Origin of the sequence: Pseudomonas sp. Irchel 3E19 (assembly GCF_900187585.1) — a bacterium.
Lineage (GTDB): Bacteria > Pseudomonadota > Gammaproteobacteria > Pseudomonadales > Pseudomonadaceae > Aquipseudomonas > Aquipseudomonas baetica.
Window position 1 is genome coordinate 1 of the sequence record NZ_FYDT01000031.1, and the last position, 56,542, is coordinate 56,542.

The window sequence follows — 56,542 nt, forward strand, 5'->3', positions numbered from 1 at the left end:
AGATGCATTCTTTATCGGCGCTTGGGTGAAAGGAGGAGGGGCGAAATCTCCCACGGTCTGTGCTGCGTCAACAGTCAGAATCGAGCCTTGTCCCTCCTCCTCCCTTCAAGTCCTACCATACAAGCGAGCCTGCTCGCGAAGACGGATTGCCAGTCGGCAACAATGTCGGCTGACCCACCGCCTTCGCGAGCAGGCTCGCTCCCACAGGTGAGTGGTGAATTTACTGACCGGCAGCCTCGCCACACCGCCCCGCCGGCGGTACTCTGTCGAGGTTTTTTCCTACGACTGTTGTGAACCGCCAAATGCCAAAAATACCCCAGATCATCCAGCGCATTCTCGAACTGATGAAGCGCTATCCCGGGGTCATTGCGCTTGGCGGTTTCATCTCCGGGGTCGGCAGTTTCATCCTGGTCGACCGGCAACAGGGGCTGGCGAGCTGGATCACCACGATCATGCTGCTGAGCTGGATCTGGCTGATGCTGGAAAACAGCCTGACCAAGCTGTTCACACGGATCTTCAAACGGGAAATCCCCCAGCCGCTGCTGCGTTACGCGACGCAGATGATCCATCAGGAAAGCCTGTTTTTTGTCCTGCCGTTCTTCTTCATCACCACCACCTGGAACAGTGGCCAACTGATTTTCACTGGCCTGCTGTGCATCGCCGCACTGATCTCGATTGTCGACCCGCTCTATTACAAATGGCTGGCGCCACGACGCTGGGCGTTTCTCGCGTTGCACACCCTGACCCTGTTCGCCGCCCTGCTCACCGCGCTGCCGGTGATCATGCACCTGACCACCTCGCAGAGTTTCAAATGGGCGCTGGGCACCGCCGTGGTGTTGTCGTTCCCGAGCCTGGCGTCGATCTTCCCGATCCGCACTGTGCGTAACGCGCTGGCGATTCTGTGCATCACGGTGGGCATCGGCGGCGTCGGCTGGGTGCTGCGTTCGTGGGTGCCGCCGGCGACGCTGTGGATGACCGACGTGGCAATCAGCACCCAGTTGCAGGATCGCACCCCTGGTGCCAGCCTCGAGGAGGTCAGTGCCGAGCAGATCCGTAACGGCGGGCTGTACGCCTACACCGCAATCAACGCGCCGCGCGGCCTCGATGAGCGGATTTATCACGTCTGGCAGTTCGACGGCAAAGAGGTCGATCGCATCGCCCTCGACATCCATGGCGGGCGCAAGGAAGGCTACCGGGCGTGGACGCACAAGCAGAATTTCCCCGGCAACCCGGCGGGCAAGTGGCAGGTGCGGGTGCTGACCGAGGATGGCCAGGTGATCGGCGTGCTGCGCTTTGAAGTGACGGACAGCACAGCGGTCAAAGAAAAGTAATCCGGTTCGTGCTATTACGTATGCCTGCGTAAACAGCCAAAAAGCACGGAGCTTATGATCAGCAGTTCAATGACAGGCAGTGCCCAGTTGGACACGTCGATCACCCCTGCCCGCCTGCGGGTCAGCGGGGACTGGACGCTCGCCCATTACGCCGAGCTCAAACGCCTGAGCGAAAAGCTCCACGGCCAATACGACGCCAGCACGCCGATTGATCTGAATGGCCTCGGCGCCCTCGACACCGCCGGCGCGTCGTTGCTGGTGGAACTGCTCGGCTCCGAACGCCTCGGCAAATCCGCCGAACATCCCGATTGCACCTTGTCCTCCGCCGACCGCGCGTTGCTGCAAACCGTGTATCAGTCGTTGACCGATTTCTGCGTGCCAATCAAGGAGCCGGAAGTCAGCGTCAGCGTGCAACTGCTGACGCGCATCGGCCGCGCCGTCGACACGATCTGGCAAGACACCCTGCAGCTCCTCGGCTTCGTCGGCCTGATTCTGGAAACCATCGCCCGTAACCTGTTGCGGCCCAAGCGCTGGCGCATCACGCCGATGATCGCCCACATTGAGCAGACGGGCCTCGACGCCGCGCCCATCGTGGCCTTGCTGACCTTTCTGGTCGGCGCGGTGGTGGCGTTTCTCGGCGCGACGGTGCTGGCCAGTTTCGGCGCGACGATTTTTACCGTGGACCTGGTGGGCTTCTCGTTCCTGCGTGAGTTCGGCGTGTTGCTGACGGCGATCCTGATGGCCGGCCGTACCGCCAGTGCGTTCACCGCGCAGATCGGCTCGATGAAGGCCAACGAAGAAATCGACGCGATCCGCACCCTTGGCCTCGACCCCATGGAGCTGCTGGTGGTGCCAAGGGTGCTGGCGATGTTGGTGGCGCTGCCGATGCTGACGTTTCTGGCGATGCTCTCGGGGATCGTCGGCGGTGGCGTGGTCTGCGCGGTGTCGCTGGATATCTCGCCGGCAATGTTCCTGTCGCTGCTGCAGTCGGATATCGGCATTCAGCATTTTCTGGTCGGGCTGGTGAAAGCGCCGATCTTCGCCTTCCTGATCGCGGCGATTGGTTGTCTGGAAGGCTTCAAGGTCAGCGGCAGCGCTGAATCGGTCGGCGCCCACACCACCTCCGCCGTGGTGCAGTCGATTTTTGTGGTGATCGTGCTCGACGCGGTGGCCGCGCTGTTTTTCATGGAGATGGGCTGGTGAGTCGTCTACCCCGCGCGCCCGCCGAGGCGGTGATCGAAGTCCGTGGCCTGTGCAATCGCTTTGGCAGCCAGAGCGTGCACGAGAACCTCGATCTGGATTTGTACAAAGGCGAAATCCTCGCCGTGGTCGGCGGTTCCGGCAGCGGCAAATCGGTGCTGTTGCGCAGCATCGTCGGCCTGCGCCGGCCCAGCGAAGGCAGCGTCAAAGTGTTCGGCCAGAATCTGCCGAGCCTGTCCGAGCACGAGCGCTCACTGGTCGAACGGCGCTTTGGCGTATTGTTCCAGAAAGGCGCGCTGTTTTCGTCGCTGACCGTGACCGAAAACGTCGCCCTGCCGCTGATCGAACACGCCGGCCTGAGCCGCCACGATGCCGAGCATCTGGCCGCGGTCAAACTGGCGCTGGCCGGGTTGCCGCTGTCGGCGGCGGACAAATACCCGTCGTCGTTGTCCGGGGGCATGATCAAACGCGCCGCGCTGGCGCGGGCCTTGGCGCTGGATCCGGACATTCTGTTTCTTGACGAACCCACTGCCGGCCTCGATCCGATTGGCGCGGCGCAGTTCGATCAACTGATCCTGACCCTGCGCGACGCGCTGGGCCTGAGCGTGTTTCTGGTGACCCACGACCTCGACACGCTCTACACCATCACCGATCGCGTGGCGGTGCTGGCGCAGAAGAAAGTGTTGGTCGCAGGTCCCATCGATGTCGTTTCGGAAACTGATGACGCGTGGATTCACGAATACTTCCACGGCCCGCGCGGCCGCTCGGCGCTGGACGCCGCCAAATCGCTTAACGAGGTCTGACATGGAAACCCGAGCGCATCATGTATTGATTGGCCTGTTCACCGTGATTGTGGTGGCCGGCGCCCTGCTCTTCGGTCTGTTCCTGGCCAAGTCCAGCGTCGACACCGAGTTCAAGGATTACGAGATTGTCTTCAGCGAGGCGGTCAGTGGCCTGTCCAAGGGCAGCCCGGTGCAGTACAGCGGGATCAAGGTCGGTGATGTGATCAACCTGCGCCTTGATCCCAAAGACCCTCGGCGCGTGCTGGCGCGGATTCGACTGGCCGGCGACACGCCGGTCAAGGAAGACACCCAGGCCAAACTGGCGCTGGCCGGGATCACCGGGACGTCGATCATCCAGCTCAGCGGCGGCACGCCGCAAAGCCCGAAGTTGCGTGGCCATGACGGCAACCTGCCGACCATCGTCGCCTCGCCCTCGCCTATTTCGCGGTTGCTCAATGACTCCAACGATTTGATGACCGGCATTACCGCACTGCTGCAGAACGCCAACCAAATGTTCTCCGCCGAGAACGTCGAGCGCGTGAGCAAAACCCTCGCCCATCTGGAGCAGACCACCGGCACCATCAACGATCAGCGCGGCGACATCAAACAGGCCATGCAGCAACTGGCGACGGTCGGCAAACAGGCTGGCAGCATGCTCGAACAGACCTCGTTGCTGATGCGCAACGCCAACGGCTTGATCAACGATCAGGGCAAGCAGGCGTTGGGCAGTGCCGAACAGGCCATGAAGTCGCTGGAACAGAGCAGCGCGACCATTAACGGCCTGCTGAGCAAGAACCAGAACTCCCTCGACAACGGCATGCAGGGCCTCAATGGCCTCGCCCCGGCGATCCGCGAACTGCGCGAAACCCTGACCTCGCTGCGTGCCATTTCCCAACGCCTGGAGGCCAACCCCAGCGGTTACCTGCTGGGCAGTGACAAGAACAAGGAGTTCACGCCATGAAGCTGACTCGCCTCGCCCTCTTCGCCGCCGGCTTCACTGTGCTCAGCGCCTGCTCGATCTTGCCCAAATCGGAGCGATCGGACGTTTATCGCTTGCCGAGTGCGCAAGCACCCGCCTCGGCCAGTTCGGCGGCCACTCAGCCTTGGTCGCTGCGCCTGAACAAGTTGCAGGCCAGCGAAGCGTTGAACCGGCCGAGCATTGCGGTGATTCCACAGGGCGATGTGATCAGCAGCTACAAGGCTTCGCGCTGGAGCGATCCGGCGCCGGTGTTGCTGCGTAATCGGTTGCTGGACGGCTTTGCGCGTGATGGCCGGGTGACGTTGCTCAGTACCGACGACAGCAACTTTGCTGCGGATTTGGAGTTGGGCGGGAATCTGCAGGCGTTCCAGACGGAATATCAGGGCAATCAGGCCAGCGTCGTAGTGCGCGTTGATGCGCTCTTGGTACGTGGTTATGACCAGCGGATTCTCGCCAGTCGCCGCTTTGAAGAGCGCCAGCCATTGAGCGATGTTCAGGTGCCGGCGGTGGTGGCCGGGTTTGGCCAGGCCAGCGATCGCCTGACCGCGAAGGTTGTGGCCTGGGCGGTAGAACAAGGCCAAAAACTCTCCCCGCAACCCCGACCTTAAGTCCTACACAAAACCCTGTGGGAGCGGGCTTGCTCGCGAATGCGGTGTGTCATTCAGCACTGATGTTGACTGATAAACCGCATTCGCGAGCAAGCCCGCTCCCACATTGGATCTGTGGTTAGCCGAAGAACCAGTAGCACACACCAATCGCGCCAATCACGCCCGCCAACTCGGCCAACAACGCACAACCCACCGCATGCCGCGCCCGCTGAATCCCCACTGCGCCGAAATACACCGCCAACACATAGAACGTGGTTTCGGTACTGCCCTGCACTGTCGCGGCGACCAATGCCGGGAAGCTGTCGACGCCGGACGTCTGCATGGTTTCAATCAACATCGCCCGGGCGGCGCTGCCGGAGAACGGTTTGACCATCGCGGTCGGCAGCGCATCGACAAATCGTGTATCCCAACCGGCCCACTCGACCAGGTGGCGAATGCCTTCGAGGCCGAAGTCCAATGCCCCTGATGCACGCAAGACGCCAACCGCACAGAGCATCGCCACCAGATACGGCAGCAGGTTTTTGGCGACGTCGAAACCTTCCTTCGCGCCTTCGACGAAGGCCTCGTAAACCTTCACCTTGCGCAAGGCGCCGATCAGTAGAAACAGCATGATCAGTCCGAACAGCGTGAGGTTGCCGAGGATCGACGACAGCCCCGCCAGCGCCGTGGCCGACATTGTCGCCAGCAGCGCCATGAACCCCCCGAGCATCAGCGCGCCGGGAATCAGGTAGGCCAGCACCACCGGATCCCAGATCCGCAGGCGCTGCATGAATGCCACCGAGAGAAAGCCGACGATGGTCGAGCAACTGGTCGCCAGCAGGATCGGCAGGAATACCAGGGTCGGATCCGGCGCGCCTTGCTGGGCGCGGTACATGAAAATCGTCACCGGCAGCAGGGTCAGGGACGACGCGTTGAGCACCAGGAACAGGATTTGTGCGTTGCTGGCGATGGTGGCGCTGGGGTTGAGTTCCTGCAACGCCTTCATGGCTTTCAGGCCGATAGGTGTCGCGGCGTTGTCCAGGCCCAGGCCATTGGCGGCGAAGTTCAGGGTGATCAGGCCAAGGGCCGGGTGACCGGGTGGGACTTCCGGCATCAGCCGCAGAAACAGCGGCCCCAATACCTTGGCCAGCCATTCGACGATGCCGGCCTTCTCGGCAATACGTAAAAAGCCCAGCCACAGGGTCAGAGTGCCGAACAGCAGCACCATGACCTCGACCGAGAGCTTGGCCATGGCAAAAATGCTTTCCACCATCGCCGCGAAGATCCCGGCGTTACCGCCGACCAGCCACTGCACCAGCGCAGATATTGCTGCCACAACGAAGAAGCCAAGCCACAGGCCATTAAGCATCAGTCAAATCCCCCGGAAGATGCGGCGAATGATAGCGGGGTCGCCAGAAACGACAAACCCCGGATTTCTCCGGGGTTCGTGTGTACATCACTTGCGGGGACAATGAATGCTTGGCTCTGACTCAAATCCCCGGTGGGAGCGGGCTTGCTCGCGAAGTCGTCCTGTCAGAAACATCTGTGCTGACTGACACTCCGCATTCGTGAGCAAGCCCACCCCCACAAGAAGCCAATCCCCACAATGTTCAGCAATCAGTTCTTGGAAATCTCGCCAGCCGGCAGTTTTTCCTTGCTGCGCCAGTGCGGCAGGGAGTTCCAGTAGCGCTCGCCCTTGGCATCGTCGTACATGCCTTCCCAGCGCGCGATAACCAGCACGGCCAGGGCGTTGCCGATCACGTTCAGTGCCGTACGGGCCATGTCCATGATGCGGTCGACACCGGCGATGAACGCCAGACCTTCCAGCGGAATACCGACGCTGCCCAAGGTGGCCAGCAGCACCACGAAGGACACGCCCGGTACGCCGGCGATGCCTTTGGAGGTGACCATCAGGGTCAGCACCAGCAGCAGTTGCTGGCTGATCGACAGGTCGATGCCGTACAGCTGGGCAATGAAGATCGCCGCGATGGACTGGTACAGGGTCGAACCGTCGAGGTTGAACGAGTAGCCGGTCGGTACCACGAAGCTGCAAATGGCTTTCGGCGCGCCGTAGGCTTCCATCTTCTCGATCACGCGCGGCAGCACGGTTTCCGACGAGGCAGTGGAGTAGGCCAGCACCAGCTCATCCTTGAAGATGCGCATCAGCTTGAGTACCGAGAAGCCGAACAGCTTGGCAATCAGGCCCAGTACGACGAAGGCGAAAAAGGCGATGGCGACGTAAACCAGGATCACCAGTTTGGCCAGCGGCAGCAGGGAGGCGAAGCCGAAGTTGGCGACGGTCACCGCGATCAGTGCGAATACGCCGATCGGGGCGTAGTTCATGATCATGTGGGTGACTTTGAACATGCTTTCCGAAACGCCCTGGAACATCTTCACCAGCGGTTCGCGCAGGTCCGACTGCAGGCTCGACAGGCCGAGACCGAACAGTACGGAGAAGAAGATGATCGGCAGCATTTCGCCGCGAGCCATGGCCGCGAAGATGTTCGACGGGATCAGGTTGAGGATGGTCTCGATGAACGCGTGTTCATGCTGTACTTCGGCGGCGGTCGCCTGGTACTTGGAGATATCCACCGTGCCCAGGGTGCTCATGTCGATGCCGGTGCCCGGATGGAACAGGTTGGCCAACAGCAGGCCGACAACGATGGCGATGGTGGTGACGATTTCGAAATAGATGATCGTCTTCAGGCCGATACGCCCCAGCTTCTTGGCGTCGCCCACGCCGGCAATGCCGACGATCAGAGAGGAGATGACGATCGGGATCACGATCATCTTGATCAGACGGATAAAGATATCGCCTGCCGGTTGCAGGACGTTGCTGATCCACCAGGCCTTTTCGGCACTGAAGTGGTTGAGCAACGCACCAATTGCAATCCCTAAAACCAGACCGATGAGGATCTGCCAGGCGAGGCTGATTTTTGCCTTCTTCATTATCTTTACCCTTACTTGCGTTTGACTCAGGCACATGCAGGAACTGGAACGCTTTTTAGCGGAAAAGTCTGTGCATCTGCCTCCGTATAAGGTGCCCCGAAGCGCGTATTTACGGCTCTTCGGCAGGCGAAAAAAGGCGCAACTATTCCGATGCAAGGTTGCGCCGTCTAATGCCGTAAACGCCTACCCTATGCCGAATCGGCATGAGCTTTTTTAAATGAAACTGGCGTCCCAACCGGTTCGATTGTGACATTTCAGCCGGCATAAGTGCCGTGAACCGGCCATTTCAGCGTAGGTTGGTTATTTTTTGAACGAGAATTTTCGTCGGAAAATTTGAGAAAAAGCCTACATCTGGAGACTAGAAGTCCTACTGTTTAAACGGTCTCTTTCTCGATATACGGTCGCCAGGAAACACCGCGTAATGTTTTCGCGCGCAGTGTGGGCGATAAAAAAGATGAGCTGGACGCTCTGGATCAATGTTTTGTGTTGCTCAAAGCTCAGCGCAAGTCCGTCGAACCACAGTGGGCCGGCGAACTTGCGACGCAGCTTTTACCCTGACCCGGCCCTCGCGCAGGCACTCCCTGTACCCGTAGGTCACTCCGACCCTGTAACAGTCAGAACGTCCCGGCCCCTTGGTCATGCGCCGACCTTTATCGGGCGGGCGCAATAGAGGGCAGCGGGGCGCTGCCCTGATGTTCGAACTTGTATCAGTACCAGTTCGGATCTTTTTTCAGTGTTTCCATCAAAAGATCCTGCATGCCCTGATCGGGTTTGCCGAGGAAGCGGTAGGTGGCATGCCGCGTTGGCGACTTGTCGGCCGGCAATCCTTCGGGGACATCGACGAGCATGGCGTAAGCATCTTTCTTGTCGAAGCTGAAGGCGACGATCAAGCGGTGGTTCAGGCATTTGTCTGCGCTTTCGCAGAGTGGGCCGACCAGATACTTGTCGCCGTCTTCAGTCACGGCATTCATTTGTTGGTCAGGCGTCCCGGACAGGTTCATCACCCATTCCGGCAGGCGCTCTTCCTTCTTCACCACGCCTTCCCAGGTTTCCCTGTATTGCGGATCGGAACTCAGCAGTTCGTTGACCCGCGTCTGGCCATCGTTGGCCGCCATCGCCATGGCACTACCGCCCAGAAGCAGGGCGGCTGCCAGAGTCTTTAACGCACTCATCGTTAACCTCGGCCGCGACGGCCAAAGAAGAAGGAAGCGATGAACATCACCAGGAACACGACAAAGAGAATCTTGGCGATACCCGTGGCGGTGCCCGCGATACCACCGAAGCCCAATACTGCAGCAATGATGGCAATGATCAAGAATGTAATTGCCCAGCTCAACATGGTGATTCTCCTTACTTCTTTATTTAGGGGTGTTACGTTTTTCGACGCATAGCGCCTGAATCTGTTCAATCAATTAAAAAACCCAGCGTTCTTCACGTGGCATTTGATCCAGTGGTTGCGCCTGATCGACATCCATCATGCGCATGGAGACGCTCTCGGCCTGGCTGTTGCTAACCGCGCTGAAGTGCTTTTGCGTGCTGTGCTGGATCGAGATCAGCGGCTCAGGCTTCTGGCTGTTTTCCCAGCTCAGGTATTGCTGGCAAGCGATCAGGGTGATCAACAGCGCAAGTACGCCGAACAGGCCTTGCTGGATATGCAGTGGCGAGATACGCACTTGGGCGGCACGTTGGCGAGTCATCCTGGGTTCCTCACTCTCTTATTCGGTTGGGGCAGTTCTGATCTGCCCGGGATGAATGAGGTATTGCAGCCTGCATGCCAGTTTTTTATTTGAAAAATATTCAATAAAATCAAATAGTTACAATATGGTAAAAAATAATTCGCGACGCATCCTGCACGATGGGTCATCTCCGATCGTGCGCAATGCACGATTATTTCGTAGGAGATTTCATTCTTATGGAATTGAGAGCAGGGCGCGGATGTCAGAAATGTACGCAGGGAATGCCCTGCAAATCGGCGATTGTTTAAAAAATCAACAAAATCAGTGAATTAGCCGTTAAGGCAGGAGAGAGCTACCCTCCTATGGCTGGCATCGTTCAGAATCAACCATGCAACTTGCCCGATTTTTCCGGGACTAACCCAAGACCAATCACTATGGAGCGTAGGAAAAATGGAATCTGCCACTGAGCACCAAGGCCGCATTCTGCTGGTGGATGATGAATCCGCCATCCTGCGAACCTTCCGTTACTGCCTCGAAGACGAGGGCTATACGGTGGCCACCGCCAACAGTGCGGCTCAGGCCGACGCATTGTTGCAACGGCAGGTGTTCGATCTTTGCTTTCTGGATCTGCGTCTGGGCGAAGACAACGGCCTCGATGTCCTGGCGCAAATGCGCATTCAGGCGCCATGGATGCGCGTGGTGATCGTCACCGCGCATTCGGCGGTCGATACCGCCGTAGATGCGATCCAGGCCGGCGCCGCCGACTATCTGGTCAAACCGTGCAGCCCGGATCAGTTGCGTCTGGCGACTGCCAAACAACTGGAAGTACGTCAGCTCTCGGCGCGTCTTGAAGCCCTCGAAGGTGAGATCCGCAAGCCGAAGGACGGCCTCGATTCCCATAGCCCCGCGATGAAAGTGGTGCTGGAAACTGCGCGGCAAGTGGCGGGCACCGACGCCAACATCCTTATTCTGGGTGAGTCCGGCACCGGTAAAGGTGAACTGGCCCGGGCAATTCACGGCTGGAGCAAGCGCGAGAAAAAATCCTGCGTGACCATCAACTGCCCGTCGCTGACCGCTGAACTGATGGAAAGCGAATTGTTCGGTCACAGTCGCGGTGCGTTCACCGGTGCCAGCGAAAGTACCTTGGGTCGCGTCAATCAGGCCGACGGCGGCACGCTGTTTCTCGACGAGATCGGCGATTTTCCCCTGACATTGCAACCCAAGTTGTTGCGCTTCATTCAGGACAAGGAATACGAACGGGTAGGGGATCCGGTCACCCGCCGCGCCGATGTGCGTATTCTGGCGGCGACCAACCTCAATCTTGAGGACATGGTGCGCGACGGTCGTTTCCGTGAAGACCTGTTGTATCGCCTGAACGTCATCACCTTGCACTTGCCGCCGTTGCGCGAGCGCAGCGAAGACATCCTGACTCTGGCCGATCGCTTTCTTGCCCGCTTCGTCAAAGAGTACGCGCGTCCGGCGCGCGGCTTCAGCGACGAGGCCCGCGAGGCGCTGCTGGGCTATCGCTGGCCGGGTAACATCCGCGAACTGCGCAACGTGGTTGAAAGGGCGAGCATCATCTGCCCGCAGGAGCGCGTGGAAATCAGTCACCTCGGCATGGCCGAACAACCGGCCAACAACGCCCCTCGAGTCGGTGCGGCACTGAGCCTGGATGAGCTGGAAAAGGCCCATATTGGCGCAGTTCTGGCCACCGCCGGCACCTTGGATCAAGCGGCAAAAACCCTGGGCATCGACGCCTCGACCCTGTATCGCAAGCGCAAGCAGTACAACCTGTGAGTGCCCGACGATGAAACTGGCTATGAAGTTGCGGACCCGGTTGTTCCTGAGTATTTCCGCACTGATCACGGTGGCCTTGCTCGGGCTGTTGCTCGGGTTGGTCAGTGTGATGCAGATGGCCGGAACCCAGGAAGATCGGGTACGCAGCAACTTCGCCACCCTTGATCTGGGTCTCAAGCTGCGGCAGACGCTGGGTGATCAACTGATCATCATGCTGGCGGAAAAGCCTGATCCGGTCGCGTTCGAAGCGTCTAAACAGCATTACTTCCAGTTACTCGACGAAGGCATCGCGCAGGAACAGGCGGGTGATGGTCGACTGTACGGTTTCAGTCGGGCCAAGGCGGATTACCTGAGCTTCCTGAATGCGTTCGATCTGTCCCATGATCCGGCCAAGACGATGATGAGCAATGCGCAATTCCGCGAGCGCTTCAATACTCTGCGCAACGGGTTGATCGCCGAGCACAAGCATGCGCTGGACAACATCAACGCAGTTCAGCGTGATACGCGCGACCGGGCGCTGCTGATCGCCGGCCTGCTTGGACTGGTGGGGTTGGCGGTGTTGATCATCGGGTTTGTCACGGCCCAAGGCATTGCCCGGCGTTTTGGCGCACCGATCGAGGCGCTTGCGCGGGCGGCGGACAATATCGGCCAAGGCAATTTTGAAGTGACGCTGCCGATTTCTTCGGCGATGGAAATGAACCTGCTGACCAAGCGTTTCGGGCTGATGGCCGAAGCGCTGCGCGAGCATCAGGCGACCAACGTCGATGAGCTGCTGGCCGGGCAGCAACGCTTGCAGGCCGTGCTCGACAGCATCGACGACGGCCTGCTGATGATTGATCGTCAGGGCCATCTGGAACACCTCAACCCGGTCGCGCAGCGCCAGCTGGGTTGGGAAGATGATCGTCTCGGCCAAGGCCTTGGCTGCGCGCTCGGGCGGCCGGAACTGGATGCGCAACTGCAACTGGTGTTGCGCGGCGGCACTCTGGAGCGGGCGCCGGAGGATTTGAGCATCGAAGTCGACGGCGAATCACGCCTGCTGACTTACAGCCTGACCCCGGTCAGCCACACCCAGGGGCATATCCTTGGCGCGGTGATGGTGCTGCACGACGTCACCGAACAGCGAGCCTTCGAACGGGTCCGCAGCGAGTTCGTGCTACGGGCCTCCCATGAGCTGCGCACGCCGGTCACCGGCATGCACATGGCGTTCGGCCTGTTCCGTGAGCGGGCGAAGTTTCCAGCGGACTCCCGCGAGGCCGACTTGCTCGACACCGTGAACGAAGAAATGCAGCGCCTGATGCAGCTGATCAACGACTTGCTCAACTTTTCACGTTACCAAAACGGCTTGCAGAAGCTGACACTGGCGCCGTGTTCCATCGAGGACTTACTGGAGCAGGCACAATCGCGCTTTGCCGATGCGGCGGCCGAGAAGGGCATCGCCTTGACGGTAGAAGTGCAGGGGTCGCTACCGCGTTTGCAGGCGGACCAGGCGCAATTGGAGCGGGTGCTCGACAACCTGATCGATAACGCCTTGCGTCATACCGCCCGCGACGGCCAGATCCGCTTGCAGGCGCGTCGCCATGGCGAGCGCGTGATCATCAGCGTCGAAGACAACGGCGAAGGCATTGCTTATGGCCAGCAAGGGCGGATTTTCGAGCCGTTTGTGCAGGTCGGACGCAAGAAGGGCGGCGCGGGGCTTGGCTTGGCACTGTGCAAAGAAATCGTCCAGCTGCATGGTGGGCGGATGGGTGTTTATTCGCGGCCGGGGCAGGGGACGCAGTTTTATATGGCGCTTGCCGTTTAGGCCTCGTCATCCATGCGTCGCCCTGCGAGGCGGCGCCCGCGAGTAATCAGCTCAATGAACTGCACCGCGCTCAGGGCATGGGCGAACAGCCAGCCCTGGCCGAATTTCACGCCTTCACTGCTGAGCAGGACGGCTTGCGACTCAAGCTCGATCCCTTCGGCAATCACCTTCAAGTCCAATGCTTGCGCCATGTGAATGATGTGCGGCGCGACGCCACTGCTGGCGGCGTCATGGCCGAGGGCGTCGATGAATGCCTTGTCGATTTTCAGGCAGTCCACCGGCAGCGTTTGCAGGTAAGCGAGGCTGCAATAGCCGGTTCCGAAATCGTCGATAAGTACCTGATGGCCGACATCGCGCAAGGCTTGCAGGTTTTCCCGCGCCACCACCACATCAATCAATCCGCGTTCAGTGACTTCAAAGGCAATCTGCCGCGCCGCGACCCGGTGCAGGGTCAGCAGTCGTGCCATGACCTGGCCGATGCGCGGCACCATCACGTCGCAGGCAGCCAGGTTGACCGAGATATATAGCTGCGGGTTGGCGCGCAGCACCGGTCCCAACTGCTCCAGCAGGCGCTGAAGAACGAAGTCGGTCATCTGCCGGATCAGCCCGGTGTTTTCCGCCAGCGGAATAAACAGATCAGGGCTGGTCAGCGTGCCGTCCGGACGGCGCCAGCGCAGCAGGGCCTCGGCACCTACACAGTTGCGAGTGTCGAGGTCGAAGATCGGTTGATAGAGCACCTGCAACTCGCCACGGCGGATGGCACCGTGCAGTTCGGTGTCCAGTGACTGACGCTGGCGCACCAGCAAAAACACGAAGAAGCCGACGAACGCGCCAAGCAACAGACAGGCGGGCACCATCCACCACCAGATAGCCGGGATGTGCATGCCGGTACGCGGTGTGATCAGCACCAGTTGATATTCCGGGTTGTCGGTGGGCATCCGGTAGATCAGTCGGGTCTGGGTGACTTGCAGGGCATCGCGGCTTTTTGGGGGCCAGTGCTCGCGGGGTGGCCATGTCTGCGCCATGCCGAGCACTGGAATCGCTCGGGTGCCATGATCCAACACCACCAGCAGGCTGCTGCCGGGCGACAGGTCGACCATGTCGGTCAAATGCCCGCGCGAGGTGGCCACGCGAAAATTGCCGCGACCGAGCATCAGTGCGGCGCGGTTTTCGTCGGGTTCGGTGGTGGTGTTCAGCCAATAGCTGTAGGTCGGGCCTTTGATATCCGGCGCGCGAACAACCGACAGGCCTTCCTGACGCGGACGGTTGGAGCAGATCCGTGAAGCGTCCATGTAGGCGGCTTCGTAGACAAAGCGATAGTTGAAGGTGACTTGCTGCAGCGTGGCGATCATTTCGTCATCGCAACTGCGCAGCGGCTGGGCTTCGAGGTCGTCGAGACTTTCGCGCAACTGGCCGAACAATTGTTCAAGGCGGGCGAGGAAACGCTCACCTTGGGCGTTCATGACCTGACTTTCACTTTGCTCGACCTGACGCATCGCGAAAAACATTGCGCCAGCGATCAGCAGGCTTGCACTGAGGACAGCCGTGATCATCGCCAAAAACAAGGGGCGATAAAACCAGCTACGCAGCGTCGCTCGGGTAGCAACCATCATGGAATATCCGAAGAATTACCAATGAGTTATAGCTGCTGATTACAAAATCGCCCTGACCGTCGGGCGGGCGTCATTATTTTGTCTGATTGAGCACCAGCAACAACGCCGCCGTTTGCGCATCTGGCGTGCCGTCGAAGCGGGTCGGGCGAAAGTGCATCTGGAATGCCGCAAGGACATGGCGCGTGGCGACGTCCAGCTCGCCGGTCTGCGGTGTGTCATAGCCCAGGTGCGACAACTGCGCCTGGAACCAGCCGATGCTCGGTAGTTCACCGCTGTCGAACAGCGCTTGCTGGCGAGCCACGGCTTGCTCGTTGGGCCAGACACCCAAGCCTTCAGCGGCGAGACGCTTCCACGGGAACAACGGGCCCGGATCAAGCTTGCGCAATGGAGCGATGTCGCTGTGACCGATGATGTGCCGTGGGCTGATGCCGTTGCGCTTGCTGATGTCCTTGAGCAGGACGATCAGCGCCTGAATCTGCGCTTCGCTGTAGGGATACCAGAGGCGCCCGGTCGGGGTGTCCTTGAAACCGGGGTTGACGATTTCGATGCCGATCGAGCTGGAGTTCAACCAGGTGCGGCCCTGCCACTGGCTTTCGCCGGCGTGCCAGGCGCGCTGGTTTTCATCCATCAGCTTGTAAACGGTGGCGCTTTTGTCGTCGCCGATCAGGTAATGGCTGCTGACTTCGCCATGGGTCAGTAGCTGCAGCGAACGCTCCAGCGAAGTCGAGGTGTAATGCACGACCACGAACTGGATACGGCTGTCGTAATTGGCTGAAGGATGGCTGGTGTCATAACGCGGACCGCTGGCGCAACCGGCCAGAACGAGAAGAGACGCGAGGAAGGCAAAGAATTTCATGGCAGAAGGCAGTACGCAAAAGACAATAATGCAACAGTGTAACGTACTGCCTTGCGTCGAGACGGTCAGCGTGTGGATTTAAACAAAATGGAACAATTTGCTCAGCCCAGTTCAACCCGATTGCGTCCTGCGTTTTTAGCCCTGTACAGCGCCTGATCAGCTCTTTTAAGCACCAGATCGCTGTGTTCTCCCGCCTTGAACGATGCCAGGCCCATGGAAATGGTGATCGTCACCCGCTCGCCCTTGAAGTGGAACGGGCACGCCTCGATCGCCGCGCGCAGGGTTTCCAGCAGCTTCGCGCCGACCGCTGGCGGGGTGGCCGGCAATAGCAGAACGAACTCTTCGCCGCCGAAACGGGCAATGAAATCGGAACCGCGCAGGCGTTTGCGCAGCACGGTGGCGATGATCTTCAGCACCTTGTCGCCGGCCAGGTGGCCGTAGTTGTCATTAATGCGTTTGAAGTGATCAAGGTCGAGCATTGCCAAGCTCAAGGTGTTGCCGTGTTGCTGCCATTGCTTGATTTCATGCTCAAGGCGTTCACTCCACGCTGCGCGGTTGGGCAGGCCGGTGAGCGGGTCGATCAGGGCTTTCTGGCGTTGTTCTTCAAGGTGCTCGCGGAAGCCCTGGGCTTCTTGCTCCATGTGCGCCACGCGCTCGGACAGGCCTTTGAGGCGCGCCGCCACCTCCTGCTCACGGGCATCGCGTTGCTTCTGGTGTTGATCCATGGTGCCGAGCAAGCCTTCCAGATGGTTCTCCAGCACTTGCTTGAGATCGTCCAGATCCGCCGCTTCCTGCACGCTGGTCTGCAAACCGTCGACTTGCTCACGGATCTGCGTGTCCATGGCCCGCGCTGCCGAGCTGTTGTCGGCGTGGCCTTCGCTGGCGGCTTGCAGGTTGCTCTGGAACGCTTCAAGACGTTCGTTGAGCTGTTGCAAGTAGGCTTCGAATTCGTGCTGGCCGCTGTCGGTGATGGCCAGCATCAATGTGGCGAGATCGTCGAGGATCGGAATCAGTTCGTACCAGTTCAAACCATGTTTGAGCCGGTCGCGCATTGCCTCGGCTTGTGGACGGTGGCGCTCGGGCAGGGTCAGGTCGTCGAGCAGGCCGATCAACGTGTCTTCGATGTGTTTGGCCACGGAGCTGTAGGACGGCTCCGGGGAATCCGGCAAGGCGAAGAGGATGTCTTGCTCGGATTGCTCCGGGTCGATGGCGGCCAATGCCTGAGCGATGGGTTCGGGCAGTGGCAGGCTGTCGAGGAGCAGCGGTGCTGGGTCGCCGGGGTGAATCAATTCGTCGGGATTGAAGGTGACGGGTGTGTCTGGTGTCGGAGCAGGAACGGGAGCGATAACGTTTTCAGGCTCTGGCGTGAAAGCTTCCACTTCAGTCGCCGTGGTCGCTTCAGAAGCGACGGTTGGCGGAACAAAGGCAACCACTTCCGGTTCCGGCTGAGCGGGGGCCGCAGGCGCCTCTACTGCTGCGATTGGCGCAGATTCCTTGATAACAGGATTGGCCATTGCCGGTTCAGCGACGACGGCGGGGGCGACCTGCACCGGCTCGGATTCAGGCGCAGCAGCGATGTGCGGCTGTTCGACAACGGCAACGTGCTCGCGCACAGCAGGTGTAGGTGTAGGTGTAGGTGTAGGTGTAGGTGTAGGTGCCTCCTCGTTATCACGGCTACCAAACAGGCGCTGCAATAACCCCGGACGCCCCGGTTCTGGCGGTGTCTCCAACTGACTCAGGGCCTTGCCCTGCAAACTGCTGAGTTCACTCAACAGCAGCGGCATTTCCCGTGCCTGACCGACCCGCCCATCCAGTTGTTTGGCGAACTTCTTCAGCGGCTGGGCGACTTCCCGCGGCAGTGGCAACGCCTGCAACTGCGTCACCAGGGAAGTCAGTGCGCTGCTGACCTGATCGATTCGAGTCTCGCGACGCTGCTCGGAGTCGAGCACGGCTTTTTCCAGACGTGGCAACAGGGCGGCGAGCCCGGCGTCCATATCGTCGGTGCGCACCACGTCGCGCATCTCTTTCATGCATTGATCAACGACTTTGTCGGTGCCTTCGGCCGCCAAGGTGCTACGCACCAGGCCTCGACGCAGCAAGTCGAGACGCGCGTCCCATCGACGCTCCAGCTTTTCCTGTTGTTCGATACTTTTGAGGTACTTCTCTTTCCAGCGCTGGGCGTCGTCGCTCATTCAGGGGTTCCGCGAGGGGCAGGACTCAACGCGGGCAATGCATCGGCCGTGAGCGAACCCGGCAGACGAATCTCTACCGCGACCGGCAGGTGATCGGAAATGGGTTGTGCCAGCACTTCGACCTTTTCCAGGGTCAGGGTCGGGCTGAGCAAAATATGATCAAGGCAACGCTGAGGACGCCAGCTGGGGAATGTCGCTTCCACCTGCGGGGCCAGCAGACCGAGATCGCGTAACGGTGAATGTTGTAGCAGATCGCTGGCATGGGTGTTCATGTCGCCCATCAATATCTGATGTTTATAGCCACCGATCAGATCGCGAATATAGGCCAGTTGCAGGCTGCGAGTTCTCGCGCCAAGGGCCAGATGCATCATCACCACCACCAGTGCTTCCGGACCTTCGCCGAAGCGCAGCAGGATCGCGCCGCGACCTTTCGGGCCGGGCAGCGGGTGATCCTCGATCGCCCACGGCTTGAGACGACTGAGCACGCCATTGCTGTGCTGGGCCAGTCGGCCGAGGTTGCGATTGAGTTGTTGATACCAGTAGGGGAAGGCGCCGAGGTGGGCCAAGTGTTCGACTTGATTGACGTAGCCTGAGCGCAGGCTACCGCCGTCGGCTTCCTGCAAGGCGACCAGGTCGAAGTCGCCGAGCAGGTCACCAATTTTTTGCAGGTTGCCCGAGCGCCCGTTGTGCGGCAGCAGATGCTGCCAGCTGCGGGTCAGGTAATGCCGATAGCGCTCGGTGCTGATACCGACCTGGATATTGAAACTGAGCAAGCGCAGACGCTGATCCGCTGGCAGGCCTGTGGACGCCAGGTGATGCTCGTTGACCTGCGGATCATGCAGGCCAACGATGCGTTCGGTCTTCCAGCGACGCATGGCGGTTGCCGCGCTTAGTTGGCAGCGGCCTTGTTGGTCGCTCGCTCTTTGGCAACCAGTTGGTCAGCCAGTTGCAGAGCCTGTTCTGCACCGCCGGCGGAGCCGATGTCGAAGCGGTATTTACCGTTGACGATCATGGTTGGAACGCCAGTGATTTCATACTTCTTGGCCAGTTCACGAGCCTTGACGATCTGGCCTTTGATGGCGAAAGAGTCAAAGGTGGCGAGGAACTTGTCTTTGTCCACGCCTTGGGTGGCGAGGAAGTCAGCCATGTCGTTCTTGTCGGTCAGCTTCTTGTGTTGTTTCTGGATCGCTTCAAACACGGCGCTGTGAACCTTGTGTTCGACACCCATTGCTTCCAGCGTCAGGAACATCTGGCCGTGAGCGTCCCATGGGCCGCCGAACATGGCTGGAATACGCACGAAGTTGACGTCGGACGGCAGTTTTTCAACCCACGGATTGATCACTGGCTCAAACGAGTAGCAGTGCGGGCAGCCATACCAGAACAACTCGACCACTTCGATCTTGCCAGGCACTGCAACCGGTACCGGGTTGGTCAATTCCACGTAAGGAGCGGCAGGGGCTTCGGCGGCTTGAGCGGTCACGCCGAACAGGCTGGCAGCGACGAGGGCGGCGCTGATGATCAGATTACGCATGCTTTACTCCTGGACAATTTTGGTCGCCTCGCGCGACCTGTTTTCAGACAGGTCCTGGCGGGCATGAGTTCTGTAGTGTAACGGCAGCGGCCACAAAAAAGGGCGGCCAAAGCCACCCTTTTTATACTTGCTGCGACGGATTAATCGAGCGTTAACATTGCCGGCGCTTTACCGCACGCGCCACGCTCGATCCGTCGGTCTTAGTGCAGGCCTTGAATGTAGCTGGAGACCGCGGCGATGTCTTCGTCGCTCAGGCGTTTGGCGATGGTCTGCATGGTCATCGTGTCGCCGTCGTTGGTGCGTCCGCCTTCTTCCTTGCGGAAGTCGGTCAACTGCTTGGCGATGTACGAGGCGTGTTGGCCACCCAGATGCGGGAAGCCGGCAGCGGCGTTACCGGCACCGTTCGGCGAATGGCAACCGGTGCAGGCGGGCAGGCCCTTGGCCAGATTGCCGCCTCGGAACAGCGCTTCACCGCGCGCGACGAGCTTGGGATCGGCTGCGCCAACGGAGCCTTTCTGGCTGGCGAAGTACGCGGCCATGTCGGCCAGATCCTGATCGCTCAGGTTGGTCAGCAGGCCGGTCATTTCCAGAACGACACGTTTGCCCGACTTGATGTCGTGCAGTTGCTTGGTCAGGTAGCGTTCACCCTGGCCGGCCAGTTTTGGAAAGTTTGGCGCCATGCTGTTGCCGTCCGGGCCATGGCAGGCTCCGCAAACGGCGACTTTTGCCTGGCCTGCTGCGGCATCACCTGCAGCATGGGCGAAACCTGAGATTCCCACGGTCAACAGCAGACTCACGATCAATTTGTTCATCAGCTAATCCAACTACGGCTAAGGGTTAAGAGTTATGGACCGGGTTTACTCGCTCATCCAAAGGATGATGGCCTGGTAATCCTCGGCACTGCAGTCCATGCACAAACCACGCGGCGGCATCGCCTTGAAACCCTGGGTCACGTGTTGCACCAGCGTCTCCATACCTTTCGCCAACCTCGGCGTCCAGGCTGCCTGATCGCCTCTTTTGGGCGCCAAGGGCAGTTGGCCGGAATGACAGGCACTACAAACACGGTTGTACACGGCTTCCGGATCCTGTGTAGCCTGTGCGCTGTAAAGCGGCATCAAGAGTCCGGCAGCCAGCAGCCATTGAAACGACCTTTTCAGGGTTGAGAGCGTTCTGCGTTCTAATGCGCAATCAAGGTCCGTCGCTCTCGTGTACTTCATCCTACGCTGGGACAAAGCACACACAAAATCTGCGGCATTATATACTGGCGTCACTGAAACGGAAGCGACACCGCGTTCCGCGCCCAATCCCGGCGCCGCCCACATCGGAAATCCCATGCAACTCAAGAATCCCATCCTCGGCCTGTGCCAACAGTCCACGTTCATGCTCAGTGCCGCCAAAGTCGATCAATGCCCTGACGACGAAGGCTTCGAAGTGGCGTTTGCCGGGCGTTCCAACGCCGGCAAATCCAGCGCCCTGAACACCCTGACTCACGCCAGCCTGGCGCGCACCTCGAAAACCCCGGGTCGCACACAGCTGTTGAACTTCTTCAAGCTAGACGATGATCGGCGTCTGGTCGACCTGCCGGGCTACGGTTATGCAAAAGTACCGATCCCGCTGAAGATGCACTGGCAGCGTCACCTTGAGGCTTACCTCGGTGGCCGTGAGAGTTTGAAGGGTTTGATTCTGATGATGGACATCCGTCATCCAATGACCGACTTCGACCTGCTGATGCTCGACTGGGCCGTTGCCGCCGGTATGCCGATGCACATTCTGCTGACCAAGGCCGACAAGCTGACTTATGGCGCAGCCAAGAACACGCTGCTCAAGGTGCAGTCGGAAATTCGCAAAGGTTGGGGCGATCTTGTGACGATCCAGCTATTTTCCGCGCCGAAACGCATGGGCCTGGAAGAGGCCTACACTGTACTGGCAAGCTGGATGGAACTGGCTGACAAGGGCTCGGAATTGCTTGGAGAACTGCCTGCTGAGTAAATCGCGGGCAAAAAAAGCCCCGGATTTCATTGGGGAGGGAGAAATTCCGGGGTTTAAGTTCCGAACCGCTAGGGCGGGGTTCAGATATCTGCCAACACTTAACACAACATAGGAGCATCGAAGGGCTTCACCAGCCATTCAGTAACTCTGAGTAGTGGTCTGCCAGATTAGTTCAGATTTTTTTCAAAAAGCTTTGGAATAGTCCCAAGCGCTTTTCGAAATAAGCAGGTTTACCGGCGCTGCCGCGACGTTGTGTCGCGGCAAGACCATCGTCAAATGGCTCAGTGAGCCTCATCCCAATTGTTGCCCACACCCACTTCGACCAGCAACGGCACATCCAGCTTCGCCGCTTCGCTCATGTGCAGACGAATCTCGCTGCTGACCTGCTCGACCAGATCCTCGCGAACCTCCAGTACCAGTTCATCGTGTACCTGCAGAATGACTTTGGCGTCCAGCCCGGAAGTCGCGAGCCAGTTGTCCACCGCCACCATGGCTTTCTTGATGATGTCCGCGGCCGTTCCCTGCATCGGCGCGTTGATCGCCGTGCGTTCGGCGGCGGCGCGCTCCTGCGGCTTGTTCGAGTTGATTTCCGGCAGGTACAGGCGACGCCCGAAAAACGTTTCCACGTAACCTTGGTCTGCCGCCTGCGCACGGGTGCGATCCATGTACTCGCGAACGCCCGGGTAACGAGCGAAGTAGGTGTCGATGTAGGCTTTAGCGGTCTTGGTGTCGACGCCAATGTCCTTGCCCAGCTTCTGCGCGCCCATGCCGTAGATCAGGCCGAAGTTGATCGCCTTGGCGCCACGGCGCTGGTCGGAAGTCACTTCGTTGAGTTCGACCTTGAACACTTCGGCAGCGGTGGCAGTGTGGACGTCGAGGTTATTGCGGAAGGCGTTCATCAAGCCTTCGTCCTTGGACAGGTGCGCCATGATCCGCAGTTCGATCTGCGAATAGTCCGCCGCCAGCAGTTTGTAGCCTTTTGGCGCAACGAATGCCTGACGGATGCGCCGGCCTTCAGCGGTGCGTACCGGAATGTTCTGCAGGTTCGGATCGCTGGAGGACAACCGACCGGTGGATGCCACAGCCTGATGGTAAGACGTGTGGATACGCCCGGTTCGCGGGTTGATCTGCTCCGGCAGGCGATCGGTGTAAGTGCTTTTCAGCTTGCTCATCGAACGGTGCTCCATCAGCACTTTCGGCAAGCGGTGATCATCTTCTGCCAGTTTCGCCAAGACTTCTTCAGCGGTGGACGGTTGGCCCTTGGCGGTTTTTTTCAGAACCGGCAGGCCGAGTTTCTCGTAGAGAATCACGCCGAGCTGCTTGGGTGAGCCAAGGTTGAATTCTTCCCCGGCGATCTCGAACGCTTCGCGCTCCAGCGCGACCATCTTGTTGCCCAGTTCGATGCTCTGGATGCCAAGCAACTCGGCATCGACGAAGGCGCCTTGGCGCTCGATGCGCGCGAGCACCGGTACCAGCGGGATTTCGATGTCGGTCAGCACGCTGGCCAGGCTCGGGATCGCGCTGAGTTTTTCGAACAGGGTCTGATGCAGACGCAAGGTGATGTCGGCGTCTTCGGCGGCATACGGCCCGGCCTGTTCCAAGGCAATCTGGTCGAAAGTCAGCTGCTTGGCACCTTTGCCGGCGATGTCCTGGAAGCTCACGGTGGTGTGATCCAGGTACTTCTGCGCGAGGCTGTCCATGTCATGGCGGGTGGCGGTGGAGTTGAGCACGTAGGACTCAAGCATCGTGTCGAAGGCAATGCCGCGCACAGTGATGCCTTCGTTCTGGTCGCCACCAATGGCGCAGTTGGCCAGGATGTTCATGTCAAACTTGGCATGCTGGCCGACCTTGAGTTTGGTCGGGTCTTCCAGAATCGGTTTCAGTGCGCGCAGCACGGTATCGCGATCCAGTTGCTCAGGCACGCCGATGTAAGAGTGGGTCAGCGGGATATACGCCGCTTCGTTGGCCTGCACGGCGAACGACAGGCCGACCAGTTGCGCCTGTTGCGCGTCGATGCCGGTGGTTTCGGTGTCGAAGGCGAACAGCTTGGCGTTGTTGAGTTTTTCCAGCCAGACATCGAACCGCGCCTGATCGAGGATGGTTTCATAGGCGGCTTCAGCGGGGGCGGCTGGCGCTTGGGCTTCCGGCGCGCTGAACAGGTCGCCTGCGGGTTCAGGCGTGGCGGCAGCGCTCAGTTCCAGACGTTTGGCGTCGCGATCCAGATCGTTGATCCAGCTTTTGAATTCGAGCAGGGAGTACAGCTCGTAGAGCTTGGCCGGGTCTTCCGCGCCCATTTGCAGATCGTCGAGCTCGACGTCCAGCGGCACGTCGACCTTGATGGTCGCCAGTTGATAGGAGAGGAACGCCATCTCCTTGTGTTCTTCGAGCTTGGCCGGCAGGGTCTTGGCGCCGCGAATCGGCAGGGTCGGGACGATGTCGAGATTCGCGTACAGCTCGGTGAGGCCGCCGTTGACGCCGACCAGCAGGCCGGACGCGGTCTTCGGGCCGATACCCGGAACGCCTGGAATGTTGTCGGAAGAGTCGCCCATCAGCGCCAGATAATCGATGATCTGCTCCGGAGCGACGCCGAATTTCTCCTTCACGCCCTCCACGTCCATCGAGCTACCGGACATGGTGTTGACCAAGGTAATGTGGCCGTCGACCAGTTGCGCCATGTCCTTGTCGCCCGTGGAGATGATCACCGGGCGATCCGCCGCTGCGCTGCTGCGCGCCAGAGTGCCGATCACGTCGTCAGCCTCGACGCCTTCCACGCACAAGAGCGGGAAGCCGAGGGCGATCACGCTCTGGTGCAGCGGTTCGATCTGCACGCGCATGTCGTCGGGCATGCTCGGGCGGTTGGCCTTGTATTCGGCGTACATCTCATCGCGAAATGTCCCGCCCTTGGCGTCGAACACCACGGCGAACGGGCTGTCCGGGTACTGCTTGCGCAGACTCTTGAGCATATTCAGCACGCCCTTGACCGCGCCGGTCGGCAGGCCTTTGGAGGTGGTCAAAGGAGGCAGGGCGTGGAAAGCGCGGTACAGGTAAGACGAACCGTCCACCAGGACGAGGGGGGCTTGGCTCATGAGCAGAATCAACCTTTTCGGCGGGCCCGGCGCTAGAATAGCGGGACCGTTGACGACAAAGGGACAAGGTTATCATGCGTACGTTAAATCGCTTGCTGCTGGTCGGTCTGATTGCTGCCTCACCCCTGGTCGCGATGGCGGCGGATGATGCGCCGTCAGCGGATCCGGAAGTTACCATTCGCACGGAAGGCGACAAGACCATTCAGGAGTACCGGCAAAACGGTTTCCTGTATGCGATCAAGGTCACGGTAAAGGGCGCCCCGCCTTATTTTCTGGTGCGTGCCGACGGGACGGATGCAAATTTCATCCGTTCGGATCAGCCGGATATGCTGATTCCGTCGTGGAAGATTTTCGAATGGAAGTAGTCTCTTAATTTTAATCGGCGCCGCTTTGATAGCGGCGCCCGAACTGAGCAGTTTTTAACCATGTCTGTGTTCACCCCCCTGGCTCGGCCCGAGCTGGAAACCTTTCTCGCCCCTTACGGGCTCGGCCGCCTGCTTGATTTCCAGGGGATCGCCGCCGGCAGCGAAAACACCAACTTCTTTATCAGCCTAGAGCAGGGCGAATTCGTCCTGACCCTGGTTGAGCGCGGCCCGGTGCAGGAGATGCCGTTTTTCATCGACCTGCTCGATGTCCTCCACGAAGCCGATCTGCCGGTGCCTTACGCATTGCGTACCACCGACGGCGTGGCGTTGCGTGAACTCAAAGGCAAGCCGGCGCTGCTGCAACCGCGTCTGTCTGGCAAGCACATCAAGGTCGCCAATGCTCAGCATTGCGCGCAGGTCGGTGAGTTGCAGGCACATCTGCACCTGGCGACCCAGGGCGAGCGCATGATCAAACGCAAGACCGATCGTGGCCTGGACTGGATGCTGGAGGAGGGCACGGAGTTTCTCTCGCACCTGAGCGATGAGCCGCGTGCACTGCTGCGAAAGGCGCTGGATGAAATCACAGAGCAGAAAGAGAAAATTCTCGCGCTGCCACGGGCGAATATTCACGCCGACCTGTTCCGTGACAACGCGATGTTTGAAGGTACGCACCTGACCGGGCTGATCGACTTCTACAACGCCTGCTCGGGACCGATGCTGTATGACGTGGCGATTGCCCTGAACGATTGGTGTTCGGACGATGACGGCTTGATCGATGGCCCGCGGGCGCGTGCATTCCTCGGTGCCTATGCGGCGCTGCGTCCGTTCTCGGCGGCAGAAGCAGAGTTGTGGCCGACCATGCTGCGCGTGGCGTGTGTGCGCTTCTGGCTGTCGCGGTTGATCGCGGCTGAGCAGTTTGCCGGGCAGGATGTATTGATTCACGATCCGCAGGAGTTCGAGCAGCGGTTGGCGCAACGGCAGCAGGTCAGTACACCGTTGCCTTTTGCCCTTTAAAAAGCTTCGCGAGCAAGCCCGCTCCCACATTGGTTTAAATCCAATGTGGGAGCGGGCTTGCTCGCGAATGGGTCGACGCCGATGCCGGGGTTAAAGAGATTCCAGGCAACCGGCCAGATCATTGCCCAATTTTTCCAAAACCTGCTCGTAGCCCTGAGCAGTCGCCGGGGTGTAGCCGCCCAGTGCATCCAGCTCCGCCAGTTTCACCGGCAAGCCAGCCACCAGCGTTTCCGCCAGGCGCGGCCGCAATGGCGGTTCGCTGAACACGCAAGTCTTACCCACTTCCTGCAAACGCTTGCGCATCGCCGCCACGTGCTGCGCGCCCGGTTGCACTTCTGCGGCAACGCTGAATACGCCGGTGTGCTTCAGGCCGTAAGCCTCTTCGAAGTAATCGAACGCCTCGTGAAACACGAAGTAGGGTTTGCCTTCAACGCTGGCCAGTCGTTTCTTCAAGCGCAGGTCCAACGCATCCAGACGCTCGTCGAATGCCTTGGCGTTGCTTTGATAACGTTCAGCATTCGCCGGATCAGCCGCACTCAGGTCAGCGGCCATTTTGTCGGCAATGACCCGCGCGTTGACCGGCGTTAGCCACAAATGCGCATCCAGCGTGCCCGGGCGGTGATCGTGGTCATGATCGTCGGCCTCTTCTGCATGGGAATGACTGTCTTCAGCGAAATGACGCAGTTTCATCCCCGGCAGATCCTGCACGGCGACGCTCGGCAGCGTACGACCGTTCAGCACGCGCGGCAGGAAACCTTCCATGTCCGGGCCGATCCAGTAGAGCAGATCCACCGCTTGCACCTTCCGTACGTCGGATGGACGCAGCGCGTAGTTATGCGGTGAGGCACCCGGCGGCAGCAGCACTTCGGGGATCGCCACGCCGTCCTGCACCGCCGCTGCAATCAGCTGCAACGGTTTGATGCTGGTGAGCACTTTGACCTCGGCCTGAGCCGAACCGATCAGCAGGAAACTGGCGACAAAAGCCACAAAAACAGAAAAAAGTCGGGACACGATGACCACTCAAGGAGGCGAGAACGGGTAACATAATAACGTCTCTATCAAAACTCGTCGCCGCCCATGCCTATTACACCGATTGCCAGCCGTCCCCACGACCACTCTCATTGCGTGCACAGCGCATTGTCCGAGGCCGATACCTTGTGCGCGCAGAAAGGCTTGCGCCTGACCGCGTTGCGCCGCCGGGTGCTGGAGCTGGTGTGGCAGAGCCACAAGCCGCTGGGCGCCTACGACATCCTCGCCGTGCTCAGCGAGCAGGACGGCCGCCGCGCCGCGCCGCCGACCGTTTACCGGGCGCTGGATTTCCTTTTGGAAAACGGCTTGGTGCACCGCATCTCCTCACTCAATGCCTTCGTCGGCTGCGTGCACCCGGAACATTCGCATCAGGGCCAGTTCCTGATCTGCCGCGATTGCCACGCCGCCATCGAACTTGAGCAAAAAGTGATCAGCGACGCGATCATTAACAGCGCCAAGGATGTCGGTTTTATCGTCGAGGCGCAGACCGTCGAAGTGGTCGGCCTGTGCTCCGGTTGCCAGGGGGCTTGATGAGCAACGCGCTGATCCGTCTGGAGCAAGTCGCCGTCACGTTTGCCGGGCAGACCGTGCTGGACAACATCGAGCTGAGCGTCGAGCCGGGACAAATCGTCACCCTGATCGGCCCCAACGGCGCTGGCAAGACCACGTTGGTGCGCGCCGTGCTCGGGCTGTTGAAGCCGGACAGCGGCAGTGTCTGGCGCAAGCCGAAACTGCGTGTGGGCTACATGCCGCAAAAACTCCACGTCGATCCGACTTTGCCGCTGTCGGTGCTGCGCTTCCTGCGGCTGGTGCCGGGTGTTGATCGCCCGCGCGCATTGGCTGCGCTCAAGGAAGTCGGCGCCGAACACGTCATCGAAAGCCCGGTGCAAAGCGTTTCCGGTGGTGAAATGCAGCGCGTGCTGCTGGCCCGGGCGCTGCTGCGTGAACCGGAACTGCTGGTGCTCGACGAGCCGGTACAAGGTGTCGACGTGGCCGGCCAAGCCGAGTTGTACAGCCTGATCACCCGTCTGCGCGACCGCCACGGCTGCGGTGTGTTGATGGTTTCTCACGATCTGCATCTGGTGATGAGCACCACTGACCAGGTGGTGTGCCTCAACCGCCACGTTTGCTGCTCCGGGCATCCCGAGCAGGTCAGCGGCGATCCGGCGTTTGTCGAGTTGTTCGGCAAGAACGCGCAGAGCCTGGCGATTTATCACCACCATCACGACCACGCCCATGACCTGCACGGTTCAGTGGTCAAAGGCCCGGTTTCCGGCCAACCCCACGTTCATGGAGATAGCTGCAAGCATGGCTGATTTTCTGTTGTATGCCCTGCTTGCAGGCTTGGCGCTGGCGGTGGTAGCGGGACCGCTCGGATCGTTTGTGGTCTGGCGGCGCATGGCCTATTTCGGCGATACCTTGTCCCACGCCGCATTGCTCGGCGTGGCGTTGGGCTTTTTGCTGGATGTCAGCCCGACGGTCGCGGTGACGGTCGGCTGTCTGCTGCTGGCGGTGTTGCTGGTGACCCTGCAACAGCGCCAACCACTGGCGTCCGACACGCTTTTGGGAATTCTCGCACCGAGCACGCTCTCTCTCGGGTTGGTGGTACTAAGCTTCATGCATGAAGTGCGGATCGACCTGATGGCCTATCTGTTCGGCGACCTGCTGGCGATCAGCCCGACTGATCTGGCGTGGATCCTTGGCGGTAGCGCGGCAGTGCTGGTATTGCTGGTGACGCTGTGGCGACCGCTGCTGGCGATCACCGTGCATGAAGAGTTGGCCAAAGTCGAAGGCCTGCCGGTGGCTGGCCTGCGTATGGCTCTGATGTTGTTGATTGCGGTGGTGATCGCGGTGGCGATGAAAATCGTCGGTGTGTTGCTGATTACCTCGCTGTTGATCATCCCGGCGGCTGCGGCACAGCGTCACGCCCGTTCGCCGGAGCAGATGGCACTGGGCGCGAGCCTGCTGGGCATGCTCGCCGTGTGTGTCGGCCTGGCGCTGTCGTGGTTCAAGGACACCCCGGCCGGCCCGTCAATTGTTGTAACGGCGGCCGCACTGTTTCTGCTGAGTTTTGTTCTGCCCCGTCGAGGGGTGTAGACTTGCTCGCTTTTTGCGCAATTAGAGAGTCGCAGGAATGAAGCCGTTCGCCTCCCGTTATCTGCTCCTTGTCGCATTTTCCGTGCTGCTGGGCGCCTGCCAAAGCACGCCGCCGGTGGCCCAGGTCCCCGATGCGCGGGCTACGGCCATCGCACAGCTGGAGCAAAACCTGGCCAGCAGCGAACTGGCCACAGCCGAAGACCAGTTGGCCGCTTTGCAGGCCGAAACGCCCAACGATCAATCCCTTGAGCAATACCAGCGGCAATTGGCCGAGGCGTATCTGCGCCGTAGCCAGATTGTCCTGCAGAAGGGTGATGTAAACGCTGCTGCCACAGCGTTGAGCCGTGCCCGTGCGCTGATGCCCAAGGCCCCGGCGCTGACTGGTGGCGTCAATGGCGCCATCACCGAAGCGCGCAAGGCCGAGCTGGAAAAGGCCGAAGCCGCATTGCTGGCCGCGGAAGCCAAGCCAAAAGCCAAGGTGATCGATCCGACCGCCGAAAGCACCACCGTGGCGCTGAACATCACCGATAGCCGCAAACTTCGCCGGCAACTCGACGCGATCGCCGCTGATGTGGTGAATTACGAGTGCGCGGTGAGCATTCAGGCGCCTCGCACCAACGATTACCCTTGGTTGGCGACGTTACTGACCAAGCGGGTGAAGAAGTTGAATCCGGATTTTGATCTGAAGATCGAGAAGCAGATTTTGCGTACGGTGCCGGCGCAGATGGTTCTAAGTCCGCAAAAGCCCTAAAAGCTTCGCGAGCAAGCCCGCTCCCACCCTTGATCTGCTGTGCCCACAAATATTGTGTTCGACGCAGATCCTGAGTGGGAGCGGGCTTGCTCGCGAAGGCGTCCTGTCAGTCAGCAAATAACGTTTAGGCCGGAATGGCTTTCGCCTTAGGCTCCCGAGCCCAAACCCGATGCTGCCCGATCGCGGCAAAGAACGGCTTGGTCAACGCCCCGATATCCTTACCCTCGAGCAACCCGGCATCCGCCTCCAGCTTCAGCACATCCAGCAACTGCTTGGCTTCGCCGTGCAAGGCAATCGCCTTCAGATGCTTATAGGCCTCCAGCACGTAATGCAGAGCCACGCCGTCACCGCTTAGTGCTTTGATCGACGCCGCGCCACCCGGCACGAACACCGCATCGAAAATCACTGAAGGCATACCTTCCATCGATGCATCCACCGGCAGGCTTTTGCCATCGGCAGTCTTCACTGGTGCTGAAGTCGGCCCCAGCAACTTGGCGTGTGCACCTTCAGCGGCCAATGCCTTCTTCATCGCATCAATCGCTGCACCATCGACGCCGTTGGCAGCAAGAATGGCCACTTTGCGCGTCTTGATATTTTCCGGCAGCAGATTCGCCTGGCTGAGTGAAGGCGAGTGGTCGAACGATGTTTTTCGCACCTCGACCGTGCCTTTGGTCGGCGCAGGCAGCCCCAGATTGGCCGCCACACGCTTGGCCAGTTCCAGGTCGATATTGGCCAGAATTTCATTCACTTCCCGCGCGCGGATGAACTCACGCTCAACCTTGCCCAACTCAAAGCTGTAGGCGGCAATGATGTGTTCCTTCTCATGCGCACTCATGCTGTTGAAGAACAGGCGCGCCTGGGAGAAGTGGTCGCTGAACGACTCGCTGCGCTGGCGGATCTTGGCGGCGTCGATACGCTCCGGATAGGTCTCGAAACCGCCATCCTGCGCGGCAGGCGGGGTTTCTTTCGGCCAGCCGCCATCGATCGAGTTTGGCTCGTAAGACGCGCGTCCCTTGTCGATCACTGTGCGGTGCTGAGCATCACGCTGGCCGTTATGGAACGGCGCCACCGGGCGGTTGATTGGCAGCTCATGAAAATTCGGTCCACCGAGTCGGCTGATCTGCGTGTCGGTGTAGGAAAACAGCCGACCTTGCAGCAGCGGGTCATTGGAGAAGTCGATGCCCGGCACGATGTGGCCCGGGCAAAACGCAACTTGCTCGGTCTCGGCAAAGAAATTGTCCGGGTTGCGGTTGAGGGTCATTTTACCCAGCGGCGTGATCGGCACGATTTCTTCGGGGATCAGCTTGGTCGGGTCGAGGATGTCGAACTCGAAGTCGTGCTCGTTTTCCTCTTCGATGATCTGCACGCCCAGTTCCCATTCCGGGTAGTCGCCCATCTCGATCGATTCCCAAAGGTCGCGACGGTGGTAGTCGGTGTCTTTACCGGCGAGTTTCTGCGCCTCGTCCCACACCAGCGAGCAAGTGCCGGCGGTAGGGCGCCAGTGGAATTTGACGAAGCGCGATTTGCCTTCGGCGTTGACCAGCCGGAAGGTGTGCACGCCAAAGCCCTGCATGCTGCGCAGGCTTTTCGGGATCGCCCGGTCGGACATCGCCCAGATGACCATGTGCGCGGATTCCGGGACTAAGGAGACGAAGTCCCAAAAGGTGTCGTGGGCCGAGCCGCCGGTAGGGATTTCGTTGTGCGGCTCGGGTTTCACCGCGTGGACGAAGTCGGGAAACTTGATCGCGTCCTGAATGAAAAACACCGGCATGTTGTTGCCGACCAGGTCGAAGTTGCCCTCGTCGGTGAAGAACTTCACGGCAAAACCGCGCACGTCACGCACGGTGTCACCGGAGCCGCGCGGCCCCTGTACGGTGGAAAAACGCACGAACACTGGCGTCTTTTTCCCCGGATCCTGTAGGAAACCGGCCTTGGTCAGCGCGGCATGATTCTCGTAGGCCTGAAAGAAGCCGTGAGCCCCGGTGCCGCGGGCGTGGACGATGCGCTCCGGAATGCGCTCATGGTCAAAGTGCGTGATTTTTTCACGCATGATGAAGTCTTCCAGCAACGACGGCCCGCGGGGGCCGGCCTTGAGGGTATTCTGGTTATCGGCGATTTTTACCCCCTGGTTGGTGCGCAGGGCCTGGCCGGTGGCGTCGGAGCGAAATTTCTCCAGACTGTCGAGTTTGGCGTTGGTGTTGGCGCGGTCCGGGGTGTCGGTTCCAGCCAGTTCACTTTTGCCGGAGGCAGGTTTTTTGGTACTCATCAGACGTAAACTCCTCGTTTGACCCCTTTCAACGGGGACTCTTGAGCGTTTCCGGGCACGGTTACCCAGGGTTTCAAGTCGCTTAACTAGTGACCGACGAGCAGGAACGGGCGTTCCTTTTTTATGACCTTTGATCTTGTTATTGCCAAATCGAAGGTTAATTGAGAAATAAATGCTAAGAACCTCTATACGGACAGGCTAAAATGCGCGCCCGGCTAACCGCTGATCCTTTTCTAACGCGCCCCACAAGGTTCGCTACGTGATCGAGTTTCAAAACGTCCACAAAACTTACCGCGTCGCCGGTAAGGACATCCCCGCCCTGCACCCGACCAGCCTCTCGATCGAGAACGGTCAGGTCTTCGGCCTGATTGGCCATTCCGGTGCGGGAAAAAGTACCCTGCTGCGTCTGATCAATCGCCTGGAAGAATCCAGTGGCGGCAAGATCATCGTCGACGGCGAAGAAGTCACCGCGCTGGACGCCAACGGCCTGCGCCGTTTCCGCCAGCAAGTCGGGATGATCTTCCAGCACTTCAACCTGCTCGCGTCAAAGACCGTTGCCGACAACGTTGCGTTGCCGCTGACCCTGGCCGGCGAACTGTCGAGCAGCGAAATCGACAAGCGCGTCGCCGAATTGCTGGCGCGGGTCGGTTTGTCCGACCACGCCAAAAAATACCCGGCGCAGTTGTCCGGCGGCCAGAAGCAGCGCGTCGGTATTGCCCGCGCCCTGGCGACCAAGCCAAAGATTCTGCTGTGCGACGAAGCCACCAGCGCCCTCGACCCGCAGACCACCGCGTCGGTCCTGCAACTGTTGGCCGAGATCAACCGTGAGCTGAAACTGACCATCGTCCTGATCACCCACGAGATGGATGTGATCCGTCGCGTGTGCGATCAGGTGGGTGTGATGGATGCCGGCGTGATCGTCGAGCAAGGTTCGGTGGCCGATGTGTTCCTGCATCCGCAGCACCCGACCACCAAGCGCTTCGTCCAGGAAAGCGAGCAAATCGACGAAGGCGAACAGCGTGATGACTTTGCTCATGTGCCGGGTCGTATCGTGCGTCTGACTTTCCAGGGCGAAGCGACCTACGCGCCGTTGCTCGGTACCGTCGCCCGGGAAACCGGCGTCGACTACAGCATCCTTGCCGGCCGCATCGACCGCATCAAAGACATTCCGTACGGGCAATTGACCCTCGCCGTCACCGGTGGCGACATGGAAGCGGCGTTCGCCCGCTTCACCGCCGCTGACGTTCACATGGAGGTCCTGCGTTAATGGAAGCCTTTATGAGCTTTTTCGCCAATATCGACTGGTACGAAATCTGGCTGGCCACCGGCGACACGATGCTGATGCTCGGCGGTTCGCTGCTGTTCACCGTGCTGCTCGGTCTGCCGCTGGGTGTGCTGCTGTTTTTGTGCAGCCCGCGTCAGTTGCTGGAAAACCGTGGTGTCTACGCGTTCATGTCGCTGGCGGTGAACATCCTGCGCTCACTGCCGTTTATCATTCTGTTGATCGTGATGATCCCGTTCACCGTGCTGATCACCGGCACGTCGCTGGGCGTGGCCGGTGCGATTCCGCCGCTGGTGGTGGGTGCCACGCCGTTCTTCGCGCGCCTGGTGGAAACCGCGCTGCGTGAAGTCGATCGCGGCATCATTGAAGCGACCCAGTCGATGGGCGCGACCACCCGGCAGATCATCATGAACGCTTTGCTGCCTGAGGCCCGTCCGGGCATCTTCGCGGCGATTACGGTGACGGCGATTACTCTGGTTTCCTACACGGCGATGGCCGGTGTGGTCGGCGCCGGTGGCTTGGGTGACCTGGCGATCCGATTCGGCTACCAGCGTTTCCAGACTGACGTGATGATCGTCACCGTGGTCTTGCTGTTGATCCTGGTGCAAGTGTTGCAAATGGTAGGTGACAGACTGGTTGTGCACTTCTCGCGCAAATAACCGGTCTGACCATCAAGAAATGAGCCGGCCATTCGCTGGCAGGCGCCAGACGGGCGCCTCAAAAGGAGTTAGCTGAATGAAAAAACTGATCGCTGCTTTCGCTGCCGTTGCGGCATTCTCGGCCCACGCAGAAACCCTGACCATTGCCGCCAGCCCGGTGCCGCACGCGGAAATCCTCGAATTCGTGAAGCCGGCCCTGGCCAAAGAAGGCGTGGATCTGAAGGTCAAGGTCTTCACTGACTACATTCAGCCGAACGTACAGGTGGCCGAAAAACGTCTGGATGCCAACTTCTTCCAGCACCAGCCGTACCTCGATGAATTCAACAAGGCCAAGGGCACCAGCCTGGTGGCCGTGACGGGCGTGCATCTGGAGCCACTGGGCGCCTATTCGAGCAAGATCAAGGATCTGAAAGACCTGCCAAGCGGCGCCAACGTGGTAATCCCGAACGACGCCACCAACGGCGGCCGTGCGCTGTTGCTGCTGGCCAAGGCTGGCGTGATTACTTTGAAGGATCCGACCAACATCCTGTCGACCCTCAAAGACATCGCGCAGAACCCGAAAGACCTGAAAATCCGTGAACTGGAAGCCGCGACCATCCCGCGCGTGCTGACCCAGGTCGATCTGGCGCTGATCAACACCAACTACGCGCTGGAAGCCAAGCTTGATCCGTCCAAGGATGCGCTGGTGATCGAAGGTAATGATTCGCCGTACGTGAACATCCTCGTGTCCCGTGCGGACAACAAGGACAGCGACGCGATGAAGAAACTGGCCGCTGCCCTGCACAGCCCGGAAGTGAAGAAATTCATTACCGAGAAGTACAAGGGTGCGGTGTTGCCGGCGTTCTGATCCAGATTGCTGCAATGAAAAGGGGGCGCCATGAGCGCCCCCTTTTTTGTGCCTGTGTCCCGTCCTGAATAAGGTTTACACCTTCTGACCCATTCTCAGGAGGGAGTAATGAATACGGGAGAAAGGCGCAGTCAGCGTGATTACACGCTGACCTTTAAATTGTCGGTCGTCGATCAAGTCGAAAAAGGTGAGCTGAGTTATAAAGAGGCTCAAGAGCGTTATGGCATTCAGGGTAAAACGACCGTACTGAACTGGTTACGCAGGCATGGTCGGCAGGACTGGAGTCAAGGCGCGTCCATTCGCTCCAAGAGACCCCGTTCCATGGATAAGCCCGATAAACCGCTGACACCCGAACAGCGAATCAAAGAGCTTGAAGAAAAGCTTGCCCAAGCCAACCAGAAAGCTCAGTTTTTCGAAGCCGTCGTTGATGTTTTGAAGAACGACTTCGGTGTTTCTGTCGTAAAAAAGCGATCCGGCAAGTCCTCTCCCAAGAGCAGATCCAAGGCCTGAGCATTAGTCGGGCTTGCCAATTCATGGGGATTTCCCGTCAGGCTTATTACAAGCGCAACCGGGCGTGTGATGCCCGGGCCCGTCATGCTCAGGAAGTGATGGGATTCGTGAGGGAAAAGCGACTCAGGCAACCGCGCCTTGGCACCCGAAAACTTCACAATCTAATGCGCACTGAGCCAGAAATGTCCGTAAAGGTTGGTCGAGACCGTTTATTCAATATCTTGCGAGATCGGCGCGAACTGGTTCCTCGCAGGCGGGCCTATCACAAAACAACAGACAGTCATCATCGCTTTCGCCGGCATCCAAACCTGCTCAAAGATGGGCCGATTCAGGTAGTCGCCAAGGCACCAGAGCAAGTATGGGTTGCGGACATCACCTACTTACCAACGCAAACGGGTGTGGCTTATCTGAGTTTGATCACCGATGCGTACTCTCGAAAAATCGTGGGTCACCATGTCCATGAAAGCTTGCACACCGAATCGGTGATCCAGGCGTTCAACAAAGCCCTGAAGCAGCGGACAACGGAACAACACTTGGTGCACCACTCGGACAGAGGCGTTCAATACTGCTCCGAGCTTTATCAGCGGCTGCATGCCAAGTACGGCATCACCTGCTCAATGACCGATGGCTACGACTGCTACCAAAATGCATTGGCTGAGCGTGTGAATGGAATTTTGAAAAACGAGTTAATGCTGCATCGGCCCAAAGATTTTGCAGATGCCATCCGGATGGTGGACGAGTCGGTGCAGATCTATAACAACGAGCGGCCTCATCTGTCGCTGAAATACAAAACGCCCGATGCGGTGCATCGGGCGTTTTGAGGTTGAAACAGGTGTAAACCTATTTCAGGACTAGACACTGTGTCCCTGTGGGAGCGGGCTTGCTCGCGAATGCGGTGTGTCAGTCGATGCAGATGTTGAATGTGCCGGCCTTTTCGCGAGCAGGCTCGCTCCCTCAGGGGGACCGTGTTGGTTTTACTTGCGGTTAAGCATCACCGGCAGCTGCGCCACCAGTTTGGCGTTGTTCAGCGGCGCCCGAATAAACCCACGCTGCGTCCCGTCCGGGCCGATCACCGCCAGATTGCCACTGTGATCAACCGTGTAATTCGGCTTGCTGGTATCGGCCGGAATAAACGGAATGCTCACCGCGTTGGCGACCTTTTGCAGCGCTTCGATCGAACTCGGCGTGAGACCGATGAACTGCGGATCGAAGTAGCCCAGATACTGCTTCAACTGCTTCGGGTTATCGCGGTTCGGGTCAACGCTGACCAGCACGATCTGCAACTTATCCACAGCGTCTTTGGGCAGTTCGCTTTTGATCTGACGTAGCTGGGCAAGGGTGGTCGGGCAGATGTCCGGGCAGAAGGTGTAGCCGAAAAACAGCAGGCTCCACTTGCCCTTCAACTCGTCGATGGCGACCGGTTTGCCGTCCTGATCGGTCATCGTCACGTTTGGCAGGGTGCGGCTCTGCGGCAGCAGAATAATGCCGGCGTCGATCAGCGCGGTCGGGTCACCCTGGCCCTTGCCGCTCAGCACCTTGTTGACGGTAAGCCCCAGGATCAGCGCGATCACGGCGACGAGGATGAAGACGGTTTTCTGGGTTCGAGTCATAGGTTCAACAGTAAGTAGTGGTCTACGAGCAGGGCGATGAACAGCAGAAACAAGTACCAGATAGAGTACTTGAACGTGTTGATCGCCGCGTGCGGCCGAGTGCCACGGTACAGCACCACGGCCCATTGCAGAAACCTTGCGCCCAGAGCCAGCGCGCAAACCAGATAAAGCACGCCGCTCATGTGGATCACATAAGGCAGCAGACTCACCGCCAGCAGCGCAAAGGTGTACAGCAGAATATGCACTTTGGTGTAGTGCTCGCCGTGGGTGACCGGCAGCATCGGGATGTCGGCCTTGGCGTATTCCTCTTTGCGATGAATCGCCAGTGCCCAGAAGTGCGGCGGCGTCCAGGCGAAGATAATCAGCACCAGCAGCAACGGTTCGGCACTGACGTGGCCGGTGGCAGCGGTCCAGCCGAGCAGTGGCGGTGCGGCGCCGGCGAGGCCGCCGATGACGATGTTCTGCGGCGTCGCGCGCTTGAGGAAACCGGTGTAGATCACCGCGTAGCCCAGCAAGGAGGCGAGGGTCAGCCACGCGGTCAGCGGATTGGTGAAGGTCAGCAGCAACGCCTGACCGAGCAGCGCCAGCACCAGCGCGAAGGTCAACGCGGCGGCGGGCGAAACCCGGCCCTCGGCCAATGGCCGTTTGTGCGTGCGCGCCATCACTGCATCAATGCGCCGATCCACCACATGATTGACCGCCGCCGCACCACCGGCACACAGCGCGATACCCAGGTTGCCAAACACCAGCACCGTCCACGGCACCCCGGCGCGGGTCGCGAGGAACATGCCGACCAGCGAAGTGATCAGCATCAGCACCACGACTTTCGGTTTGGTCAGCTCCAGATAATCACGCCAGATTGCCTGAGTGGGACGTTCGCCAATCAGAATCGCCACGGCGTTTCTCCTTTTATTGTGATGGGCGCGGCCGAGTGTTTACGTGGGCTGAAGCGCCAGCGCGCGAGCACCGGTTGTCTGACCCGGACCAGACTGGTGCGCGCGTGATAATTGACCAGCACCAGGGTCAGCAACAGCGCGGCGCCGCCGGCGTTGTGCGCCACGGCCACTGGCAGTGGCAGATGGAAAATCACGTTGCTGATGCCGAGGCTGATTTGTGCGCCGAGGGCGATCAGCACCAACCCGGCCAATCGGGTCATGCCGACCACTTTCAATTGCCAGGCGAGACCGAGCAGCACCAACGTCACCAGCAACGCGCCGATACGGTGAGTCAGGTGAATCGCCGTACGTGCATCACTGTCGAGTTGTCCGCCCAAATAGTTCGGGCCGATGTGTTGAGTCAGGTGAAACCCATTGGCGAAATCCGCCGGCGGCAGCCATTGTCCGTGGCAGGTAGGGAAGTCGATGCAGGCCACCGCTGCGTAGTTGGAACTGACCCAGCCACCCAGCGCAATCTGACCGATCACCAGCAACAAACCGGCAGTCGCCCAATATTGCAGACGCTTGGGCACGGTCAGCGCCGGCAGCACTCCAGACAACCGCAACGTCAGCAGAAACAACAGACTCAGCGTCGCAAAACCGCCGAGCAAATGCCCGGTGACCACTTGCGGCCAGAGCTTGAGCGTCACCGTCCACATGCCGAACGCCGCTTGGGCGAACACCACCGCCAGCAGAAACAGCGGCAGTTTCAACGGTAGCCCGGGATGGCGACGATTCACCCACGCGCGCCCGGCCAATACCGAAATGAGCAGGCCGAGGGTGCCGGCGAAGTAGCGGTGGATCATTTCGTTCCAGCCCTTGTGCGCTTCCACTGGTGCGTCGGGGAAGTGCAGTTCGGCATGGGCCAGTTGGGCTTCGCTTTTCGGCACGCTGATAAACCCGTAGCAGCCCGGCCAGTCCGGACAGCCTAAGCCTGCGTGAGTCAGGCGCGTGTAGGCGCCGAGCAGCACGACAATCAGCGCCAGCAGGGTGGCAAACAGCGCGAGGCGAAATCCAGGTTTGGCCATGACGATGCCCTTATCCGATGTTCGACAGTTTCAACAGGTGGCGCAGGTCGTTGAGCAGATCCTTGCCCTTTACATTCGGCTCGTAACGCAGCACGAGGTTGCCGTGGGGGTCGATGATCCACAGTTGCGGCGTGGCCTTGTCGCCCGTGGTCTTGCTGAACACTGCGGCGTCCAGCGGATAGCGTTGCAACTGTGGGTATTCGCGGGTGAGTTTGGCGTCGTAATCGCTGGTCAGCGGTTGTGCGGCGGCGAGGGCGTGGCTGGCGCGCCCGGCTTCACGGCCGAGGCCGATCTGGATCTGCCGCGCCAGATACACCAACTGCTGGCAATCCACGGCGCAATCCTTCGGTGCGGTCACCAACATCTGCCAGCGCTGTTCATTCGCCTGCACGCCGAGGTCGGCGCGGGTCTGGCCGTTGCCGATCAGTTCGCCGTGATAGCTGCGACCCTCCGGCACCCAGAACTGCAATTTGTACATGCCGGTGGCGAGAAGCATCGGGCCGACCACGCCGAGCACAATCAGCAGCAACTGAAGACGGCCGCGACGACGGCTGGCGGCAGGTTTGGTTTCAGACATGCTGGGTGGATTCATGGCCGTTCCCATGGTGTTTCTCCTTTGCGTTGTGCCAGCCTAAGTAGAGGTAGAGACCGAGCAGGGCGGTGGCCATGGCGAACCACTGCACGGCGTAACCGAGGTGTTTTTCCGGGCCCATGGCAACCACCGGCCATTCGGCCTGATAGCTGGCCGGGCCAGGTTCGGCGCGTACTTCGTAGGCGAAGCCGTCGCGTTCGAGGGTTTTCCACAGCTTGGCGGGCTCGACGGCAGTGATGGTTTGCGGCCAGGTATTGCTGACCGGGTCGGCGTGCAGCTGGAAGGTCGCGCCGGGGGCGATGTAGACCCAGGCGTCGATATTCAGCGCCTCCGAGGGTGTGGTGAATTGCGGCGGCACGCGTCGATCCGGCCACGGCAGCCAGCCGCGATTGACCAGCAGCCACAGGCCGGTGCGTTGATCCTGAAAGGGTTGCAGCAACTCGACGCCGACCTTGCCGTTGCGCTGGCTGTTGTCGAGCAGCAGGCTGTGGGCCGCGTCGAACTGGCCGTGCAGATGCACGCGGCGATAGGCCGGATCAGCACTATTCGCCAGCTCTGTGCTGGCCATCGGTTCGGCGGCGCGACGCTCGGCGTAACTGGCAAGCAGCGCGGTTTTCTCCGCGCCACGGCCCAATTGCCAGAAACCCAGCGACACCAGCAGCGGCAGCAACAGAGCCACGACCACGGTCGGTATGACGCCCGGGCGAAAGTGCTTCATGGCATCGCCATAAAGTCAGGCATCGCGATCGCTATACTCAAGTGCATCGCCTGTCCCCCGGAGTCTTCCCATGCTCAAAGCAGCCATCGTCCTGCTGCTGATTGCCACGGTGATCAGCCTGTTCAGCGGCCTGTTTTTCCTGGTCAAGGACGACAGCAGCTCCAATCGTCTGGTCATCGCCTTGAGTGTTCGGGTGGCATTGGCCGCTGCCACGGTCGGCTTGATCGCCTGGGGCTTCTACAGCGGCCAACTGGTGTCGCACGCGCCTTGGTAGTGCTCAGAGCACGTAAACGAAGATAAACAAGCCGATCCACACCACGTCGACGAAGTGCCAATACCAGCTCGCCGCTTCGAAACCGAACTGGTGCTCGTTGTCGAAGTGGCCTCTCATGATGCGCATCAGCATCACAAACAGAATGATCGTGCCGATGGTTACGTGGGCGCCGTGGAAACCGGTGAGCATGAAGAACGTCGCGCCGTAGATACCCGAGCCGAGGGTCAGCCCCAGTTCTTGGTAGGCGTGGATGTATTCTTCAGCCTGAAAACCAAGGAACGCGCAGCCCAGCAGCACGGTGATCGCCAGCCAGATTTTCAGCGCGCCGCGATGGCCCTTCTTCAAGGCATGGTGGGCAATGGTGATGGTCACGCTGGAGCTGACCAGCAGAATCGTGTTGATCAGCGGCAGGCCCCACGGGCTGATGACGTCCTTGGCCGGCGGGAACAGTTTCGGGTCCGGCGTTTGCAGCAACGGCCAGGTGAACTGAAAGTTTGGCCAGAGCATGTGAGCGAGGCCTTTCGCACCTTCGCCACCCAGCGCCGGGCCGGAGATGTGCCGCACGTAAAACAGCGCACCGAAGAAGGCGACGAAGAACATCACCTCGGAAAAGATGAACCAGCTCATGCCCCAGCGGAACGAACGATCAAGCTGCGCGCTGTAAAGTCCGGCACGACTTTCCTTGATCACTGTGCCGAACCAGCCGAACAGCATGTACGCCACCAGCAAGCCACCGATGAAAAAGATCAGCGGGCCGTGGGATTCCGGGCGCGCTGCCTTCAGATCGTTGAACCAGACGGCCAGGCCGTACACGGTGACCAACATCCCGATCGTGGCGATGATCGGCCACTTGCTCTGGGCCGGAACGTAATAGTGCTCATGAGTTGCCATTTATTGTTCTCCTTATCGGGCACGCTCAACCGCCAGTGTTTACAGCCACCGGTGGATGTCGGGCGGTGATATCGAACAGCGTGTAGGACAGCGTCAGGTGCTTCACATCCTTGGGCATGTCACGGTCAACAATGAAGCGCACCGGCATCTCGATCTGCTGACCGGGCTGCAGCACCTGCTGGGTAAAGCAAAAGCATTCGGTCTTGTGGAAATACGCCGCCGCGTTGCTTGGCGCGATGCTCGGCACGGCTTGCGCACTCATCGGTTTGTCGGTGGGGTTGCGCGCAATGAAGATCATCTCGTTGACGGCGCCGGGGTTGGCGGTCAGCTCGTCGTGTTTGGGGTAGAAGTCCCACGGCATGTCGGCGGTGTTGGTCGACAAAAACTGCACGCGCACCTGCCGCGAGGTGTCGACCACCTGCTCGCCCTCGTACTGCCCACCGGTCTTGCCGTTGATGCCGAAGGCTTTGCACATCACGTCGTAGATCGGCACCAGGGCAAACCCGAAGACAAACATCGCCACCACCACGGCGAGCAGGCGGGTGACCAGTTTCTTCAGCGAGATCGAGTCAGCCATGGTTCCATCCCTCAACCGAGAACCCCTGTGGGAGCGGGCTTGCTCGCGAATGCGTCGGGTCAGTCAACTTATCTGTTGAATGATAAATGGCATTCGGGAGCAAGCCCCCTCCCACAGAAGCAAGGCGTTTCATTTCACTTCCGGCGGCGTAGTGAAGGTGTGATACGGCGCCGGCGACGGCACGCTCCATTCCAGACCTTCGGCGCCATCCCACGGTTTGGCCGGTGCTGGCGGCCCGCCGCGAATGGTCTTGATCACGATGAACAGGAAGAAGATCTGCGTGGCGCCGAACATGAACGCGCCGATCGAGGAGACCATGTTGAAGTCGGCGAATTGCAGGTTGTAGTCCGGAATCCGCCGCGGCATCCCCGCAAGACCCACGAAGTGCATAGGGAAGAAGGCCATGTTCATCCCGATGAATGACAACCAGAAATGCAGTTTGCCGAGGGTTTCGTCGTACATGTGCCCGGTCCACTTCGGCAGCCAGTAATAGGCCGAAGCGAAGATCCCGAAGATTGCCCCCGGCACCAGCACATAGTGGAAGTGCGCGACCACGAAGTAGGTGTCCTGATACTGGAAGTCCGCCGGGGCGATGGCCAGCATCAGCCCGGAGAACCCGCCAATGGAGAACAGGATCACGAACGCCACGGCAAACAACATCGGCGTTTCGAAGGTCAGCGAGCCCTGCCACATGGTGCTCGCCCAGTTGAACACCTTGACCCCGGTGGGCACGGCGATCAGCAGCGTGGCGTACATGAAGAACAGCTCGCCCACCAACGGAATGCCGACCACGAACATGTGGTGCGCCCAGACAATGAACGACAGGAACGCAATACTCGCGGTGGCGTAGACCATCGAGGTGTAGCCGAACAGCGGTTTGCGCGAGAACGTCGGGATGATCGAGCTGACGGCGCCGAACGCCGGCAGGATCATGATGTACACCTCAGGGTGGCCGAAGAACCAGAACACATGCTGGAACAACACCGGGTCACCGCCACCGGCGGCACTGAAGAAACTGGTGCCGAAGTGGATGTCCATCAGCATCATCGTCACGCACCCGGCCAGTACTGGCATCACCGCGATCAGCAGGAACGCTGTGATCAGCCAGGTCCAGACAAACAGCGGCATTTTCATCAACGTCATGCCGGGCGCGCGCAGGTTGAGGATGGTCGCGACCACGTTGATCGCGCCCATGATGGAGCTGATCCCCATCAAGTGGATGGCGAAGATGAAGAACGTCACGCTTTCCGGCGCGTAGGTCGTCGACAGCGGCGCGTAGAACGTCCAGCCGAAATTCGGCCCGCCACCGGGGCTGAACAGGGTCGAGACCAGCAGCAGGAACGCCGCCGGCAGCAGCCAGAAACTGAAGTTGTTCATGCGCGGCAGGGCCATGTCAGGCGCGCCGATCATCAGCGGGATCATCCAGTTGGCGAGGCCGACGAACGCCGGCATCACCGCACCGAAGACCATCACCAGACCGTGCATGGTGGTCATCTGGTTGAAGAACGCCGGCTCGACGATCTGCAATCCGGGCTGGAACAACTCGGCGCGGATCACCATGGCGAACGAGCCGCCAAGCAGGAACATGCAGAACGCAAACCACAGGTACAGCGTGCCGATGTCCTTGTGGTTGGTGGTCAGCACCCAGCGCATCAGGCCTTTGGCGGGGCCGTGGGCGTGGTCGGCGTGACCGTGGTCATCGATGACAGCGCTCATGGCCGGTCTCCTTCAAGTGAGTGGGCTGAGCAGGCCGGGGCACAGAGCCCCGACTGGTTCACGAAGTACGCAATAGACCGGCTCATTTGCTTTCCGCCTGTTTCAGCTCCAGCACTTCTTTCGGCGTGACCATGTCGCCCTTGTTGTTGCCCCAGGCGTTACGTTCATAGGTCACGACCGCTGCAATATCGACTTCCGACAACTGTTTGCCGAACGCCGCCATGGCGGTGCCGGGCTTGCCGTGGAAGACGATGCTCAGGTGATCCTTGATCGGCCCGGTGGCGATTTTCGAGCCTTTTAGTGCCGGGAACATTGGCGGCAGGCCTTGGCCTTCGGCTTGGTGACACGCGACACAAGTGGTGTGATAGACCTTGTCGCCGCGCTCTTTAAGCTCATCGAGGGTCCATTCCTTGCTGGTCAGCTCTTTGAGCTGCGCAGCTTCGGCCTTGCGCTCGGCGAGCCATGTTTCGTAGTCGGCCTTTTCCTTGACCTCGACCACGATCGGCATGAACCCGTGATCCTTGCCGCACAGTTCGGCGCACTGGCCACGGTAGATGCCCGGCTTGTCGACGCGGGTCCAGGCTTCGTTGACGAAACCCGGAATCGCGTCGCGCTTGACCGCAAACGCCGGCACCCACCACGAGTGGATGACGTCGGCGGAGGTCACGAGAAAGCGCACCTTGGCCCCGGTCGGCAGCACCAACGGCTTGTCGACCTCAAGCAGGTAATGCTCGCCTTTGGCTTCCTTGTTGTGGATCTGCTCGGCGGGCGTGGCCAGGTTGCTGAAGAACTCAACGTCCTGGCCCAGGTATTTGTAGTGCCACTTCCACTGATAACCGGTGATCTGGATATCGATATCCGGCTCACTGGTGTCGTACATCTTGATCAGGGTGGCGGTCGCCGGCACGGCCATCGCCACCAGGATCAGGAACGGCACAATGGTCCAGAGAATTTCGACGGTGGTACTTTCGTGGAATTTTGCGGCGACCTGCCCGGTAGAGCGGCGGTGCACCATCATCGACCAGAACATGGCGCCGAAGACGATGATCCCGATTACCACACAGATCCAGAAAATGGTCATGTGCAGGTCGAATACTGCGTGACTGATTTCAGTCGCTCCAGGCGCCATATTCACAGTCCAGGCCGCGTTGGCCTGGCTGAAAATCGACCACAACAGGAGGCCCATCCAGACGTGTGGATGTCGCATCATTGCGGGTTCCCCTTATCGTTCTTGTTATCCCGTAGGCGCAACGCCTTCGGCAAGGGAGCGGCTGCATCAGACTACGAACTTGAATCGCCGGGCCTTGCTGCTTGGGCAGTCGGGCGTCATCAGCTAACTCCATTCAATGGCGAGTATAGACAGCGACTGAGAATTGCAATGTGCACACGTAAATCAACTGAAACAGCCGAGACTTGCGTTCAAGGGCACGAATGGAGAAGGATGCAGACGAGTGGTGGCAAACCGATATAACGCAGGCGCATCAAGGATGAAATAATTATGACAAATGCGTCTTAGCATTTTTCGTAAGCCAGCTAACTTATGTCTTCCCTATTTCATTGCCTTGTTTCCTGGAGTTTTCATGAACACCGCCGCATTGCGCGAGCAGATCCAAACAGCCCAACAACACGAGAAAGACACCGGCCTGCTGACCCGTCAGCTGGAAAGCAAGCTGCCTCATTTACATCCGGCGATCCAGTTGCCGGAAGCCGACGCCCAAGGCGTGCTGACGCGTTTTGTCGCCGCCTACATCGATGAAGTGCCAGACCTGCTGGATGCAGCCAATGAAGTCGCCAGGGAAGCGGGAATCGAATCGCAGATCAAACCGGTGCTGAAAATCGCCGAGCAGTATTTCCTCCAGCCGCCGGCAATCATGGCCGGGCACGTTGGCCTGGACAGCCTGCTGGACGAAGCCTATCTGGCGCACCGTTTTGTCGAAGAGGTCAACGACCTGTACATCAAGCATTTCGGCCAGCCACTGATCCCCTTTGACATGACGGTCGCCAATCTGATTGCTCACCAATTGATCGGTGAGGAATTTGCCAACCAACTGGACGAAGCGGTGCATCGCGCCATCGACGAGATGCTCAACGACGAGAGTTTTGCGCTGGAGTCGGTAGAGGCTTACCGCGAAAAACTCAGCAGCCCCGACACCGGCGCCGCGTGGAAGCGCTGGCCGTGTATGGGCCGCCGATTGGGTGTGGGCCTGGAGCTGGATCAGCCCGCCGCCTGATTTAAAGGCGTGCGCAAATGCCAATGTGGGAGGGGGCTTGCTCCCGAAGGCGATGTGTCAGTCACTAACCATGTCGACTGATCCACCGCTTTCGGAAGCAAGCCCCCTCCCTAAGGGTTTGTGTTCAGGCGGGGAGATTTAACCGGCCGCGCCGATACCTGTGGTAGTCCGAATCCGCCCTTCAAGCCTGCGCTTCAACCCTCGCGACTCAATCAACAGCATAGAGCCCTTGGCCGCATTCGCCCGGCCCCACTCTTCCAGCAACTCCAGACACGAATGATCGATGTAGCTCAGGTTATTGAGCGGCACATGCACCGTCGTACCCGCTGGAATTGTGTTCAACACCTGGGTCAGTGCTGGCACTTTGAGGAACGTCGCTGCACCCACCAGACGCAACTCCATCTCGCCGTCCTGCGGCAGGTCGATCAAGCTGATCTTCAAGCGCGAAGCCTTGAACGCCAGTTTCAGCAAGGTCAGGCCGAAGCCGATCAACACGCCGGTAAGCAGGTCGGTGAAGATGATCGCCAGCGCTGTCGCTGCGTAAGTGAACATCGGCATCCGCCCATAACGTCCCAGCCCGCGAAACGCCTTGAGATCCACCAGTTTGAAACCGGTATACACCAGCACCCCCGCCAGACTCGCCACCGGAATGCTTTGCAGCACGCTCGACAGCAACAGCACGAACGCCAGCAGCCACAGGCCATGGAAGATTGTCGAATAACGCGTGGTCGCACCGGCCTGGACGTTAGCCGAACTGCGCACGATCACCCCGGTCATCGGTAACGCACCGAGCAGACCGCAGAGCATGTTGCCGACGCCTTGCGCCGACAATTCACGGTCGAAGTCCGAGCGCACGCCGTTATGCATGCGATCGACCGCCGCTGCCGACAACAGGGTTTCGGCGCTGGCGATAAACGCCACGGCAAACGCAGCGATCAGCAGCGTCGGATCCGCCAGACTGAGCAGATCCGCAGGTTTCAGCCAGTCGATGGCTTCCGCCAGATTGGCCGGCACCTCAACGCGTTTTACCTGCAACGCCAGCAGCAGACTGGCACCCGTCGCCAGACCCACACCCAGCAATGCACCGGGAACGAAGCGCAGTGAATGCGGACGAAATTTTTCCCACAGCCACATCACCGCAATGGTCGCCAGCCCGAGCAGACCGGCCTGCCAGCCAAACGACGGCAAGGCCTGCGACACCGCGCCGGGGAATGCTGTGAGGTTATCCAGCCCCGAGGGCTTTGGTGAGGCGTCGAGCATCACATGGATTTGTGACAGCACGATCAACACGCCGATCCCGGCGAGCATGCCGTAGACCACCGCTGGCGCTGTGACCCGAAACCAGCAACCGAGCTTCAAGCGCCCGGCCACCAATTGCAGAAAACCGGCGAGCAACAGGATCGGCCCGAGCATCTCGATACCGTGCTGGCGCACCAGCTCAAAGACCAACACCGCCAGACCCGCCGCCGGCCCGCTGACCTGCAACGGCGAACCTGCCAGCCAACCCACGACCAGACCACCGATGATCCCGGTGATCAGGCCTTTGGCCGGCGGTAATCCCGAGGCAATCGCAATACCCATGCACAGTGGCAGAGCGACCAGAAACACCACCACCGAAGCGAGCAGCTCCCGTGGCAACACCGCTTTTAATTGAGCAGCACGCATGATGACTCTCCCGAAGCTTTCTTCAGGCGTGGCGAGGCCGGGCCGCTGAAACAGCGGCCGGCGTCAAACCACACAGATTGTTAGGAAGATTTAGAAGCGCGCTTTGGGCGTCGCCACCGGAATCGGATGGCTGCCGTCGAGCGGCAGGAAGCGTCCCTGATCCGCGTCGTAAGCTTTGATTTCGCTGGTTTCGATGTTGTAGACCCAGCCATGGATGAACAGATGACCGTTCGCCATGCGTGAGGCTACCGAAGGATGGGTACGCAAGTGCTGCAATTGGGCGATGACGTTTTCCTCGGTGAGGACCGGCATGCTTTCTTTTTCGTCGGCGCAGTTACAGTTTTCATGCACCATGGTTTTTGCCACTTCGGCGTGGCGCAACCAGGCTTTGACCGTCGGCATTTTTTCCAGGCTGTCGGGGTTGAGCACCGCGCGCATGGCGCCGCAATCCGAGTGGCCGCAGATGATGATGTGCTGCACGCCGAGCGCCAGCACCGCATATTCGATGGCGGTGGAAACGCCGCCGTTCATCTGGCCGTAAGGCGGTACAACGTTGCCGACATTTCGGGTCACGAACAAATCGCCAGGCGAGCTCTGGGTGATCAGTTCGGGGACGATGCGCGAGTCGGCGCAGGTGATGAACATCGCTTTTGGCGACTGGGCCGTGGCGAGTTTCTTGAAGAGTTCTTCCTGCTGCGGGAAGACCTCATGATGAAAATGCAAAAAGCCGTCTACGATCTGTCGCAGCGCTGCATCGGCGGATTCCGCCACAAGGGCTTGCGCCGACGCAGCCAACGGCTGTTTATCCTTGTCACTCATGATTCATCCTCTTAGGCGGATTCAGGGGGTCATTGCCCCGGTATTCCGGTATGAAGCCAGTGGCTGTTTAAACATCCGGGTCATCCCGTCCCGTCAGTCACTCGATGAACAAGGTAGCCGCCGAAACTTAACTCAAACTGAATCAAGCGCTCTAGAACGTGTGTTCCAGGTCACAAAAAACGTGACTGAGGTGTTTCGACGGAAGGGTTCCAACCTCACAACCATAGGCCAATTGTCGCTAAATCAACGACATCTGGCGACCCGGCGGACAGAAGGCTGTGCAATCGAGGTTGTAGCTCTCGCGATGATTTAAACCAAGACGTTTAATGGCCTTGGCAAAGCGTTGCGCGAGCAAGTCGGCGAACGGCCCTTCGCCACGCATCCGTGCGCCGAAACGGCTGTCGTAGAGTTCGCCGCCCCGGCTCTGGCGAATCAGGCTCAGCACATGCGCCGCCCGTTGTGGATAGTGCGCCTGCAGCCACTCTTCGAACAATGGCGCGACTTCCAGCGGCAGGCGCAACATCATGTACGCAGCACTCTGCGCGCCAGCGGCGTGAGCCTCGGTGAGCAGGCTTTCGATTTCGCTGTCGTTGATCATCGGAATCATCGGCGAACACAGCACACCTACGCGAATCCCGGCTTCGCGCATGACCCGAATGGCCCGTAATCGCGCCTTGGGCGCCGCAGCGCGCGGTTCGAGGATTCGCTTCAGTTCATCGTCCAGCGTGGTCAGGCTGATCATCACCGCCACCAGCCGTTGCTGCGCCAGTTCGGTCAGCAGGTCGAGATCACGCAGGATCAGCGAGCCTTTGGTGACGATGGTTACCGGATGCCGATAACGCAGCAGCACTTCGAGGGTCTGGCGGGTGATTTTGTGTTCGCGCTCGATCGGCTGATACGGATCGGTATTGGAGCCCAGATTGATCGGCGCGCATTGATAGCCGCGTTTGCTCAGCTGTTCTTCCAGTACCTGCGCAGCATTGGTCTTGGCGATCAACTTCGTTTCAAAATCGAGCCCCGGCGACATGCCCCAATAGGCGTGGCTGGGCCGCGCGTAGCAATAAATGCAGCCATGCTCGCAGCCGCGATAGGGATTGATCGAGCGGTCGAACGGCAGATCCGGCGAAGTGTTGCGGGTGATGATGGTTTTCGCCGTTTCAATCATCACTTCGGTGCCTTGGGTTTCGGGCACCTCCTGATACCAGCCGTCGTCCTCGGCCACCGAACGGTTCGGTGCGAAACGGTTGTGCGGGTTGGTCGCGGTGCCGCGTCCGCGAGGTGGCAAGGGCGTGTGCATCGGATATGTCCTGACGTCTGTATGTATATACAGTATCGCTGGTGCGAGGAAACAGCCAGTGCCGTTCGGCGACTCGGGTATGGAAACAGCTCCTCCGGTTTATTGATTGAACTATGTTTATCGCAATCCGGAGACACACCTTTCAAGTAGCAGTGCAACTTGCGATGTCGTTAGTATTCGCCTTGTTGTCATTCTGCTATTCAATATTTAAAAGGAATTAAATGTGTCGAACTTTAATCAACGTGGCATCTTTCTGCAGAAACTTGGGCCGACTCCGGTTGATCCGAATGAAGTCCTGGTGTCCATGCAGTTTGCGCTGAAACAGTCTGGTTGGGATGCGCAGAACGCAGTGCCGAGCGAGTCCCTGCTGGATTCGCAGATCATCATTGCCGCATCTTACGACGCGGGTGAAACTTTCGATGTGCGCAATGTAAAGGATATCGATGGTGACGGTGATATTGATGCAAATGACAAGGCCAAGTTGCTGGCACTGGCCAAGGCGTATGTAAATATCATGAATCCATAATAGGGATTAAACGCTGTATTGGTTGTAGCGTAAAACAAAAGGCCCTGTGTGCATGAATGCGCACAGGGCTTTTTATTTAATTGCTGTGGGTTAGCTGGCCCAGGTCATCTGCCGAGGTGGTCGTCATATCGCTGGTGCGCAAACGACTGACCTCGTCAGCGCTGACCGGCGCCCCTTTGTTGCCCCAACTGCCACGGATGAAGCTCACCACGTCCGCGACTTCCTGATCCGACAGACGCCAGGCGAAACCCGGCATGGTGAAGGTCGATGGTGCCGCGTGCGTGGCCGGCAATGTTCCGCCCTTGAGCACGATGTGGATGAGCGAAGTCGGGTCGTCCGATTGCAGCACCGGATTCCCCGCCAGCGCCGGGAATACCCGGGTATAGCCGTGGCCGTCGGTGCGGTGGCACGCGGCGCAGTTATCGATGTAAACCGACGCGCCACGTTGGCTGTCGTCACCGTTCCACAGGGCCTTGGCAGCTTTCTCGTCGTACTGATGCGGCTGATCGTTCGGATCAGTCGCTGGCAACGACTTGAGGTAGCGGGCAATCGCGCTCAGGTCGGCGTCGGTCATGTATTGCATGCTGTGGGTGACCACATCGCTCATGCCGCCGAACACCGCGCTGCGATCACTGCGGCCGGTTTTGAGGAATTGCACCAGTTGCTCTTCGCTCCAGCTGCCGAGGCCATCCTTGTGGTCGCCGCGCAGGTTTTTGGCGATCCAGCCTTCCAGCGGCGCGCTGCCGGCCAGGAAGTTTTTGCCGTCCGCCGCGCTCAGGGATTTTTCCTGCATGGTCAGGGCGCGCGGCGTGTGGCAGGCGCCGCAATGGCCGAGGCCTTCGACCAGATAGGCACCGCGATCAATAACGGCGTCTTGCGACGTGGCTTTGTAGTCCTCGACCTTTGGCGCAAACATCCAGCGCCAGCCCATCAGCGGCCAGCGCATGCTCAACGGCCAGGGAATGTCGCTGGCCTTGTTCTCTTGCGCCACCGGTTCAACGCCGTGCATGAAATACGCGTACAGCGCTTGCATGTCGCCTTCGCTGACACGGGCGTAAGACGGATACGGCATCGCCGGGTACAACGTACTACCGTTTTTGGCGACGCCATGTCGGACGGCCTGGTCGAAATCTTCGAAGCTGTAATCACCGACACCGGTTTTATCCGGGGTGATGTTGGTCGAGTAGATCGTGCCGATCGGCGTTTCCATCGGCAGGCCACCGGCGAACGGTTTGCCGTTTTTGGCGGTGTGGCAAGCCACGCAGTCGCCGGCACGGGCGAGGTATTCGCCCTGCTTGATCAAAGATTGATCAACTTCGGCTGCCTGCAAAGAAGCACTGCCGAGCAGCGCCAAGGTCGCGATAACAAAATTCTTCATGGTCATCGCTCCTTAAGCCTGAACCAACGGGCCGGGGTTTTTCAGGTATTGCTCGCGGATCGCTTTCGCCGACCAGTAGGTCAGCGCGGCCACCAGCCCGGTCGGGTTGTAACCCAAGCCTTGAGGGAAAGCCGAAGCCCCTGGCACGAACACGTTATGCACGTCCCAGCTCTGCAAGTAACGGTTCAGGGCGCTGGTTTTCGCGTCGGTGCCCATGATCGCGCCACCGTTGAGGTGGGTGGTCTGGTAGGACGCGCTGTTGAAGTGATCGCCGACTTTCTTGCCGATCACCGCAATGGCTTTCGGGCCCATCGCTTCAGCGACCTTGCCCATTTTCTCGACCATGAAGCGGTTCATCTTGATGTCGTTTTCCTGCCAGTCGAAGGTCATCCGCAGCAGCGGCAGGCCGTAGGCATCGCGGTACACCGGATCCAGATCGAGGTAGTTGCCTCGGTAGGATTGATGCGCGCCGTGGGCGTCCATCGACACTTGATGGGTGTAGTAATCGGCGGTCGCACGTTTCCACGCACTGCCCCAGGCCGGCGTGCCCGGTGGGTTGGAGGTGCCGGCGATCGGGCGGCTGCCGGCCTGGTTGACCCACATCGGCGACCCACCGACGAAGCCGTGCGGGCCATGGTCGAAGTTGTCGGCGTTGAAGTCATCCAGCGCCACACCGTTGCCGCCGGCACCGATGAAGTTGTTGGTGTGGGTGTCCTTGTCGAAGAACGCCTTGATGGTCGCCATGTTCTGGTAGGCGAAGTTGCGCCCGACCACGCCTTCGCCGCTGATCGGGTCGTAAGGCTTGCCGATACCGGAGAGCAGCATCAGTCGCACGTTGTGCAACTGGAACGCACCGAGGATCACCAGATCTGCCGGTTGCTCGATCTCGCGGCCCTGGCCGTCGATGTACGTCACGCCAGTGGCTTTGGTTTTGCTGCTGTCGAGATTGACCCGCAGTACATGCGAGTTGGGCCGCAACTCGAAGTTCGGCAGAGGCTTGAGCGCCGGCAGAATGTTCACGTTCGGCGAGGCCTTGGAATACATGTAGCAAACGTAACCGCTGCAAAAGCCGCAGAAGTTGCACGGGCCCATCTGCGCGCCGTAGGGGTTGGTGTACGGCCCGGAGGTATTCGCCGAAGGCAGGTTGTAGGGTTTGTAACCGACTTCTGTAGCCGCTTTGCCGAACAGCTGTGCGGAAACGGTGTTCTTCTGCGCTTCCAGCGGGAAGTGGTTCGAACGATCCGGTGCGTAGGGGTTGCCACCCTTGCCCTGACCGACCAGCTGACCTTTAACCGTCCAGGCCTGGCCCGAGGTACCGAAGACTTTTTCGGCGTAATCGAAAAACGGCTCCAGCTCTTCATAGCTGACGCCGAAGTCCTGGATGGTCATGTCTTTGGGGATGAAGCTTTTGCCGTAGCGTTCTTCGTAGTGGCTACGCATGCGCAGCTCGATCGGGTCGACGCGAAAGTGCACGCCCGACCAGTGCAGCCCCGCGCCGCCGACGCCGTTGCCCGGCAGGAACGCGCCCAACTGGCGGTTCGGCAGGGCGATGTCGTTGACGCTGTGGCGGATGGTGACGGTTTCTTTGGAAATGTCCTGGAAGAGTTTTTTGCGCACGCTGTAGGTGAGTTCGTCGATCACCTGTGGATAGTTGCCGTCGGGGTAGGTGTCCTGCATCGGCCCGCGCTCCAGCGCCAGCACGTTAAGGCCCGCCTCGGTCAGTTCCTTGGCCATGATCGCGCCAGTCCAGCCGAAACCGACGATGACTGCGTCAACCTTCTTCATTACCGTTGCCATGCCTTAAGCCCTCTCGCCGCGAATCGAAACTGCCGGGAAGGGGTATTGCTCGTTGCGTTCCACCCAATCCATGAAATCGGCGCGGGCGCCGGGGAAACCGATCATGGTCCAGCCAACCATGCCTTTGTTGCCGCCATGGATCGGGTCGCAGAAGAACCCTTCCTTGGTGTTTTGCAGCAGCAGGTTGAAGAAAATCTTCGCCGGGACGCTGTCAAATTGTGGTTTTCCGGCCTCGAGTTGCTTGAGCAAATCGTCTCGGGTAGCGCTGTCTTGCTCGGCAAATGTTTTACCGTTGAGGGCTTTTGCCCACTGATCCGTGGCGGCGATGCCCAGGCGATAGATCTCTTTTGGCACCAGTTTGCTCTGCCAACCCATCTCCGGTGCGGCGTCGGCGTTGAACGGGCCTTGCATGTACCAAAGGGCACCGGCGGCGTATGGCGTATTCATCTGACGGTCGATGTATTCCGGTACCCCGGCCTCAAGTGCACCCGGGCCTTGAGCATCATTCGGGATCAATTGCGCCACGGCAGCATTGATGAATGCCCATTCTTCGGCGGTGAAATAGCTCGGCTGATACACGCCTGCGTCGGCGCGAGCCGGTTGCGCGGCAGGCTTGACCGGTGCCGCTTCCGGCGCCGCTTGCAGCACGCTGCTGCCCAGGCTGGTGCCGGCCAGGGTGACCACCGGAATCAGGGTCAGGGATTTGCGCAAAAACTCACGCCGCGGGTTGTCTCGATCTGCATCAGACATGGGGGGTGCACCTCATCAGGCATCAAGGGGGTCAACCGTTTCTGCGAACGGCTTGAGGATTTTTCGTTGCGGCGTGGCCGGGATGACCCGGGGAAGGGGGACACGCCTGCAACATGATGTGACAAATGGTAGCAGGCTAAGCATCGTGATGAATCGATAAAGCCGAAAAAAACCCAGATTTCTGACCAGCTCATCGGGAGATGGGTGCTCATTCACAAATCTTTGACAGGCCGCTCACAGGGCTTTGACCGGCAAACATTGAAGCTGCAGTTCTCCAAAAATCCCGACACGGTCTACCCAGCATGTCCCGAGTGCGTTTTTTTCCTGCCTTGTGTTTGTCGCTTGTGGCTCTGCTGCACCTGATCCCGGCCGAGGCTGCTGACACGGCGTCCCGTCCCGCCGAGTGGGCACAACCGGTCGAAGTGCAATACAACCTGTTCCAGATGTCACCGACCCTTTATCGCAGCGCATTGCCTGATGGCGGAGCGGTACCGTTGCTGAACAATCTAAAAGTGACCACGGTGATTAATTTTCTGCCGGAAGCCGACAGCAACTGGCTGTCCGAGCCGGGGATCAATCAACTGCAACTGCCTTATCGCACCAACCACGTCGACGACAGCGACGTGCTCAAGACCTTGCGCGCCATCCAGAGCGCCGAAGCCAATGGTCCTGTGTTGATGCATTGCAAACACGGGTCCGATCGCACCGGCCTGATGGCGGCGATGTACCGCGTGGTGGTTCAGGGTTGGAGCAAAGAGGATGCCCTGAATGAAATGACTCAGGGCGGCTTCGGCGAAAGTGGCCACTTCAAGGAGGGTGTTCGCTACATGATGCAAGCTGATGTCGACAAGTTGCGTACCGCGCTGGCTAATGGTGATTGCAGCACCAGCGCGTTCGCGACCTGCTCGATGAAGAGCTGGTTCCAGACGGTCAATCTCAAGTGATGATGCCGATCAATGGGTGTTTTCGGGTGATGGCGTGCTGAACAGCTCATCGACCGGGTGCCCCAGAAAGCGTTGTACTGCCGTCAGCAACGAAACCGGGTCCCCCGGTGAAAAGAACGTTTCGCGAAACGCCCGGCCAGTGGCCGGATTGAAAACCCACTGCTGCTCAAACCGCTTGAACGCTTGCGCTGCCAGCTTGCCGGACCACAGGTAGGCGTAAACCAAGGCTTCATAACCGGTCACCATGTAGTCAAAGCCGTTGGCGAATCGACAATACGCGGGCAGCTGCAATTGCATGGCTTCGCGCTGCACATCGGTAAACACCTGTTGCACGCTGCGGCCATCGCCATGACAGCGATGCAGCTCGAAGTCGAGCAAGGCGCCCATCTGCAGTAATGCAGTCGCTTGGCTGGTCTGGGTTTGAATGGCGGCCAAGGCGAGTTCGACGCGGGTTTCACTCAAGCGCTCGCCTGTCTGGTGATGCGCAGCCAGCCACAAGAGAAACGCCTTCGACAGGCACCACCGTTCGAAAAACTGCCCGGCAAACTCGGCGGATTCACGGCCCATCTGTGAAATGCCGGACAGGATGTGGTGGGGCGAACGCGTCAGGATGTGCTGCAGACAATGACCGAACTCATGAAACAGTACACGCAGATCAATATGCGACAACAAACAGGGGATGCTGTCGGTGGGCGGTGTGAAGTTGCCATTGAGCAAGGCGATCGGCAGTGTCACTCGACCTTCGGCATCTACTCGTCGATTGCGCAGTGAACCTGTTCCGGCAAAGTCGGCCAGTCCCGGGCGCTTATACGGATCGATATACAGGTGGCCGAGCGCCTGTCCATTTTCCCTGACCTCGAACAGGCGCACATGTGCGTGCCAATGGCTGAGCGTCTTCTGTTCGACGAGCTGAATGCCAAACATGCGCTCGCTGAACAGACAGAGCCGGTGCAGGGTACCCTCCAGTGGGAAGTAATCGCGCAGCCCCTTCAATGCCCCGCTGAAGTGCGAATCACGCCATTTCTGCGCGAGAAAATCCTGATCCCAGGCTTTGGTTTCAGTCGCGCCTAGCGCCTGCGCAAAGGCCTCGAGTGCTTGCCTTTCCTGCACGAGCGCAGGGCGCGTCAGGGCCAATTGCTGGCGTAAAAAAGCATTGATATGCAAGGTCGATTGGGATGACTCCATGGCCAGACGTAACTGGGCAAAATCGGCATAGCCGAGGAGCTCGGCTTTCTGCTGACGCAGCGCCAGTAACGAGGCCAGTACCGGGCCGTTATCGAACAGTCCTGCATGAGGGCCTTGGTCGGAGGCTCGGGTGGAATACGCATGGAAGTATTCTTCGCGCAGTGGCCGATGTTCCGCGTACGTCATGACCTGGTGATAGGTGTTGTGGTCCAGTGGAAGCAACCATCCGCCAAGCCCGGCGTCCTTGGCCAACCGGGCCAGATGATCCTGTATCGCCTGTGGCAGTCCCTCAAGCAGCGCAACATCGTCAATGTGTTTGCGCCATCGGCTATTGGCGCGGTCGAGGTTGTTGAGAAACAACGTTTCGAGCCGGTCGATTTCGTCATTGAGTCGCGCCAGTGTTTCCTGGCCTTGCGACGT

General features: G+C 59.6%; 53 protein-coding genes (1 of these 53 cut by a window edge). 22 read left to right on the top strand and 31 right to left on the bottom strand.

The features are described from left to right. Nucleotides 1-302: 302 nt before the first annotated feature. Genes CKW18_RS19070 through CKW18_RS19090 form a run of 5 tightly spaced genes read left to right on the top strand, consistent with a single transcriptional unit; the run spans nt 303 to nt 4,900 of the window. Nucleotides 303-1,331, top strand: coding sequence for a DUF5924 family protein (locus CKW18_RS19070; RefSeq protein ID WP_095190225.1), 1,029 nt, complete (start codon nt 303-305; stop codon nt 1,329-1,331). 54 nt (nt 1,332-1,385) lie between these two features. Next, nucleotides 1,386-2,534, top strand: coding sequence for an ABC transporter permease (locus CKW18_RS19075; RefSeq protein ID WP_095190226.1), 1,149 nt, complete (start codon nt 1,386-1,388; stop codon nt 2,532-2,534). Continuing rightward, the gene (locus CKW18_RS19080) at nt 2,531-3,334 is read left to right on the top strand and encodes an ABC transporter ATP-binding protein (RefSeq protein WP_095190227.1); all 804 of its coding nucleotides are present in this window, start codon (nt 2,531-2,533) and stop codon (nt 3,332-3,334) included. Before CKW18_RS19075 ends, CKW18_RS19080 begins: the two co-directional genes overlap by 4 nt. Before the next feature lies 1 nt (nt 3,335). Then, nucleotides 3,336-4,274: an MlaD family protein gene (locus CKW18_RS19085; RefSeq protein ID WP_095190228.1), complete on the top strand. Its 939-nt coding sequence runs from the start codon at nt 3,336-3,338 to the stop codon at nt 4,272-4,274. Further along, nucleotides 4,271-4,900, top strand: coding sequence for an ABC-type transport auxiliary lipoprotein family protein (locus CKW18_RS19090; protein ID WP_095190229.1), 630 nt, complete (start codon nt 4,271-4,273; stop codon nt 4,898-4,900). The genes CKW18_RS19085 and CKW18_RS19090 overlap by 4 nt, the downstream gene beginning before the upstream one ends. A gap of 118 nt (nt 4,901-5,018) precedes the next feature. On the opposite strand, the gene CKW18_RS19095 is transcribed toward CKW18_RS19090, so the two are convergent. From CKW18_RS19095 to CKW18_RS19115, 5 genes are all read right to left on the bottom strand, one after another. Then, nucleotides 5,019-6,248 (bottom strand): nucleoside recognition domain-containing protein, encoded by a 1,230-nt coding sequence (locus CKW18_RS19095; RefSeq protein ID WP_095190230.1) that lies wholly within the window; start codon nt 6,246-6,248, stop codon nt 5,019-5,021. Nucleotides 6,249-6,496: 248 nt separating this feature from the next. Beyond that, nucleotides 6,497-7,828, bottom strand: coding sequence for a glutamate/aspartate:proton symporter GltP (gltP, locus tag CKW18_RS19100; protein ID WP_095190231.1), 1,332 nt, complete (start codon nt 7,826-7,828; stop codon nt 6,497-6,499). Between the two features lie 707 nt (nt 7,829-8,535). Then, entirely contained in the window at nt 8,536-9,000 is a 465-nt protein-coding gene (locus CKW18_RS19105; RefSeq protein ID WP_095190232.1) for an inhibitor of vertebrate lysozyme family protein, read from the bottom strand. Between the two features lie 2 nt (nt 9,001-9,002). Next, on the bottom strand, nt 9,003-9,167 hold the full coding sequence (locus CKW18_RS19110) for a DUF1328 domain-containing protein (protein ID WP_003177151.1): 165 nt from the start codon (nt 9,165-9,167) through the stop codon (nt 9,003-9,005). 73 nt (nt 9,168-9,240) lie between these two features. Beyond that, nucleotides 9,241-9,525: a hypothetical protein gene (locus CKW18_RS19115; RefSeq protein WP_095190233.1), complete on the bottom strand. Its 285-nt coding sequence runs from the start codon at nt 9,523-9,525 to the stop codon at nt 9,241-9,243. Nucleotides 9,526-9,954: 429 nt separating this feature from the next. Between CKW18_RS19115 and algB the strand changes: the two genes are divergently transcribed. After that, the gene (algB, locus tag CKW18_RS19120) at nt 9,955-11,301 is read left to right on the top strand and encodes a sigma-54-dependent response regulator transcription factor AlgB (RefSeq protein ID WP_095190234.1); all 1,347 of its coding nucleotides are present in this window, start codon (nt 9,955-9,957) and stop codon (nt 11,299-11,301) included. Between the two features lie 10 nt (nt 11,302-11,311). Continuing rightward, the gene (locus tag CKW18_RS19125) at nt 11,312-13,102 is read left to right on the top strand and encodes a KinB sensor domain-containing domain (RefSeq protein WP_095190235.1); all 1,791 of its coding nucleotides are present in this window, start codon (nt 11,312-11,314) and stop codon (nt 13,100-13,102) included. On the opposite strand, the gene CKW18_RS19130 is transcribed toward CKW18_RS19125, so the two are convergent. The 7 genes from CKW18_RS19130 to CKW18_RS19160 all read right to left on the bottom strand — a co-directional run bounded on the left by CKW18_RS19130 (nt 13,099) and on the right by CKW18_RS19160 (nt 20,409). Further along, complete coding sequence (locus CKW18_RS19130) at nt 13,099-14,712, bottom strand: EAL domain-containing protein (RefSeq protein ID WP_170947287.1); 1,614 nt, start codon at nt 14,710-14,712, stop codon at nt 13,099-13,101. The genes CKW18_RS19125 and CKW18_RS19130 overlap by 4 nt on opposite strands. A 76-nt stretch (nt 14,713-14,788) precedes the next feature. Further along, complete coding sequence (locus CKW18_RS19135) at nt 14,789-15,571, bottom strand: N-acetylmuramoyl-L-alanine amidase (protein WP_095190237.1); 783 nt, start codon at nt 15,569-15,571, stop codon at nt 14,789-14,791. A gap of 101 nt (nt 15,572-15,672) precedes the next feature. After that, the gene (locus CKW18_RS19140; protein ID WP_095190238.1) at nt 15,673-17,763 is read right to left on the bottom strand and encodes a GGDEF domain-containing protein; all 2,091 of its coding nucleotides are present in this window, start codon (nt 17,761-17,763) and stop codon (nt 15,673-15,675) included. Continuing rightward, complete coding sequence (locus tag CKW18_RS19145; RefSeq protein WP_095190239.1) at nt 17,760-18,638, bottom strand: endonuclease/exonuclease/phosphatase family protein; 879 nt, start codon at nt 18,636-18,638, stop codon at nt 17,760-17,762. The genes CKW18_RS19140 and CKW18_RS19145 overlap by 4 nt, the downstream gene beginning before the upstream one ends. Nucleotides 18,639-18,652: 14 nt before the next feature. Next, nucleotides 18,653-19,294: a thiol:disulfide interchange protein DsbA/DsbL gene (locus CKW18_RS19150; protein WP_095190240.1), complete on the bottom strand. Its 642-nt coding sequence runs from the start codon at nt 19,292-19,294 to the stop codon at nt 18,653-18,655. Nucleotides 19,295-19,494: 200 nt separating this feature from the next. Beyond that, complete coding sequence (locus CKW18_RS19155) at nt 19,495-20,106, bottom strand: cytochrome c (protein WP_095190241.1); 612 nt, start codon at nt 20,104-20,106, stop codon at nt 19,495-19,497. A gap of 45 nt (nt 20,107-20,151) precedes the next feature. Then, nucleotides 20,152-20,409 (bottom strand): cytochrome c5 family protein, encoded by a 258-nt coding sequence (locus CKW18_RS19160; protein ID WP_095190297.1) that lies wholly within the window; start codon nt 20,407-20,409, stop codon nt 20,152-20,154. Nucleotides 20,410-20,626: 217 nt separating this feature from the next. Here CKW18_RS19160 and yihA point away from each other — a divergent pair, with 217 nt between their 5' ends. Further along, on the top strand, nt 20,627-21,283 hold the full coding sequence (gene yihA / locus CKW18_RS19165; RefSeq protein ID WP_095190242.1) for a ribosome biogenesis GTP-binding protein YihA/YsxC: 657 nt from the start codon (nt 20,627-20,629) through the stop codon (nt 21,281-21,283). 281 nt (nt 21,284-21,564) lie between these two features. On the opposite strand, the gene polA is transcribed toward yihA, so the two are convergent. After that, on the bottom strand, nt 21,565-24,369 hold the full coding sequence (gene polA / locus CKW18_RS19170; protein ID WP_095190243.1) for a DNA polymerase I: 2,805 nt from the start codon (nt 24,367-24,369) through the stop codon (nt 21,565-21,567). Between the two features lie 74 nt (nt 24,370-24,443). On the opposite strand from polA, the gene CKW18_RS19175 reads away from it, so the two are divergent. Next, a complete protein-coding gene (locus CKW18_RS19175) occupies nt 24,444-24,734 on the top strand; it encodes a DUF2782 domain-containing protein (RefSeq protein WP_095190244.1) in 291 nt (96 codons plus the stop codon). Nucleotides 24,735-24,794: 60 nt separating this feature from the next. After that, nucleotides 24,795-25,748, top strand: a complete 954-nt coding sequence (locus CKW18_RS19180) for a homoserine kinase (RefSeq protein ID WP_095190245.1) — start codon at nt 24,795-24,797, stop codon at nt 25,746-25,748. A gap of 90 nt (nt 25,749-25,838) precedes the next feature. On the opposite strand, the gene CKW18_RS19185 is transcribed toward CKW18_RS19180, so the two are convergent. Beyond that, nucleotides 25,839-26,759 (bottom strand): zinc ABC transporter substrate-binding protein, encoded by a 921-nt coding sequence (locus tag CKW18_RS19185; RefSeq protein ID WP_095190298.1) that lies wholly within the window; start codon nt 26,757-26,759, stop codon nt 25,839-25,841. 66 nt (nt 26,760-26,825) lie between these two features. Here CKW18_RS19185 and CKW18_RS19190 point away from each other — a divergent pair, with 66 nt between their 5' ends. The 4 genes from CKW18_RS19190 to CKW18_RS19205 are packed head-to-tail and all read left to right on the top strand — an operon-like array spanning nt 26,826 to nt 29,625. After that, the gene (locus CKW18_RS19190) at nt 26,826-27,308 is read left to right on the top strand and encodes a Fur family transcriptional regulator (RefSeq protein WP_095190246.1); all 483 of its coding nucleotides are present in this window, start codon (nt 26,826-26,828) and stop codon (nt 27,306-27,308) included. Then, on the top strand, nt 27,308-28,093 hold the full coding sequence (gene znuC / locus CKW18_RS19195) for a zinc ABC transporter ATP-binding protein ZnuC (RefSeq protein WP_095190247.1): 786 nt from the start codon (nt 27,308-27,310) through the stop codon (nt 28,091-28,093). The genes CKW18_RS19190 and znuC overlap by 1 nt, the downstream gene beginning before the upstream one ends. Then, nucleotides 28,086-28,874 carry a zinc ABC transporter permease subunit ZnuB gene (gene znuB, locus CKW18_RS19200; protein ID WP_095190248.1) on the top strand — a complete coding sequence of 263 codons (789 nt, stop codon included), beginning with the start codon at nt 28,086-28,088 and terminating at the stop codon, nt 28,872-28,874. The genes znuC and znuB overlap by 8 nt, the downstream gene beginning before the upstream one ends. Nucleotides 28,875-28,911: 37 nt before the next feature. After that, nucleotides 28,912-29,625 (top strand): PA5502 family lipoprotein, encoded by a 714-nt coding sequence (locus CKW18_RS19205; protein ID WP_095190249.1) that lies wholly within the window; start codon nt 28,912-28,914, stop codon nt 29,623-29,625. Between the two features lie 124 nt (nt 29,626-29,749). Here the strand turns inward: CKW18_RS19205 and katE are convergent, their stop codons facing one another. Next, nucleotides 29,750-31,891, bottom strand: a complete 2,142-nt coding sequence (gene katE, locus CKW18_RS19210; RefSeq protein WP_095190250.1) for a catalase HPII — start codon at nt 31,889-31,891, stop codon at nt 29,750-29,752. A 259-nt stretch (nt 31,892-32,150) separates the two neighbouring features. Here katE and CKW18_RS19215 point away from each other — a divergent pair, with 259 nt between their 5' ends. From CKW18_RS19215 to CKW18_RS19230, 4 genes are all read left to right on the top strand, one after another. After that, nucleotides 32,151-33,158 carry a methionine ABC transporter ATP-binding protein gene (locus CKW18_RS19215; RefSeq protein WP_095190251.1) on the top strand — a complete coding sequence of 336 codons (1,008 nt, stop codon included), beginning with the start codon at nt 32,151-32,153 and terminating at the stop codon, nt 33,156-33,158. Continuing rightward, nucleotides 33,158-33,832, top strand: a complete 675-nt coding sequence (locus tag CKW18_RS19220) for a methionine ABC transporter permease (RefSeq protein ID WP_095190252.1) — start codon at nt 33,158-33,160, stop codon at nt 33,830-33,832. The genes CKW18_RS19215 and CKW18_RS19220 overlap by 1 nt, the downstream gene beginning before the upstream one ends. A 76-nt stretch (nt 33,833-33,908) precedes the next feature. Next, complete coding sequence (locus tag CKW18_RS19225; protein ID WP_095190253.1) at nt 33,909-34,679, top strand: MetQ/NlpA family ABC transporter substrate-binding protein; 771 nt, start codon at nt 33,909-33,911, stop codon at nt 34,677-34,679. Nucleotides 34,680-34,787: 108 nt separating this feature from the next. Then, nucleotides 34,788-36,010 (top strand): IS3 family transposase gene (locus tag CKW18_RS19230; protein WP_095190254.1). Its coding sequence is split into 2 segments (ribosomal slippage): nt 34,788-35,139 and nt 35,139-36,010, totalling 1,224 coding nucleotides; the frame shifts between segments, so codons are not numbered across the junction. A 153-nt stretch (nt 36,011-36,163) separates the two neighbouring features. Here CKW18_RS19230 and CKW18_RS19235 read toward each other — a convergent pair. Genes CKW18_RS19235 through CKW18_RS19255 form a run of 5 tightly spaced genes read right to left on the bottom strand, consistent with a single transcriptional unit; the run spans nt 36,164 to nt 40,072 of the window. Then, nucleotides 36,164-36,799, bottom strand: a complete 636-nt coding sequence (locus CKW18_RS19235; protein WP_095190255.1) for an SCO family protein — start codon at nt 36,797-36,799, stop codon at nt 36,164-36,166. Beyond that, nucleotides 36,796-37,695: a heme o synthase gene (cyoE, locus tag CKW18_RS19240; protein WP_095190256.1), complete on the bottom strand. Its 900-nt coding sequence runs from the start codon at nt 37,693-37,695 to the stop codon at nt 36,796-36,798. The genes CKW18_RS19235 and cyoE overlap by 4 nt, the downstream gene beginning before the upstream one ends. Continuing rightward, the gene (locus tag CKW18_RS19245; RefSeq protein WP_095190257.1) at nt 37,683-38,762 is read right to left on the bottom strand and encodes a heme A synthase; all 1,080 of its coding nucleotides are present in this window, start codon (nt 38,760-38,762) and stop codon (nt 37,683-37,685) included. The genes cyoE and CKW18_RS19245 overlap by 13 nt, the downstream gene beginning before the upstream one ends. Nucleotides 38,763-38,772: 10 nt before the next feature. After that, nucleotides 38,773-39,366 (bottom strand): hypothetical protein, encoded by a 594-nt coding sequence (locus CKW18_RS19250; RefSeq protein WP_095190258.1) that lies wholly within the window; start codon nt 39,364-39,366, stop codon nt 38,773-38,775. Next, the gene (locus CKW18_RS19255; protein WP_095190259.1) at nt 39,332-40,072 is read right to left on the bottom strand and encodes an SURF1 family protein; all 741 of its coding nucleotides are present in this window, start codon (nt 40,070-40,072) and stop codon (nt 39,332-39,334) included. Before CKW18_RS19255 ends, CKW18_RS19250 begins: the two co-directional genes overlap by 35 nt. 70 nt (nt 40,073-40,142) lie before the next feature. On the opposite strand from CKW18_RS19255, the gene CKW18_RS19260 reads away from it, so the two are divergent. After that, a complete protein-coding gene (locus CKW18_RS19260; RefSeq protein ID WP_003220344.1) occupies nt 40,143-40,346 on the top strand; it encodes a twin transmembrane helix small protein in 204 nt (67 codons plus the stop codon). A gap of 3 nt (nt 40,347-40,349) precedes the next feature. Here the strand turns inward: CKW18_RS19260 and CKW18_RS19265 are convergent, their stop codons facing one another. From CKW18_RS19265 to coxB, 4 genes are all read right to left on the bottom strand, one after another. Further along, nucleotides 40,350-41,237, bottom strand: coding sequence for a cytochrome c oxidase subunit 3 (locus tag CKW18_RS19265; protein WP_095190260.1), 888 nt, complete (start codon nt 41,235-41,237; stop codon nt 40,350-40,352). Nucleotides 41,238-41,262: 25 nt separating this feature from the next. Continuing rightward, nucleotides 41,263-41,814, bottom strand: coding sequence for a cytochrome c oxidase assembly protein (locus CKW18_RS19270; RefSeq protein ID WP_095190261.1), 552 nt, complete (start codon nt 41,812-41,814; stop codon nt 41,263-41,265). A gap of 129 nt (nt 41,815-41,943) precedes the next feature. After that, the gene (gene ctaD / locus CKW18_RS19275; protein ID WP_095190262.1) at nt 41,944-43,530 is read right to left on the bottom strand and encodes a cytochrome c oxidase subunit I; all 1,587 of its coding nucleotides are present in this window, start codon (nt 43,528-43,530) and stop codon (nt 41,944-41,946) included. 82 nt (nt 43,531-43,612) lie between these two features. Beyond that, nucleotides 43,613-44,740 carry a cytochrome c oxidase subunit II gene (coxB, locus tag CKW18_RS19280; RefSeq protein ID WP_095190263.1) on the bottom strand — a complete coding sequence of 376 codons (1,128 nt, stop codon included), beginning with the start codon at nt 44,738-44,740 and terminating at the stop codon, nt 43,613-43,615. Between the two features lie 370 nt (nt 44,741-45,110). Between coxB and CKW18_RS19285 the strand changes: the two genes are divergently transcribed. Beyond that, nucleotides 45,111-45,761, top strand: a complete 651-nt coding sequence (locus tag CKW18_RS19285; RefSeq protein ID WP_095190264.1) for a hypothetical protein — start codon at nt 45,111-45,113, stop codon at nt 45,759-45,761. A 138-nt stretch (nt 45,762-45,899) separates the two neighbouring features. On the opposite strand, the gene CKW18_RS19290 is transcribed toward CKW18_RS19285, so the two are convergent. The 3 genes from CKW18_RS19290 to CKW18_RS19300 form a co-directional block, all read right to left on the bottom strand. Then, the gene (locus CKW18_RS19290) at nt 45,900-47,426 is read right to left on the bottom strand and encodes a SulP family inorganic anion transporter (protein ID WP_095190265.1); all 1,527 of its coding nucleotides are present in this window, start codon (nt 47,424-47,426) and stop codon (nt 45,900-45,902) included. 90 nt (nt 47,427-47,516) lie between these two features. Further along, the gene (locus tag CKW18_RS19295) at nt 47,517-48,245 is read right to left on the bottom strand and encodes a carbonic anhydrase (RefSeq protein WP_095190266.1); all 729 of its coding nucleotides are present in this window, start codon (nt 48,243-48,245) and stop codon (nt 47,517-47,519) included. A gap of 238 nt (nt 48,246-48,483) precedes the next feature. Then, nucleotides 48,484-49,542, bottom strand: coding sequence for a PA0069 family radical SAM protein (locus CKW18_RS19300; RefSeq protein WP_095190267.1), 1,059 nt, complete (start codon nt 49,540-49,542; stop codon nt 48,484-48,486). 223 nt (nt 49,543-49,765) lie between these two features. Here CKW18_RS19300 and CKW18_RS19305 point away from each other — a divergent pair, with 223 nt between their 5' ends. Beyond that, the gene (locus tag CKW18_RS19305; protein ID WP_095190268.1) at nt 49,766-50,068 is read left to right on the top strand and encodes a hypothetical protein; all 303 of its coding nucleotides are present in this window, start codon (nt 49,766-49,768) and stop codon (nt 50,066-50,068) included. Between the two features lie 76 nt (nt 50,069-50,144). Here the strand turns inward: CKW18_RS19305 and CKW18_RS19310 are convergent, their stop codons facing one another. Genes CKW18_RS19310 through CKW18_RS19320 form a run of 3 tightly spaced genes read right to left on the bottom strand, consistent with a single transcriptional unit; the run spans nt 50,145 to nt 53,993 of the window. Beyond that, nucleotides 50,145-51,446, bottom strand: a complete 1,302-nt coding sequence (locus CKW18_RS19310) for a cytochrome c (RefSeq protein ID WP_095190269.1) — start codon at nt 51,444-51,446, stop codon at nt 50,145-50,147. A gap of 12 nt (nt 51,447-51,458) precedes the next feature. Further along, nucleotides 51,459-53,243: a GMC family oxidoreductase gene (locus tag CKW18_RS19315; protein ID WP_095190270.1), complete on the bottom strand. Its 1,785-nt coding sequence runs from the start codon at nt 53,241-53,243 to the stop codon at nt 51,459-51,461. 3 nt (nt 53,244-53,246) lie between these two features. Continuing rightward, nucleotides 53,247-53,993 carry a gluconate 2-dehydrogenase subunit 3 family protein gene (locus CKW18_RS19320; protein WP_095190271.1) on the bottom strand — a complete coding sequence of 249 codons (747 nt, stop codon included), beginning with the start codon at nt 53,991-53,993 and terminating at the stop codon, nt 53,247-53,249. A gap of 302 nt (nt 53,994-54,295) precedes the next feature. Here CKW18_RS19320 and CKW18_RS19325 point away from each other — a divergent pair, with 302 nt between their 5' ends. Further along, the gene (locus tag CKW18_RS19325; RefSeq protein WP_095190272.1) at nt 54,296-54,937 is read left to right on the top strand and encodes a dual specificity protein phosphatase family protein; all 642 of its coding nucleotides are present in this window, start codon (nt 54,296-54,298) and stop codon (nt 54,935-54,937) included. Nucleotides 54,938-54,946: 9 nt separating this feature from the next. On the opposite strand, the gene CKW18_RS19330 is transcribed toward CKW18_RS19325, so the two are convergent. Further along, a protein-coding gene (locus CKW18_RS19330; RefSeq protein WP_095190273.1) for a M3 family metallopeptidase crosses the window boundary here: on the bottom strand, nt 54,947-56,542 show its 3' portion. The gene runs 441 nt beyond the window's last position; the window shows 1,596 of its 2,037 coding nt (coding positions 442-2,037); the start codon falls outside the window, past its right edge; it ends in the stop codon at nt 54,947-54,949.

Bases quoted from the DNA above. Each gene is read 5' to 3' on its own strand.
- CKW18_RS19135 (WP_095190237.1), bottom strand. From the start codon at position 15,571: ATGAAATTCTTTGCCTTCCTCGCGTCTCTTCTCGTTCTGGCCGGTTGC.
- CKW18_RS19325 (WP_095190272.1), top strand. From the start codon at position 54,296: ATGTCCCGAGTGCGTTTTTTTCCTGCCTTGTGTTTGTCGCTTGTGGCT.
- katE (WP_095190250.1), bottom strand. From the start codon at position 31,891: ATGAGTACCAAAAAACCTGCCTCCGGCAAAAGTGAACTGGCTGGAACC.
- CKW18_RS19225 (WP_095190253.1), top strand. From the start codon at position 33,909: ATGAAAAAACTGATCGCTGCTTTCGCTGCCGTTGCGGCATTCTCGGCC.
- CKW18_RS19075 (WP_095190226.1), top strand. From the start codon at position 1,386: ATGATCAGCAGTTCAATGACAGGCAGTGCCCAGTTGGACACGTCGATC.
- CKW18_RS19150 (WP_095190240.1), bottom strand. From the start codon at position 19,294: ATGCGTAATCTGATCATCAGCGCCGCCCTCGTCGCTGCCAGCCTGTTC.
- ctaD (WP_095190262.1), bottom strand. From the start codon at position 43,530: ATGAGCGCTGTCATCGATGACCACGGTCACGCCGACCACGCCCACGGC.
- CKW18_RS19235 (WP_095190255.1), bottom strand. From the start codon at position 36,799: ATGACTCGAACCCAGAAAACCGTCTTCATCCTCGTCGCCGTGATCGCG.
- CKW18_RS19245 (WP_095190257.1), bottom strand. From the start codon at position 38,762: ATGGCCAAACCTGGATTTCGCCTCGCGCTGTTTGCCACCCTGCTGGCG.
- CKW18_RS19190 (WP_095190246.1), top strand. From the start codon at position 26,826: ATGCCTATTACACCGATTGCCAGCCGTCCCCACGACCACTCTCATTGC.
- algB (WP_095190234.1), top strand. From the start codon at position 9,955: ATGGAATCTGCCACTGAGCACCAAGGCCGCATTCTGCTGGTGGATGAT.
- CKW18_RS19110 (WP_003177151.1), bottom strand. From the start codon at position 9,167: ATGTTGAGCTGGGCAATTACATTCTTGATCATTGCCATCATTGCTGCA.
- CKW18_RS19180 (WP_095190245.1), top strand. From the start codon at position 24,795: ATGTCTGTGTTCACCCCCCTGGCTCGGCCCGAGCTGGAAACCTTTCTC.
- CKW18_RS19205 (WP_095190249.1), top strand. From the start codon at position 28,912: ATGAAGCCGTTCGCCTCCCGTTATCTGCTCCTTGTCGCATTTTCCGTG.
- CKW18_RS19270 (WP_095190261.1), bottom strand. From the start codon at position 41,814: ATGGCTGACTCGATCTCGCTGAAGAAACTGGTCACCCGCCTGCTCGCC.
- CKW18_RS19220 (WP_095190252.1), top strand. From the start codon at position 33,158: ATGGAAGCCTTTATGAGCTTTTTCGCCAATATCGACTGGTACGAAATC.
- CKW18_RS19310 (WP_095190269.1), bottom strand. From the start codon at position 51,446: ATGAAGAATTTTGTTATCGCGACCTTGGCGCTGCTCGGCAGTGCTTCT.
- znuB (WP_095190248.1), top strand. From the start codon at position 28,086: ATGGCTGATTTTCTGTTGTATGCCCTGCTTGCAGGCTTGGCGCTGGCG.
- CKW18_RS19250 (WP_095190258.1), bottom strand. From the start codon at position 39,366: ATGGGAACGGCCATGAATCCACCCAGCATGTCTGAAACCAAACCTGCC.
- CKW18_RS19105 (WP_095190232.1), bottom strand. From the start codon at position 9,000: ATGAGTGCGTTAAAGACTCTGGCAGCCGCCCTGCTTCTGGGCGGTAGT.
- CKW18_RS19145 (WP_095190239.1), bottom strand. From the start codon at position 18,638: ATGCGTCGCTGGAAGACCGAACGCATCGTTGGCCTGCATGATCCGCAG.
- znuC (WP_095190247.1), top strand. From the start codon at position 27,308: ATGAGCAACGCGCTGATCCGTCTGGAGCAAGTCGCCGTCACGTTTGCC.
- CKW18_RS19300 (WP_095190267.1), bottom strand. From the start codon at position 49,542: ATGCACACGCCCTTGCCACCTCGCGGACGCGGCACCGCGACCAACCCG.
- CKW18_RS19090 (WP_095190229.1), top strand. From the start codon at position 4,271: ATGAAGCTGACTCGCCTCGCCCTCTTCGCCGCCGGCTTCACTGTGCTC.
- CKW18_RS19255 (WP_095190259.1), bottom strand. From the start codon at position 40,072: ATGAAGCACTTTCGCCCGGGCGTCATACCGACCGTGGTCGTGGCTCTG.
- CKW18_RS19140 (WP_095190238.1), bottom strand. From the start codon at position 17,763: ATGAGCGACGACGCCCAGCGCTGGAAAGAGAAGTACCTCAAAAGTATC.
- CKW18_RS19095 (WP_095190230.1), bottom strand. From the start codon at position 6,248: ATGCTTAATGGCCTGTGGCTTGGCTTCTTCGTTGTGGCAGCAATATCT.
- CKW18_RS19295 (WP_095190266.1), bottom strand. From the start codon at position 48,245: ATGAGTGACAAGGATAAACAGCCGTTGGCTGCGTCGGCGCAAGCCCTT.
- gltP (WP_095190231.1), bottom strand. From the start codon at position 7,828: ATGAAGAAGGCAAAAATCAGCCTCGCCTGGCAGATCCTCATCGGTCTG.
- CKW18_RS19070 (WP_095190225.1), top strand. From the start codon at position 303: ATGCCAAAAATACCCCAGATCATCCAGCGCATTCTCGAACTGATGAAG.
- CKW18_RS19320 (WP_095190271.1), bottom strand. From the start codon at position 53,993: ATGTCTGATGCAGATCGAGACAACCCGCGGCGTGAGTTTTTGCGCAAA.
- CKW18_RS19285 (WP_095190264.1), top strand. From the start codon at position 45,111: ATGAACACCGCCGCATTGCGCGAGCAGATCCAAACAGCCCAACAACAC.
- yihA (WP_095190242.1), top strand. From the start codon at position 20,627: ATGCAACTCAAGAATCCCATCCTCGGCCTGTGCCAACAGTCCACGTTC.
- polA (WP_095190243.1), bottom strand. From the start codon at position 24,369: ATGAGCCAAGCCCCCCTCGTCCTGGTGGACGGTTCGTCTTACCTGTAC.
- CKW18_RS19260 (WP_003220344.1), top strand. From the start codon at position 40,143: ATGCTCAAAGCAGCCATCGTCCTGCTGCTGATTGCCACGGTGATCAGC.
- coxB (WP_095190263.1), bottom strand. From the start codon at position 44,740: ATGATGCGACATCCACACGTCTGGATGGGCCTCCTGTTGTGGTCGATT.
- CKW18_RS19115 (WP_095190233.1), bottom strand. From the start codon at position 9,525: ATGACTCGCCAACGTGCCGCCCAAGTGCGTATCTCGCCACTGCATATC.
- CKW18_RS19160 (WP_095190297.1), bottom strand. From the start codon at position 20,409: ATGCCGCTTTACAGCGCACAGGCTACACAGGATCCGGAAGCCGTGTAC.
- CKW18_RS19175 (WP_095190244.1), top strand. From the start codon at position 24,444: ATGCGTACGTTAAATCGCTTGCTGCTGGTCGGTCTGATTGCTGCCTCA.
- CKW18_RS19130 (WP_170947287.1), bottom strand. From the start codon at position 14,712: ATGGTTGCTACCCGAGCGACGCTGCGTAGCTGGTTTTATCGCCCCTTG.
- CKW18_RS19155 (WP_095190241.1), bottom strand. From the start codon at position 20,106: ATGAACAAATTGATCGTGAGTCTGCTGTTGACCGTGGGAATCTCAGGT.
- CKW18_RS19265 (WP_095190260.1), bottom strand. From the start codon at position 41,237: ATGGCAACTCATGAGCACTATTACGTTCCGGCCCAGAGCAAGTGGCCG.
- CKW18_RS19290 (WP_095190265.1), bottom strand. From the start codon at position 47,426: ATGCGTGCTGCTCAATTAAAAGCGGTGTTGCCACGGGAGCTGCTCGCT.
- CKW18_RS19125 (WP_095190235.1), top strand. From the start codon at position 11,312: ATGAAACTGGCTATGAAGTTGCGGACCCGGTTGTTCCTGAGTATTTCC.
- CKW18_RS19085 (WP_095190228.1), top strand. From the start codon at position 3,336: ATGGAAACCCGAGCGCATCATGTATTGATTGGCCTGTTCACCGTGATT.
- CKW18_RS19315 (WP_095190270.1), bottom strand. From the start codon at position 53,243: ATGGCAACGGTAATGAAGAAGGTTGACGCAGTCATCGTCGGTTTCGGC.